The following is a 51,373-nucleotide window of genomic DNA, read 5'->3' as shown; positions in this document are numbered from 1 at the left end:
GGTACTGCAACCGAGAGGTTGTGGGAGAGTAGGACGCCGCCGGACACACATTCAGTATCAGCGCCGCACCCGACACCGGGTGCGGCGCTGAACTGCATTTCAGGGCTTTTCGCGTCGGATGTCACGAATTCATCCACAACCGTCCCGCCGCTCGACGTTCTCCACAGACCGTGCGGTGCTGGTTCCGTGCCGTCGCCCGCGCGGTGAGAGTGGCTGTGGAGGTGGTGGCGATGAGCGCCCAGAAGGTGGAAGAGAACGCCCTCGCGTTCGTGAACGAGGTCCGGGTGGCCGGACGCGTGTCGGGGGTGCCCGAAGAACGCGAGCTGCCGAGCGGCGATGTCGTGCTGCTGGTGCGGGTCGTGGTGGACCGGCCGTCGGTCGCCGGGGAGCGCCGCAGGGTCGACACCGTCGACTGCGCCGTCTGGGCCAAGGGACTGCGTCGTCGCGTGAGCGGCTGGAGACCCGACGACATGGTCGAGGTGGAGGGCGCGTTGCGCCGCCGGTTCTACCGCTCGGCCGGCGGCGGCACGCTGTCACGCGTGGAGGTCGAGGTCACCGCCGCGCGGATCACTCGTCGCGCAACGACCGGATGAGCACTCCGACACTCGGCTTCGGCTGGAAGGACGTCGCCTTCTCGGGGAGCAGGCGGTCGGCGGCCGCGATGGCGTGGACCAGGTCGACGTCGGGCGCCGGCATCAGCACGGCGACGGCGTCACGGCGCAGCCGAGCCAGCGTCGCCTCGACGGAGTGGTGGTACTCCACCTTCTGGGGACCGCGGGCGAGCGAGGGGACGATCTCCTCGTGGAGGGCCTCGACGGCGGCACGACCAGGCGGCAGCTGGAGCTTGATGCTGGCCCACCGACGCCCGTCGCCCACGGCGAGGGTCGAGGGACCGAGCGCCTGCACCGCAGCGGCGCGGTCGACGAGGTCGAACCCCGCGCCGACCGCTTCCGCGGCGGTCCCGAGGTCGTCGAGCGTGGTGCCGAGCAGGACCCGGTGGATGGGTCCGAGGAAGAGCGGCGTGTCCTCCTGGTCGACCAGCATGGCCAGGCCCTGGTCGGTCGCCGGGCCGGGGGAGCGGCGCTGCATCCTGAGGTAGGCCGCATAGCGGTGGTGCCCGTCGGCGATGAGGGCCTGGCTGGACGCCAGTGCGGCGTCGATCCGCTCGACGCGGTCGGGCTCGCGCACCGCCCACAGGCGGTGGCGCTGATCGCTGCGGTCGACGAAGTCGTCGAGGGGGACGCCCGCCACGACCTCCTCGACGAGGACGCGCAGATCGGGGGGAGCGCGGTGCACCAGGAGGATCGGCGCGGGGTTCAGGCAGAGGGCGGTCATCCGGTCGGCGAGCTCGTCGGCCTGGACGGGGTGGATCCCTTCGTGCGGCAGCACCGCCCGGTCCGCGGGGCCCGAGGCCCGGTGCGAGATGTCGAGTGCGCCGACGAGACCGCGCACGGTCAACCCGCCGGCGGTGTACTCGTGGAGGTAGACCGCGGGCTGGTCGTCGCGGTGCAGGTGTCCACGGGACTCCCACTGCGCGAGACGATCCGCGACCGACCTGTAGGGCCGGGCGAAGAGACGTGCAGAGGCCGGGTCGCCGACCCGTCGCGGCTGCAGTCGCAGCGCGCGGAAGGGGGCGAGGCGCAGGGGTCGACCGACGTACGGTGGGATCACCACGGCGCCGGACTCCATCCGACCATGCTAAGTGCGAGACCGATGCGCCGCCTTCGACCACCACCCGCGCAGGAGGACTGCCATGCCCGACCGACCCGGCTTGGCCGGCTGCGACGCTCCCCTGCAGGAGGCCTACGACCTGGCCATGCTCGATCTCGACGGGGTCGTCTACGTCGGCCCCGACGCGGTGCCGGGCGCGCCCGACCACGTCTCGGCCGCACGGGAGGCCGGGATGCGGATCGCGTTCATCACCAACAACGCCTCGCGCCCGCCCTCGGCCGTTGCCGCGCACCTCACCGAGCTCGGGGTGGGCGCCGGCGAGAGCGACGTGGTCACCTCAGCCCAGGCGGCGGCGCAGGTCCTGGTCGAACGGCTCGGAGAGGGCGCGCGCGTCGCGGTGCTGGGTGCCGAGGGGCTGCTCGAGGCGGTGCGCGAGGCCGGCCTCGCGGTCACGGACGTCGAGGACGAGGGCGCTGCCGCCCTCGTGACGGGCTACGGGCCCGACGTGCTGTGGCGCGACATCATGCGCGCCGCCGTGCGGGTCCGTGACGGGCTGTGGTGGGTGGCGAGCAACACCGACATGAGCATCCCCACGGGCTACGGCACCGCGCCCGGCCACGGCGTCCTCGTCGACACGGTGAGCCGGTTCAGCGGGGTCGAGCCGGACGTCGCCGGCAAGCCCGCACGTCCGCTGCTGGACGAGACCGTCCGGCGCGTCGGCGGCCAGCGCCCGCTGATGGTCGGCGACCGGCTCGACACCGACATCGAGGGCGCCCGCACGGCCGGGGTCGACGCGCTGCTGGTGCTCACCGGTGTCACCGGGCTGGCCGAGCTGGTCGCCGCCCGCCCCGACGAGCGCCCGACGTACCTCGCCCGCGATCTCGGCGGGCTCGCGACCCCGCACGAGGCGCCCGAGCCGGACGGGGACTCGGTGCGGCTCGGCGGCTGGGCCGTCACCCGCGGCGAGGGGCGACTGACGGTCGAAGGCGGCGGCGAGGCCGACGACTGGTGGCGGGCGGTGGCCACCGCAGCATGGGCGCACCTCGACGAGACCGGCGACCCGGTCACGACCGACGGGCTCGAGCCGCCGCGGTAGCGTGCGGGCATGACGACCACCCCCGGGCCGGAGGCCGACGGCGGCGCTGCAGGCGAGCCCGTGCGCACGGGTGTGGAGTCCGTCGACGAGGTCATCCGTGCGGTCGAGGAGCTCGAGCAGCGCCCGCTCGAGGAGCACGTCGGCGTCTTCGAGCTGGCCCACGGCGAGCTGCGGCGCGCGCTCGACGACCCGGGCGAGAGCCGGTAGGGGCCGCACGGTGCCACCACGTCGGCTCCGGCTCGACGCCGAGCTCGTGCGTCGCGGCCTGGCCCGCTCCCGTGAGCACGCCGCCGAGCTCGTCGCCGCCGGGCGGGTCAGCGTCTCGGGTGCGACGGCCACCAAGGCCGCGACGGGCGTGACGACCGATCTCGCGATCCTGGTCGCGGACGACCCGGACCGCCCCGACTACGTCTCGCGTGGCGGGCACAAGCTCGCCGGTGCGCTCGCGGCGTTCGAGCCCCTGGGGCTCAGCGTCGCCGGACGTCGCTGCCTCGACGCCGGGGCCTCGACGGGGGGCTTCACCGACGTGCTGCTGCGGGCCGGGGCTCGTCAGGTGGTCGCGGTCGACGTCGGCTACGGCCAGCTGGCCTGGTCGCTGCGCTCGGACGAGCGGGTCGTGGTGCACGACCGCACCAACGTGCGCGAGCTCGACCTCGACCTCGTCGGAGAGCCTGTCGACGTCGTCGTGGGAGACCTCTCCTTCATCTCGCTCGCGCTCGTCCTGGAGCCGCTGGTCTCGGTCACCGCGCTCGACGGGGACCTGGCGCTGATGGTCAAGCCGCAGTTCGAGGTCGGGAAGGACCGCGTCGGCAAGGGCGGGGTCGTGCGCGACCCGGGACTGCGCGCCGAGGCGGTGGTGGCCGTCGCCGATCGCGCGGCGGCCCTCGGCTGGGGTGCGCGGGCGGTCGCCCGGAGCCCGCTGCCGGGTCCGTCGGGCAACGTCGAGTTCTTCGTCTGGCTGCGCCGGGGCGACGCCGAGATCGGAGCCGACGACATCAGCGAGGTCGTCCACAGGGACGAGCGGGGCTGACCGGGCGCTGGGGGTGGCGTCTGAGAGGCTGAGTCAGTGACCGACCAGCAGCAGCTCGCACCCGGGTCCGCCCCTGCGCCCGCGACCGCGGAGGTCCGGCGGGTGCTGGTGCTCAGCCACACCGGTCGCGACGCAGCACGCGACGTCACGCTGAGCTTCTGCCGGGCGCTGACGGCGGCCGGCATCGTCGTCCGCCTGCTCGCCGACGAGGCCGCCGACCTGGGGCTCGACCCCGCGACCGCGGACTACCCGATCGAGATCGCCGACGACGAGGAGGGCGCGGCCGAGGCCTGCGAGCTCGCCGTCGTCGTCGGCGGTGACGGGTCGATCCTGCGGGCGGCCGAGATCACCTGGGGCAGCGGCACCCCCGTGCTCGGGATCAACCTGGGTCACGTCGGCTTCCTCGCCGAGGCCGAGGTCGAGGACGTCGACGCGGTCATCGAGGCGATCGTCACGCGGGCCTGGACCCCCGAGGACCGCCTGGCCCTGGAGGTCCGGGCCTACCGCGACGGCGAGCTGGTGACCCAGACCTTCGCGCTCAACGAGGCGAGCGTCGAGAAGGCCGCGCGGGAGCGGATGATCGAGGTCGTCCTGGAGATCGACAACCGGCCGCTCTCCCGCTGGGGCTGCGACGGTGTCGTGCTGGCGACCCCGACGGGCTCGACGGCCTACAACTTCAGCGCCGGCGGCCCGGTGGTGTGGCCGCGGGTCGAGGCGCTGGTCATCGTGCCGATCAGCGCTCACGCGCTCTTCGCCCGTCCGCTTGTCGTCGCGCCCGACTCCGCAGTGGCGGTCGAGGTGATCGCCCGCACCGACGGCGCCGGGGTGCTGTGGTGCGACGGTCGTCGCGCGGTCGACCTCCCGCCCGGAGCCCGCATCGAGGTGAGGCGCGCGGACCGCAAGGTGCAGCTCGCCCGGCTGCACGACTCGCCGTTCACCGACCGGCTCGTCGCGAAGTTCGACCTGCCCGTCGAGGGGTGGCGCGGGTCGGCGGAGCGGCGCCAACGACGTGAGGAGGGCAGCCTCTGATGCTGCAGGAGATCCGGATCGCCCAGCTCGGGGTCATCGACTCCTCGACGCTGCACCTCGGCGCGGGCCTCACCGTCATCACGGGTGAGACCGGGGCGGGCAAGACGATGGTCGTGACCGCCCTCGGTCTGCTCCTCGGCGGCCGCGCGGACAGCGGCATGGTCCGCCGCGGCGCCGCCGCCGCCCGGGTCGAGGGCGTCGTGGACGCGGCCGGCCTCGACGCGTTCCGCCGAGCGGTCGACGAGGCCGGCGGTGAGGTCGAGGACGGGCAGGTCGTCCTGGCCCGCAACGTCGCGAGCGAGGGACGCTCACGCGCGTGGGTGGGCGGTGCGACCGTCCCGGTCTCCCGGCTGACCGAGGTGGCCGAGCCGCTGGTCGCCGTGCACGGCCAGTCCGACCAGCACCGGCTCCTGCGTCCACGGGCCCAGCGCGACGCGCTGGACCGGTTCGGGGGCGAGCCGGTGCTCGCCCTCGCCGCGGCGTACTCCGCGCTGCACACGCGGCTCGCCGACACCGAGCGCGAGCTGGCCGAGGTCGTCGCCACCGCTCGCGAGCGCGCCCGCGAGGCGGACCTGCTGCGTTTCGGCCTGGGCGAGGTGGAGGCCGTCGACCCCCGACCCGGCGAGGACGCCGAGCTCGCGGCGGACGAGGCGCGCCTGGGCTACGCCGACTCGCTGCGCACGGCCGCTGAGCAGGCACGCGAGGCGTTGAGCAGCGAGGCTGGCGACCCGGACGCCCTCGGCGCCGTCTCCGCGGCGCGCACCGTCCTCGAGGGCGTGCGCGAGCACGACCCGGAGGCGGCGGCGCTCGCCGACCGGCTCGCCGAGCTCAGCTACCTGCTGAGCGACCTGGCCGCGGACGTGGCGTCCTACGCCGCCTCGGTCGACGCCGACCCGACCCGCCTGGCCGCGGTCTCGGAGCGGCGCGCGGCGCTCACGGCGCTGACGCGCAAGTACGGCGAGACCGTCGAGGACGTGCTCGGCTGGGCCGAGACCTCGGCTGCTCGCCTCCTGGACCTCGACGGCACCGACGAGCGGATCGAGACGCTGCGCGAGCAGCAGCGGGCGCTGCGCGCAGAGCTGGGCGAGGTGGCCCAGACGCTCTCGCGCGCCCGCGCCGAGGCCGCGGTCCGGCTCTCGGCCGTCGTCACCGACGAGCTCTCCCTGCTCGCCATGCCGCACGCGCGCGTCGAGATCACGGTGGGCCAGCAGGAGGCAGCTGCTCCCGGCAGTGACCAGCCCGTCGCCGGAGACCCGCTCCGTGTGGGGGACCGGTGGCTGGCCCACACGGCGAGCGGGGTGGACGAGGTCGAGTTCCTGCTGGCCGCCAACACCGGCTCGGGGTCCCGTCCACTGCACAAGGGCGCCTCGGGCGGCGAGCTCTCCCGGGTGATGCTCGCGCTCGAGGTCGCGCTGGCCGGGACCAGCCCGGTGCCGACCTTCGTCTTCGACGAGGTCGACGCCGGGGTCGGCGGGGCTGCGGCGGTCGAGATCGGACGCCGGCTCGCCGAGCTCGCGCGCTCCGCCCAGGTGCTCGTGGTGACGCACCTGCCCCAGGTCGCGGCGTACGCCGACCGGCACGTGCTGGTCGAGAAGGCGAGCGACGGCTCGGTCACCAGCTCGGGCCTCACCCTGCTCGACGACGGCGCCCGCGAGCGGGAGCTGTCGCGGATGCTCGCGGGGCTCAGCGACTCCGACACCGCACTCGCCCACGCCCGCGAGCTGCTCGAGGTGGCGGCGCCCGCCCGCGCCCTGGGCTGACCTGGGCTGACCTGGGCTGACCTGGGCTGACCTGGGCTGACCTGGGCTGACCTGGGCTGACCTGGGCTGACCTGGGCTGACCTGGGCTGACCTGGGCTGACCTGGGCTGACCTGGGCTGACCTGGGCTGATCCGGGCTGACCCGACGCCCGTCTGGGCCGACCGGCCTCTCCTGACGCCGCGTGTGGCGATGGACTCGCTGCGTGTCGGGGGCGACCCGGGATGGGAGGATGGCCACGAGATGGACGCGACACCGATGCCCCGGACCACGTCCGACGTCACCGGGACCGCGCGCACGGGGGTGCTCGTCGACCTCGTGGCGCGCCTGAAGCCCGGCGACGTCGCGGTGGTCGCCCACGCCGACGTCGACCGCGAGGTCGCCGCAGCCGTCGTGGCCACCGGCGCCGCGGCGGTGGTGAGCGGGGCGCCGTTCGTCGGGATCGCCACGGCCTCCGGCCCTGAGGTGCTGGCGGAGGCCGGCCTGGTCCTCGTCGACCACGCCGGTCCAGAGCTCGTCGACGCGGTCGAGGACGGACAGCGGGTGCGGGTCGTAGGCGGTGAGCTGCGCGCCGCCGACGGCCACGAGGACGACGGGAACCGGGTCCTGGCGCGCGGGAGGGTCGCCGACCTCGCGCTGGTGCGGTCCGAGCTGGAGGCCCAGCGCAGCGACCTGGTGGCCGAGCTGGACGACATGGTCGTGCGCAGCGTGGAGGATGCCGGCCTCAGTCGCGACGAGGTCGCGCTGGGCACGGTGGGACTGCCGTCGCTGCGCACCGAGGTGCGCCGCCGTCCGGCCGTCGTCGTCGCTCGCGTGGGCCCGGCGGAGCAGGACGACCTGCGGGTGCTGCGCCCCTTCGTCCGTGAGCGTGGACCGGTGCTCGTCTGCGCCGGCGGCGCGTGCGATGCGCTGGTCGCGGAGGGCTGGGTGCCCGACGTCGTCGTCGTGACGGGTGGTGACCCGGGGTCCGTGCCCTCCGCCGACATCCTGGCGGTGGTGGGCGACGTGGTCCTGCTCGAGAACGGCGACGGTCCCTCGCCGGAGCGTGAGGCCCTGCGCCGGGCCGGCGCCGACGACCCGCACGTGGTGATCACCCCCGCCGCCGCCGACGACGTGGCGCTCCTGCTGGCCCACCGTGAGGGCGCGTCACTGCTGGTCGGGGTCGGTCTGCGCAGCCGGGCCCAGGACGACCCGGAGGCGGACCGCCGCTCGGAGGCGTCGTTCCTGACCCGTCTCGAGATCGGCTCCCACCTCGTCGACGCCGAGACGGTGCGCACGCTGCACTCGAGCCGACGCAACACGCTGCAGCTGGTGCTGCTCGTGCTGGCGGGGTTCACAGCACTGCTCGCCGCTCTGTCGGTCACCGAGGTGGGACGGAGCTGGTTCGACGACCTCGGCACGACGCTCGGGGGACTGCTGTGAGCCGGCGACCGGGCGCGGTCGGCGGGCAGGTGCTGAGCCTGCACCAGCACGTCGCCGCTCTCATCGCGGTCTTCCTGGCGCTGGCGACCGGCATCGTGCTCGGGGCCGGGCCGCTCGGTGGTGCTCCCGGTGCGGGTGACACCGACCGCGGCGAGCTCGCGGGGGCCGAGCCGACCGAGTCGACGGGGCCGTCCGCCTCGGAGGGCGGCGTCGACGCGGCGTACGTCGACGCGTTCGCCTCGGCGGGTGCGACGCGGCTCTACGCCGACGGCCTGCGCGGCCACGCCGCCGCGGTGCTGGTCCTGCCCGGAGCCGACCCCACCGAGGTCAAGGCCCTGACCGCCCAGGTGCCGGCCGCCGGAGGCGCACTGACCGGCACCTACACGCTGGGGGCGGACCTGCTCGACCCCGCCGCCGCCGAGGACGCCGACACCTCGACGAGCCTGCTCGCGGCCCAGCTCGCCGACCCGCGTCTCGACGCCTCCGCCGGCACCTGGGAACGGGCCGGCCAGCTCGTCGGGCTGGCGACGGCGACGGGTCAGCAGCGCTCGACGCGCGCGGACGACGCCGCGGTCACCGTGCGCGACGCGCTCGGCTCCGCCGGGCTGCTGGCCTCACCGAGCGACGTCCGCCTCGCACCCGTGCTGCTCGTCGTGCTGCCGGCCGGGGAACAGTCGTCCGCGGAGCGCGCGGAGCTCGAGCCGGTGCTGACCGGACTCGTCGACGGTCTCGCGTCCGTGGCCTCGGGCGTCGTCGTCGCCGGGGACTCCGCATCGGCCCGCGCGGGGGCGCTCGGCGTCGTGCGCGCGGGGCGGCCGTCGGGTGCGGTCTCGACGGTCGACGGGACCGAGTCGGCGCTCGGACGGGTCAGCGCCGTGCTGGCGATGATCGGCGTCACCGAGGGCGTCACGGGAGCCTTCGGTGAGTCGGGTGAGGACGGAGCCGTCCCGACCCCATAGGATGAGAGCCCGTGAAGCCTGCGATGCCGACCAAGCACGTGTTCGTGACCGGAGGCGTCGCCTCCTCGCTCGGCAAGGGCCTCACCGCCTCGAGCCTCGGACGCCTGTTGCGCTCGCGCGGGCTCAACGTGACGATGCAGAAGCTCGATCCCTACCTCAACGTCGATCCCGGGACGATGAACCCGTTCCAGCACGGCGAGGTGTTCGTCACCAACGACGGCACCGAGACCGACCTCGACATCGGGCACTACGAGCGGTTCCTCGACACCGACCTCGGCGCGATCGCCAACGTCACGACCGGTCAGGTCTACTCCGAGGTCATCGCCAAGGAGCGGCGCGGCGACTACCTCGGTGACACCGTGCAGGTGATCCCGCACATCACCAACGAGATCAAGGACCGGATCCTCGCGATGGGCACGCCGCCCGAGGGCGGCGAGCGGGTCGACGTCGTCATCACCGAGGTCGGTGGCACCGTGGGCGACATCGAGTCGCTGCCGTTCCTCGAGGCGGCCCGCCAGGTGCGTCACGACATCGGGCGCGACAACTGCTTCTTCCTCCACGTCTCGCTCGTGCCGTTCATCGGCCCCTCGGGCGAGCTGAAGACCAAGCCGACCCAGCACTCGGTCGCCGCGCTGCGCCAGGTCGGCATCCAGCCCGACGCCGTCGTCTGCCGCGCCGACCGTGAGCTGCCGGAGTCGATCAAGCGCAAGATCTCGCTCATGTGCGACGTCGACCAGGAGGCCGTCGTGACCGCGGCCGACGCCCCGTCGATCTACGACATCCCCAAGGTGCTGCACCGCGAGGGCCTCGACGCCTACGTCGTACGCCGCCTCGGGCTGCCGTTCCGCGACGTCGACTGGACGCTGTGGGACGACCTGCTGCGCCGGGTGCACCACCCCAAGGAGGAGGTCACGATCGCGCTGGTCGGCAAGTACGTCGACCTGCACGACGCCTACCTCTCGGTCGCCGAGGCGCTGCGCGCCGGAGGCTTCGGCCACGAGGCCCAGGTGCACCTGCGCTGGATCGCCTCCGACGAGTGCGAGACGCCTGCGGGTGCCGCGCGGCTCCTCCACGACGTCGACGGGATCTGCGTGCCCGGCGGGTTCGGCGTCCGCGGCCTCGAGGGCAAGATCGGCGCGCTGACCTACGCCCGCACGCACGGGATCCCGACGCTCGGGCTGTGCCTGGGGCTGCAGTGCATGGTCATCGAGTACGCCCGCAACGTCGCCGGCCTCGAGAAGGCCGACTCCACCGAGTTCGACCCCGACAGCCCGGAGCCGGTCATCGCGACCATGGCCGAGCAGGTCGAGATCGTCGGGGGCGAGGGCGATCTCGGCGGCACGATGCGGCTCGGGCTCTACCCGGCGGCCCTCAAGGCGGGCTCGATCACGCGCGAGCTCTACGGCTCCGAGCAGATCGAGGAGCGCCACCGCCACCGCTACGAGGTCAACAACGCCTACCGCGGCACGCTCGAGGACGCCGGGCTCGTCTTCTCCGGGCTCAACCCCGACCTCGACCTCGTGGAGTTCGTCGAGCTCGACCGCGACACGCACCCCTTCTACGTCGCGACCCAGGCGCATCCCGAGCTCCGCTCGCGCCCGACCCGGCCCCACCCGCTCTTCAAGGGCCTCGTCGGCGCCGCGATCGCCCGCCAGCGTGAGCTGCGCTTCCCCATCGACGAGTCGAAACTGCGCCGCGAGCAAGACTGACCTGACGGCAGAATCCCAGCATCTGCTGGGACCGCCGACGTTCTGGGGTGTTGCAACACCCCAGAACGTCAGGAGTACCAGCAGATGCTGGGATTCCGCGCGAGTCAGGCGCGGGCGGCTAGGACGCGGGCGAGGCGGTCGGAGGCGACGAGCAGGGCCGTGCGCACGGCGGGCAGGGCGTCGGGAGCCTCGGCCAGGTCGCGAGCCCGGTCGAGCCAGGCCACGTCGCACGTCGTCGGGGCCATCAGCCGCACCTTGCTCCCGACGGCGAGCAGTCCCTCGCCGTTGAGGTCGCTGAGCTCGTCGAGGAACCGGTGGGCCCACGGCACCAGCAGGTCGTGCTGGGCCGGGCGCCAGAAGCAGCGGGCGAAGGTGCGCGTCGGGACGCCGGACGGGACGGCGCCGGCCCGCCAGAACTGCTCCCAGGCCTCGGCCTTGGCCTCCTCGCTGGGACGGGCCGCGGCCACGCCGAGCGCGCGCACGCGGGCCTCGGGGTCGGGGTCGCGGCCCAGGAGGGCGTCGACGGCCTCCTGGTCGTGGCGGTCGAGGGCGGCACGCCGGGTGAGGGTGAGCCAGGCCAGCTCGGTGTCGTCCGGCGCGGCGGCGACCGCGGCGTCGAGCCGGTCGAAGTGCTCGGAGGTCGTGGCCGCCCAGGCCAGGGTCTGCAGGGCCGCCGCGCGTACGTCGGCACCGCTGTCCTCGTGGTCGGCGAGGTCACCGGCGAGCCGCGCGAGCCGCTCGAGCCGGCGGGGGACCAGGACGGTCGGGCTCCACTGCTCCGCGACGGCCAGGGCCCGGGCGAGGAGCGGCTCGACGAGGCCCGGCACCGTCTCGTGCTCGAGCACCGCGACGACGCACTCGAAGACGTCGCCGCTGGACAGCTCGCCCTCGGCGAGCATGTCGAGCGCGGTCGAGACCGCGACGACCCGGCCGGTCGCGTCGGGCAGGCGACCGGCGTCGGTGAGCAGCACCTGCAGCGACGCCTCGTCGGGTCGGACCGAGACGAAGCTCAGGTCGCCGTCGTTGACCAGCTGCAGGTCGGCCTCGGGCAGGTCGGACATCGAGGTCACCGCGCCGGCGGTCTCGACCCGGGTCGAGCCGACGGGGGAGAGGCCGGCGTCGGACCGGGCGTAGGAGCCCACGAGGAGCGCGTGCGGGCGCGGTGTGCCGCCATCGGGGCTGGCGACCAGCAGCGTGTCGCCGACGAGCGAGACGGTGTCGGTGCCGGCGCGGTCGAGCCACGCGGCCGTCCAGCCGTCGAGCTCGCGGCCGGACGCGGCGGCGAAGGCGCTCATCAGCTCGGCGAGGGTGGCGTTGCCCCAGGCGTGCTCGGCGAAGTGGGCACGCAGCCCGGCGACGAACCGCTCCTCACCGAGCAGCTCCATGAGCTGCCGCAGGACGGCCTGGCCCTTGAGGTAGGTGATGGCGTCGAAGTTCGCCATCGCGTGGGCGACGTCGGGCACCTCGGTGCGGATCGGGTGGCGGGCCGGACCGCGGTCCTGCTCGTAGCCGACGAGCTCGTCGGTCGCGGCGAACACCGCCCAGGCCGCGGACCCGGGGTCGATCGCGTCGAGGGCCCAGGTCGCGGCGAACGACGCGAACGCCTCGTTGAGCCACAGGTCGTCCCACCACCGCATGGTCACCAGGTCGCCGAACCACATGTGCGCCATCTCGTGGAGCAGGGTGTCGGCCGCCGTCATGCGGTCGAGCAGGGTGGGCTCGCCGCGGTGCAGGGCGGAGTCGCTCCAGGTCACGCACCCCCAGTTCTCCATCGCACCACCCATGTCGGGCACGAAGACGTGGTCGTAGCGCTCCTGACCGAAGGGCTGGTCGAACCGCTCGCCGAAGAACGCCAGCCCCGCCTCGGTCAGCCGCAGCAGCTCGGCGGTGTCGCGCTCGAGGTAGGGCCGCAGCGACTGCCGGCACCACAGTCCGAGGCTGTGCCCGCCGCGCTGCTCGCGGACCTCGTGGAACGGACCGGCGTTGACCACCACGACGTACGTCGAGAGGCGGGGCGTGTCGGTGAAGCTCCACCACCGGCTCAGCAGGCCCGCCTCGTGGTCGGCGTCGTCGACGGCCGTGGGCTCGCTGACCTGGTCGGGCGCGGAGTTGGAAAGCACGCTCCACTCGGCCGGGGCCACGACGCGGAAGCGGTGCACGGCCTTGAGGTCGGGCTGGTCGAAGCAGGCCCACGCGCGACGGGCGCCGTCGGGCTCGAAGGAGGTCCAGACGTAGACCCGGTCGTCGGAGCCGTCGACGGTGCGCAGGATGGCGTTGCCCGAGCCGGTGTCGGTCTGGCTCGAGACGACGACCAGCTCGTTGCGCTCGGCGAGGCCGGTCAGGGCGAGCCGCCCGGCCCGGTGGGCCGAGGCGTCGAGCTCGACCCCGTTGAGGGTGGCGGCGTGCACCTCGCCGACGACGTCGACGAAGGTGTCCGCGCCCGGGCGACGGCACGTGAACGTCACGCGCGAGGTGGCGCGCCACCGCTCGCCCGCGAGCAGCTCGCGCAGGTCGACCTCGATGTCGTAGCGCTCGACGTCCAGCAGCTCGGCCCGGGCGCGGGCCTCGTCCTGGGTCAGGCTCGCGGGCGCGTCGGCCGGCACGTCCACCGGGCCGTCCGCGGGTGAGTCCTCGGGTCCGCTCATGCGGGCACGGTAACGTCCCGCACGTGGCTGAGCCGTCGGACGTCGCCGAGGAGTGGGAGGTCGTCGACTCCGAGGTGCTCGCCGACACCGGCTGGGTCGTGACGCTGCGCGCCGACCGTGTGCGCCGACCGGGACACCCCGACGACGAGCCGTTCCGGCGCTTCGTCCTCGAGCACCCCGGCGCCGCGGTGATCCTGGCGCTCGACGAGCAGGACCGCGTGTTCTGCCTGCGGCAGTACCGTCACGCCGCGCGGCGGCGCTTCGTCGAGCTGCCGGCGGGGCTCCTGGACGTCGAGGGCGAGGGCGCCGAGCAGGCCGCGCGACGTGAGCTCCTCGAGGAGGCCGGCCTCGAGGCGATCGCGTGGACCCACCTCGGGACGACGTACGGCTCGCCGGGCATCTCGCAGGAGGTGCACCACCTCTACCTCGCCCGCGGGCTGAGCGAGGTCGACAGCGACTTCGTCGCCGAGCACGAGGAGGCCGACATGAGCACCGAGTGGATCGGGTTCGACGACCTGCTCGCCGCGGTGCTCGACGGGCGCGTGCAGGACGGGCCGGTGGTGCAGGCGGTGCTGCTCGCCCGGGCGCGCGGGCTGGCGTGAGCGGGGCCGTCGGGGTGGCCCCTGCTGCTGGGAGTGGTTTCGAGACAGTCGCTAGCGCGACTTCCTCAACCACCGGCAACTCACCTCCAGCAACTACCGGCAACTCAACTCCAGCAACTACCGGCAACTTACCTTCCGCAACCACCGGCGAGGCGTCTTCCTCGACCGCCGGAGCGGTCGCGCGGGCGGTGCGGACCTACCTCGACCACCTGAGCGTGGAGCGGGGGCTGGCGGCCAACACGCTGTCGTCGTACCGGCGCGACCTGCGGCGCTACGTCGGGTTCCTGGACGCCTCGGGCGTGACGAGCCTGGACGAGGTGAGCGAGGCGACGGTGGCGGCGTTCCTGGTGGCGCTGCGCGAGGGCGACACCGACCACCCGCCGCTGAGCTCGACCAGCGCGGCACGCACGGTGGTCGCGGTGCGCGGCTTCCACCGCTTCGCGCTCGCCGACGGACTGGCCGGTGACGACCCCGCGCGGGCGGTGAAGCCCCCGACCCCGGCCAAGCGGCTGCCCAAGGCGCTGCCGCTCTCCGACGTGGAGGCGATCCTGGAGTCCGCGGGCGCGCCCGGCACGGCGCTGGCGCTGCGCGACCGCGCACTGCTGGAGGTGCTCTACGGCACCGGGGCCCGCATCTCCGAGGCGGTCGGGCTCGACGTCGACGACCTCGACACCGTCGACCAGACCGTCCTGCTGCGCGGCAAGGGCGGCAAGCAGCGGCTGGTGCCGGTCGGATCGTTCGCTCTCGAGGCGGTCGACGCCTACCTCGTGCGCGCGCGCCCCGAGCTGGTCGCGACCGGGGCGGGCACAGCCGCGCTGTTCCTCAACGCCCGCGGTGGCCGGCTCTCGCGCCAGTCGGCGTGGGCGGTGCTGGTCAAGGCCGCCGAGCGCGCCGGCGTCACCCGCGACGTCTCACCCCACACGCTGCGCCACTCCTTCGCCACGCACCTGCTCGACGGCGGAGCCGACGTGCGCGTCGTCCAGGAGCTGCTCGGCCACGCGTCGGTGACGACGACGCAGGTCTACACCCTCGTCACCGTCGACAGCCTGCGCGAGGTCTTCGCCAGCGCCCACCCCCGAGCCAGGGACTGAGACCCATCACCGACCGCACCACCGACACGACCTCCACCGCGACCACGACGTTCGACCCCGACGCCGTCCTCGACCGCGTCACGGCGTACGCCGGGGGCCTGGGCCTGGAGCTCTACCCGCACCAGGAGGAGGCGGTGCTCTCGCTGCTGGCCGGCGACAACGTCGTCCTCGCCACCCCCACCGGCTCGGGCAAGTCGATGGTCGCGATCGCCGCGCACATGACGGCGATGGCCCGCAACGAGGTGTCGTTCTACACCGCGCCCATCAAGGCGCTCGTGAGCGAGAAGTTCTTCGACCTGTGCGCGGTCTTCGGCACCGAGGACGTCGGCATGCTGACCGGCGACGCCTCGGTCAACGCCGACGCCCCGATCATCTGCTGCACCGCCGAGGTGCTCGCCAACCTCGCGCTGCGCGAGGGCCGCGACGCCGACGTCGGGCTGGTCGTGATGGACGAGTTCCACTACTACGCCGAGCCGGACCGCGGCTGGGCGTGGCAGGTGCCGCTGCTCGAGCTGCCGAAGGCGCAGTTCCTGCTGATGTCGGCGACCCTCGGCGACATGACCGAGCTGGCCGACGACCTCACCCGGCGCAACGGCCGCGACACGGCGCTGGTCACCGAGGCGGAGCGGCCTGTGCCGCTCACCTTCTCGTGGGCGCTCACCCCGCTCGCCGAGACGCTCGAGGAGCTGGTGCAGACCCACCAGGCGCCGGTCTACGTCGTGCACTTCACCCAGAAGGACGCGGTCGAGCACGCCACGTCGCTGCTCACCGCGTCGTTCCTGCCCAAGACCCCCGGGGTCGCCGAGCGGCTGTCCGGGGTGCGGTTCAGCGCGGGGTTCGGGCGCACGCTGAGCAAGCTGCTCAAGCGGGGGATCGGCGTCCACCACGCGGGGATGCTGCCGCGCTACCGCCGGCTGGTCGAGCAGCTCGCCCAGGCCGGCCTGCTCACCGTCATCTGCGGCACGGACACGCTCGGCGTCGGCATCAACGTGCCGATCCGCACGGTGCTCTTCACCGGCCTCACCAAGTACGACGGCCGCCGCCAGCGGGTGCTGCGCACTCGCGAGTTCCTCCAGATCGCCGGCCGCGCGGGCCGGGCGGGCTACGACACCGCGGGCTACGTCGTCGTGCAGGCGCCCGAGCACGTCATCGAGAACGAGCGCGCCAAGGCCAAGGCCGCCGCCAAGAACGCCGCCAACCCCAAGAAGAACTCCAAGGCCCACCTCCGCAAGCCGCCCGAGGGCACGGTCGTGTGGACCGAGGAGACCTTCGACAAGCTGGTCGCCGGGGTGCCCGAGGCGCTGACGTCGCGGATGAAGGTCGACGACTCGATGCTCGTCAACGTCCTCGCCCGCGAGGAGGACGCCTTCCCGGTGCTGCGCCGGCTGCTCACCGACAACCACTCCGCGCCGCGTGAGCAGCGCCGCCTGGCCCGCCGGGCCCTGCGGCTCGCGCGCTCGCTCGTCGGCTCCGGCATCGTGACGCGCCTCGACGAGCCTGACGGCTTCGGGCGCCGCTACGTCCTGACCGTCACCCTCCCGGAGGACTTCGCGCTCAACCAGGAGCTCGCGCACTTCGCGCTCGCGGCGTTCGACCTGCTCGACCCCGAGGCGCCCACGTACACCCTCGACGTCGTCTCGGTCGTCGAGGCGGTGCTCGACCCGCCGCGCCAGATCCTCTGGGCGCAGCAGCACGAGGCGCGGGGTGAGGCCATCGCCTCGATGAAGGCCGACGGCATCGAGTACGACGAGCGGATGGAGCTGCTCGAGGAGGTCACCTGGCCCAAGCCGCTGGCCGAGCTCCTCGAGGCGGCGTTCGAGACCTACCGCGAGACCCATCCCTGGCTGGACCCCGAGGGGCTCGACCCCAAGGCGGTCGTGCGCGAGATGTGGGAGCAGGGGATGGGGTTCACCGACCTCGTCGCGCGCTACCAGCTGGCCCGCTCGGAGGGGCTGGTGCTGCGCTACCTCACCGACGCCTACCGCACCCTGCGCCAGACCGTCCCCGAGCGGCACCGGACCCCGGAGCTCGACGAGCTGGTCGAGTGGCTGGGCGAGACCGTGCGCCAGACCGACTCGTCGCTGCTCGATGAGTGGGAGGCGCTCGCCGACCCGGCGCACGCCTCGGCCGCGGCGACCGGCGACGCCCCGCCGCCGCCCCCGCGGCCGGTGTCGGCGCAGGAGCGGGTCTTCCGCCGGATGGTGCGCAACGCGCTGTGGCGCCGCGTCGAGCTGGCCGCCCGTGACGACGTCGACGCCCTGGCCGCGCTCGAGACGGCGGCCGCCGGGCTCGCCGAGCCCCCGCTGGCGGTCGTGATGGACCGTGCGGCGTGGGACGAGGCGCTCGCGGCGTACTGGGACGACCACGACGAGATCCGCCTCGACGCCGACGCCCACGGGCCGGCGCACCTCGACGTCGAGGCGACCACCGGCACCGACGGGCGGCGCTGGCAGGTGCGCCAGACCCTCAGCGACCCCGCCGGCGACCACGACTGGGTCATCGAGGCCGAGGTCGACCTCGACGCGTCCGACGCCGTCGGCGAGGCGGTCGTGCTCGCCACCGCGATGCGGCGGCTCGACGGGGTCTGAGGCCGGGTGGCGGGTAGTCCGCGACGTTCTGGCCCCCGGCTCGCGCCGGGAGGGGCCAGAACGTCACGGACTACCGACCGCGACGGCCGGGTCAGGCGCGCTTGTTGACCCGGACGACGTTGCTGGCGCCGCTGACGGAGACCTTCGTGCGCCCAGCCTTGACGACCGCCTTGTTGCCGGCCCCCTTGATGCGCAGCACCTTCAGGGTGCGGAAGGCGACCCGGCCCGACGAGCCGGTGAGCTTCAGCGAGCGGGCGGAGGTGCCCTCGACCGAGGCGCCCGCGCCCTGGACGACGTAGGTCGTCGCGCGGTCGACGCGCAGCGTGCCGTTGCTGCCGCCGAGCGCGACCCGGCCGGCCTGCGGCGCGGTGAGCGTGAGCCCCGAGCCGGAGAGGTCGACCTTGCCGAGCGCACCGGACGCGGTGATGGTCGTGCTGCTGGCTTGGACGAACAGGTTCGCGGCGGACTCGAGCGCGACGGTGTGGCCGGTGCCGGTGACCGTGACGTCGGTGCAGGCGCCGACGAGTGTGAACTGCTGGTCGACGCCACCGAGGACGACCGGACCGGCGGCGCAGTCGACGGTCGTCGCCGCGCTCGCGGGCGCAGCGGCGCCGAGCGAACCAACGAGTGAGCCGGCGAGCGAGGCGGCGACCACAACCGGGGCCACGGCGGCGGACAGGACGAGCGGCGGGCGCGGGACGGGCATGCGGGAGGGGTTCCTCTCTCCGGGGTCGGCTGTCCGCCTCACCCTGTCAGGTGACGGGGTGACGCGCACCTCGGGACCCGTCGGCGGTGCGCCCCCCGGCGTCGTAGGGTCCTTGGCATGAGCGACCAGTCGGAGCAGCCCACCGTCGAGGTGACCCACGAGCCGGCCCGGCAGCGCTGGGTGGCCCGCATCGACGGCGAGGCGGTCGGCGCGGCCTACTACGACGCCGCCGACGGGCTCATCGTCTTCACCCACACCGAGGTCGACGACGCCCACGAGGGCCACGGGGTCGGCTCCGCGCTCGCCCGCGGCGCCCTCGACGACGTGCGGGCCGAGGGCACCCGCCGCGTGATCGCCCGCTGCCCGTTCATCAAGGGCTGGATCGACCGTCACCCCGACTACCAGGACCTCACGCGCCGCTGATCGCCGCCGCAGGACGCCGGGGGAGCAGGGACGCGCGACACGCCCCGCGCGTCCCGGATGTCGCCGTGTCGACAAATTAGGTTGAGCGGCACAGGGCCGGTCCCGCTGCTGCTCGACCGCCACGACACCTCACGGCGAAGGAGATCCGATGGCCGAGCCCGCACACCCGTCTCGCCTCACCGGCGGACCCGGCGGGGGCTGGGGGGCCACGGCTCCCTCGATGCCGCCCCAGGTCCGCACCCCAGCACCCCAGCCCCCGAACGAGAACGCCATGGCCGAGCCCCTGTCCTTCGAGCCCCTGCCCTTCGAGCGGCAGCCCGTCCCGACGCCCGCCGCGCCCGTGCCCAGCAGCCCCGCCGCGGGTGAGCTCGGCCCGACCGGCCGCCCGATGCCGGTGCTGCCCGAGCCGACGCCCGTCGTACGCCGTGAGGGGGCGAAGGCCCGCGTGGTGTCGATGTGCAACCAGAAGGGCGGCGTCGGCAAGACCACGACGACGATCAACCTCGGCGCCTCGCTGGTGGAGTACGGCCGCAAGGTCCTGCTCGTCGACTTCGACCCCCAGGGCTCGCTCTCGGTCGGCCTCGGCCTCAACCCGCACGAGATGGACCTGACCGTCTACAACCTCCTGATGCAGAGCGACGTGTCGATCCACGACGTGGTCGTGCCGACCGGCGTGCCCGGCATGGACCTGCTGCCCTCCAACATCGACCTGTCGGCGGCCGAGGTGCAGCTCGTGCACGAGGTGGGCCGCGAGCAGACGCTGATGCGCGTGCTGGCCCCCGCGCTGGCCGACTACGACGTCGTCCTCATCGACTGCCAGCCCTCGCTCGGCCTGCTGACGGTCAACGCCCTCACCGCCTCCGACGGCGTGATCGTGCCGCTCGAGTGCGAGTACTTCGCGCTGCGCGGCGTCGCGCTGCTCAAGACCACCATCGACAAGGTGCGCGAGCGGCTCAACCCGAGCCTCAGCATCGACGGGGTGCTCGGCACGATGTTCGACGGGCGCACCCTGCACAGCCGCGAGGTCATGGAGCGCCTGGTGCAGGCGTGGGGCGACAAGGTGTTCCACACCGTCATCCGCCGCACCGTGAAGTTCAGCGACTCGACCGTCGCGGGCGAGCCGATCACGACGTACGCCGCCACCTCGGCGGGTGCCGACTCCTACCGCCAGCTCGCGAAGGAGGTGCTCAGCCGGTGGCCCGACGCGTGAGCCTGCCCTCGGCCGACGACCTGTTCCGGCCGACCGAGGGCGTCGACGAGGAGGCCGCAGCGCCTGGTGGACCGGGGAAGGCCACCACGCGCAGCACCTCCCGCAGCGGCGCCCGGACCGACCGACCCGTCCACGCCGTGCCCGACGAGCCCCCGGCGGCCGACCCCGAGCCGCAGGCCAAGCGCGGCCCGAGCGGCCGCATCAAGCACGACGAGAAGGTCACCGTCTACGTCACCTCCGGCGAGCTGCTCGAGATCGAGCAGGCCCGGCTGACCCTGCGCGGCGCGCACGGGCTCTCGGTCGACCGCGGTCGCCTCGTGCGCGAGGCGCTGCACCTCGTGCTCGCCGACCTCGAGGCGCGCGGAGCGGAGAGCGACCTGGTGCGGCGCCTGCGCGAGGAGGGGTGAGCCCCACGGTCGAGGACCGGCGGGGCACGGCCCTGCGGGGAACCGCGACCCGGGAGGGCGGCGAGGACGGTGAGACACCGGCGTTCTCGCTGCACCTCGACAACTTCGAGGGCCCCTTCGACCTGCTGCTCAACCTGATCGCCAAGCACAAGCTCGACATCACCGAGGTCGCGCTGTCGAAGGTGACGGTCGAGTTCATCGCCCACGTCAAGGCCGGCGGCGAGCAGTGGGACCTCGAGCAGACCTCGTCGTTCCTCCTCGTCGCCGCGACGCTGCTGGACCTCAAGGCCGCCCGGCTGCTGCCGAGCGCCGAGGTGGAGGACGAGGAGGACCTCGCGCTGCTCGAGGCGCGCGACCTGCTCTTCGCGCGACTGCTGCAGTACCGCGCGTTCAAGCAGGTCGCGGCCGTCCTCGAGACGCGGCTGGCCGGCGAGGCCCTGCGTCACCCGCGCGCCGTCGGACTGGAGGAGCGCTACGCGACGCTGCTGCCGGAGGTGCTCATCGGTATCGGGCTGCAGCAGTTCGCGGCGCTGGCAGCCAAGGCGCTGGCCCCCAAGCCGGCGCCCGAGGTGACGCTGCACCACATCCACCAGGCCAAGGTCAGCGTCCGCGAGCAGGCGGCGATCGTGGTCGAGCGGCTGCGGCGCCAGGGCGCGGCGACGTTCCGCTCGCTGTGCGCCGACTCCCCGGACACGCTCACGACGGTGGCGCGGTTCCTCTCGCTGCTCGAGCTGTTCCGCGAGGGAGCCGTCGGCTTCGACCAGGTCAGCCCGCTCGGCGAGCTCACCGTGCGCTGGACCGGTGGGGACGACGTCGACGCCGACGCGCTGGCGGGCGACGCGGTGACCGACGAGTTCGACGGCGCCCCGCCGTCGCCCGCTGGGAGCGAGGGATCGGGCGAGGGATGATGGGTGCCGTGACCGAGTCCAGCACCGAGCAGCCGGCCGAGCAGGAGTTGCTCGTCGAGGTGCCGCGCGCTCCGGTGCGTCCCGCGCTGGAGGCGGTGCTGATGATCGCCGACCAGCCGCTCGACGCCGTCGCGCTCGCGACCGCGGTGGGTCATCCGGTCGAGGACGTCGTCGCCGCGCTGCAGCTGCTCGCCGAGGAGTACGACGAGCAGGACCGCGGCTTCGAGCTGCGCAACGTCGCGGGCGGCTGGCGCTACTACACCCGCGAGGCCTACGCGCCGGTCGTCGAGGCCTTCGTGCTCGAGGGCCAGCAGGCGCGGCTCACCCAGGCGGCGCTCGAGACCCTCGCCGTCGTCGCCTACAAGCAGCCCGTGTCCCGGGCGCGGGTGTCCGCGATCCGGGGCGTCAACGTCGACGGGGTCATGCGCACGCTGCTGACCCGCGGGCTGGTCGAGGAGGCCGGTCAGGACGACGGCACCGGCGCGCACCTCTACCGCACCACCACCTACTTCCTCGAGCGCATCGGCGTCCAGTCGCTCGACGAGCTGCCCGAGCTCGCGCCGTACCTGCCCGACCTCGGCGACATCGACGACGAGCTCGAGCAGCTCGCGAACGCCGAGCCGCGCTCGTCCCGGCCCGCGCCGACCCCCGACCACGCCCCGGAGACGGGCCCCAGCACCGAGCCCGACGGAGGCACCGAACCCACGTGAAGCCGCAGAACCTCCCCACCCGCGAGATCGAGGTCGACGACGAGGGGCTGATCCGGCTGCAGAAGCTGCTCGCGCAGTCCGGGGTCGCCTCGCGCCGGCGCTGCGAGGAGCTGATGCTGTCCGGCGTCGTCGAGGTCGACGGCGAGGTCGTCACCCGTCTCGGCACCAAGGTCGACCCGCGCACCGCCGTCATCCGGGTCGAGGGTCGCCGGCTGCCGCCGGTCTCGGCCCACGTCTACCTCGCGCTGAACAAGCCCCGCGGGGTCGTCTCGACGATGTCCGACCCCGAGGGCCGGCGGTCGCTGGGCGACGTCGTCGCGGACCGCCCGGAGCGGCTCTTCCACGTCGGTCGGCTCGACACCGACACCTCGGGGCTTATCATCCTGACCAACGACGGCGACTTCGCGCAGAAGCTCGCCCACCCGTCGTTCGAGGTCGACAAGACCTACGTCGCCGAGGTGAGCGGTGAGGTCACGAAGGCCACGCTGGGCCGTCTGCACGCAGGTGTCGAGCTGGAGGACGGCCCGGTGGCCGTCTCGCGCACGCGCATCGTGCAGCACGGCACCGGCAAGACGATCGTCGAGCTGGTCATCCACGAGGGCCGCAACCGGATCGTGCGCCGCCTCCTCGACCACGTCGGCCACCCGGTCAACCGCCTCAGCCGCACCCGGATCGGTCCGGTCCGGCTGGGCCAGCTGCCGTCGGGTCAGCTGCGGGACCTGACCCGTGAGGAGCTCGGCGAGCTGCTGGACACCGCGCAGCTGTAGCCCTGTCGGTGGTGTCGGGGACACCGTGAGTCGACGGAGGTCGGTCGACGGTGGTTGAGGAGGCGCGCCAGCGCCGTCTCGAAACCACATCCGCCGAGAGTGGTTTCGAGACAGGACTTCGTCCTTCACTTCGAGACGGGCCTAGCGGCCCTCCTCAGTACACCGCCTCAACCACCGGGGTCGGACTTCGTCCTCCACTCAGCCGCGTGGCCCGCGGATGATGGGGCGATGAGCACACCTGCCGCCCGGGTCAGCCTCTGGCACAGCCTGTCCGTCCAAGACGCCGACCGGTTCGTCGACTGGCTGCGCGCCGTCGGGTTCGTCGAGCACGAGACCCACCGCGACGAGGGCGACCCGAGCGTCGTCGTGCACGCCCAGTGGCTGTGGGACGGCGGGCTGGGCGGGGCCGGCGGGGTGATGTGGGGCAGCGAGCGTGAGGGCGGCGGGGTCCACAACGCCGGCCACGCGGCGTCGTACCTCGTCACCGACGACCCGGACGGCTTCGTCGAGCGGGCGCTGGCGGCCGGCGGGACGCTGGTGCGCGAGGTCGTAGAGCAGCCGTACGGCGGACGCGACGGCACCGTCGCGGACCCGGAGGGCAACCACTGGTCGGTGGGGAGCTACCAGCCCCGATAGCATCGTCGCCCGTGGCAGTCAGGGCGGTGCGAGGTGCGACCCAGCTCGACGTGGACGACCGCGAGCACATGCTCGAGCGGGTCGCCGAGATGGTGCTCGACGCGATGTCGGCCAACGGCCTGGACGTCGACGACTTCATCTCGGTGATCTTCACGGCGACCAGCGACCTGGTCTCGGAGTTCCCGGCGTACGCCGCGCGGCAGCTCGGGTTCGGCGACGTGCCGCTCATCTGCGCGCGGGAGCTCGAGATCGAGCGCTCGATGCCGCGCGTGGTGCGGATGATGGCGCACGTCGAGACCGACCTGCCCCGCGCCGACATCACCCACGTCTACCTCCACGGTGCGGCGGCGCTGCGCTCCGACCTCACGCGGACCCGCGCGGTGCCCGACGACGATGCCTGAGCCGACGGGTCAGAGCTCGTTGCGCGGTCCCGTCGAGGTGATCGGCACCGGTCTGCTGGGCACCTCCATCGCCCTCGCGCTGCGCGCGGTGGGCGTCGACGTCCTGCTGAGCGACGTCAGCTCCGAGCACCTGCGCACCGCCAGCGGTCTCGGAGCCGGCCGGGTCCGCCGGCCCGAGGACCGTCCGCAGCTCGTGGTCGTCGCCGTGCCGCCCGACCACCTCGGTGAGGCGATCACCGGGGCCCTGGCCGCGTCGGACGCCGTGGTCACCGACGTGGGGAGCGTGAAGTCCGCGCCGCTCGCCGCCGTACGGGAACTGCCCGGTGCCGGGCGCTACGTCGGCAGCCACCCGATGGCCGGCAGCGAGCAGTCGGGTCCGCTCGCCGCCAGCGCGACGCTGTTCGACGGTCGTCCGTGGGCGGTGACCCCGCACGCCGGTGCCGACGTCGCCGCCGTGGAGCTCGTCGAGGAGCTGGTGCGCGCCTGCGGCGCGACCCTGGTGCTGCTGACGCCCGAGGAGCACGACCGGGCCGTGGCGCGCACCTCCCACGTGCCCCACCTGCTGGCCAGCCTGGTCGCCGCGCGGCTCGCCGAGGCCCCTGAGAACCACCTGGCCCTGTCGGGACAGGGCGTGCGCGACGTGACCCGCGTCGCCGCGGGCGACCCGGCGCTCTACAGCCAGATCGTCTCCGGCAACGCCGACGCGGTGCTCGCCCTCCTCGGCGAGGTGCGCGCCCAGCTCGACGACGTGATGGCGGCCGTCGGGGCCGGCGATCGAGACGGGCTGCGCACCGTGCTGGAGCGCGGCGTGGCCGGCACCCGGGCGATCCCCGGCAAGCACGGCGGACCGCCGCGGGCGATGGCCTCGGTGTGGGTCCAGGTGCCCGACCACCCCGGCGAGCTCGCCCGGCTGTTCGCCGACGCGGTCGCCAGCGAGGTCAACATCGAGGACGTGCGCATCGACCACGACCCGGGCCGACCCGTCGGTCTGGTCGAGGTCGTCGTCGACGAGGGCCGTGCCGAGCACCTGCGCACCTCGCTGGAGTCGAGAGGCTGGACGACCCAGCGGTAGGGTTGCCGGTCGTGAGCAGAGCGGCCGAGGACCCGACCCAGCACCCGGCAGCGACCGGGGGAGTGGTCGTGGCGGTCGACGGCACGTCGGGCTCGGGCAAGTCCAGCACCTCGCGCGGTGTGGCCGACCGGCTCGGGCTGCGCTACCTCGACACCGGCGCGATGTACCGCGCGGTCACCTGCTGGATGCTGCGCCACGGTGTCGACGTCCACGACGCCGAGGCCGTTGCCGCCCGCAGCGACGAGCCGCGGCTGGAGAGCGGGACCGACCCGCTCGCCCCCACCATCCTGCTCGACGGCGACGACGTCTCGACCGCGATCCGCCGAGACGACGTCAACGCCGCGGTGTCGCCGGTGAGCGCCGTACCCGAGGTCCGCGAGCGGCTCACCGCGGCCATGCGGTCCCTGATCAGGGAGGCCGCCGAGGGGCCCGGCATCGTCGTCGAGGGCCGCGACATCGGCTCGGTCGTGTGGCCGGACGCCCAGGTCAAGGTCTACCTCTCCGCCGCCGCCGCCGCCCGGGCCAGCCGCCGGGCGCTCGAGGAGGGCGGCTCGGACGTCGAGGCCACCCGCGCCTCCCTGCTCGCCCGCGACCAGATCGACTCGGGTCGTGCCGTCGCCCCGCTGGTGCGCGCCGACGGGGCGGTGCACGTCGACACCACCGGTCACACGCTCGACGAGGTCATCGGGATCGTGGTCGGGCTCGTCCGCGACCGGGCCGGTGCGCCGGCGGGTCGACCGTGAGCGACCCTCACCTCGCCGACCTGCCGCACAGTGCGCGCCACCACCCGGCGCGCTACCTGCTGCACCCGCTGCGTCCGCTCGCGCGCACCCTCATCCGTCGCCGGGTCGAGGTGCGCGTCACCGACGGCCACAAGCTGCCCGCCCGCGGGCCGGTCATCCTGGCCAGCAACCACGTCGGCGTCGCCGACGGTCCCCTGCTCGCGATCTTCGCGCCGCGCCCGGTGCACGCGCTCACCAAGGAGGAGATGTTCGACAACGCCCTGGTCGGGCGCTTCCTGCGCAGCTCGGGGCAGATCCGCATCGACCGCTTCCACCCCGACACCGCGGCGATCAAGTCCTGCCTGCGGGTGCTGCGCGACGGCGGAGCGGTCGGCATCTTCCCCGAGGGCGCGCGCGGGGCCGGTGAGTTCGACCGCTTCCACACCGGGGCGGCGTACCTCGGCCTGGTCACCGGCGCCCCGATCGTGCCCGTCGTGCAGTTCGGCACCCGTGAGCCCGGAGCGGGCAGCAGCGCCCTGCCGCCGCGCGGCGGCGTGGTGGACATGGTCTTCGGCGACCCGGTGACCCTGCCGCGCCAGCCCTGGCCGCGCCGCCGCGACGACGTCGCCGAGCACTCGCTGCGCCTGCGCGAGCACCTGCTCGCCCACCTGACGCACGCCCGGGCCGTCACCGGCCGCACCCTGCCCGGGCCGCTCCCGGTGAGCGACCCCGATCCCGACCCCGCCACCGGGGTCACCGACCCACCCGTACCAGGCCAGGAGGCCTCGTGAGCACCCCAGACGTCGACGAGCAGACCGGCCCCGTGCCGGTGCTGGCGGTCGTCGGCCGCCCCAACGTCGGCAAGTCCACCCTCGTCAACCGCATCATCGGCCGCCGCGAGGCGGTCGTCGAGGACGTCCCGGGCGTCACCCGCGACCGCGTGCCGTACGACGCCACGTGGTCGGGTCGTGCCTTCACCGTCGTCGACACCGGCGGCTGGGACCCCGACGCGCGCGGCCTGGCCAAGTCGATCGCCGCGCAGGCGGAGGTCGCGGTCTCGCTGGCCGACGCCGTGATGTTCGTGGTCGACGCGACGGTGGGCATCACCGACGACGACGAGGCCGTGGTCCGGATCCTGCGCAAGTCCGGCAAGCCCGTCGTGCTGGCCGCCAACAAGGTCGACGACGCCCGCACCGAGGCCGAGGCATACGGGCTGTGGAACCTCGGGCTCGGTGAGCCCTGGCCGGTCTCCGCGCTGCACGGCCGCGGCTCCGGCGACCTGCTCGACGCGGTGCTCGCGGCGCTGCCGGAGACCCCGCCGGAGACGATCGGCGCGGAGCTCGGCGGACCGCGCCGCATCGCGATCGTCGGCAAGCCCAACGTCGGCAAGTCCTCGCTGCTCAACAAGCTGGCCGGCTCCGAGCGCGTCGTCGTCGACAACGTCGCCGGGACCACCGTCGACCCCGTCGACGAGCTGGTCGAGCTCGGCGGGCGCGAGTGGCGCTTCATCGACACCGCTGGGATCCGCAAGCGGGTCAAGGAGGCGTCGGGCCACGAGTACTACGCCTCGCTGCGCACCACGACGGCCATCGACCGCGCCGAGGTCGCGGTCCTGGTGCTCGACGGCAGCCAGTCGATCTCCGAGCAGGACCAGCGCATCATCCAGACCGTCCGCGAGGCGGGCCGGGCGCTGGTCATCGCCTTCAACAAGTGGGACCTGGTCGACGAGGAGCGGCGCTACTACCTCGACCGCGAGATCGAGCGCGAGCTCGTGCAGGTGCAGTGGGCCCCGCGGATCAACATCACCGCCCGCACCGGCTGGCACGTCGACAGGCTCGTGCCCGCGCTCGACCGGGCCCTCGAGGGCTGGGAGACGCGCGTGGGCACCGGCGCGCTCAACGGCTTCCTCGGCCGGCTCGTGGCCGAGCACCCGCACCCCGTGCGCGGCGGCAAGCAGCCGCGCATCATGTTCGGCACCCAGGCCTCGACCGCGCCGCCGACGTTCGTGCTGTTCACCAGCGGCAAGCTCGAGGCGTCGTACGAGCGCTACATCGAGCGCCGCTTGCGCGAGGAGTTCGGCTTCGTCGGCACCCCGATCGTGCTGCAGCAGCGGGTGCGGGAGAAGCGCAAGCGCTGATCCGGCTCGGCGGGCAACCATTCGGCGCGCAGGCGCATCTGAGAAGACATGTTGCCGACTCGGATGCTCCTGCCTGCCCTGCTCGCCTCGGTCCTCACGACCGTGGCCGCCCCTGCCCTCGCCGCCCCCGCGGCGCCGACCGCCGACGAGCCCACGCTGCTGACCTACACCCAGCGTCAGGGCACCGTGACCCTGCACAACATCGGCGACACCGAGGCCAAGCTGCCGGGTGCGCCGGCGTCGTTCCGGTCCTACGCGCGCAGCCAGATGCGCGCGACCTGGCAGGACTACCTGGGCGGCCGGCCGGCCTGCAAGGGCGTCCCGCACATCACCGTGCGCGGGCTGCGCACCGACGGCTTCGCGTACGGCGACGTCAGCGAGCGACCGCGGCCGGGCTGCCAGGACGGCGGCGGCTACGTCGCGATCTGGGCGGTGCGCAAGGGGGCCTGGAAGCAGGTCATCGGCACCCAGGACGTCCCGACCTGCGCGCGCCTGGAGAAGCTCGACATCCCCTCCGACATCGGCGTGACGCAGTGCGCCGAGGGCGCCGACGTCGTGGACTACGTGCACGACTGAGCTCCGGCGTTTGGCGGGGCCGGGCCTGCGCGGCCCGGCCCGCCGTACTGCTCAGATCTCCGGTCAGATCTCCAGGAAGCGCAGCAGCGCCTCGTTGAACTCCGCCGCGTGGCTGACGTTGAACCCGTGCGGCGCGTCGGGCACCACGACGAGCTGGCTGTGCGCGATCGCCTGGTGGGTCCGCTGACCGGAGCCCTCGAACGGCACGGTGGCGTCGCCGGCCCCGTGGATGACGAGGGTCGGCACGGTGATCTTCGGGAGGTCGTCGCGGAAGTCGGTGGTGGCGAAGGCCTCCATGCACTTCTCGGCCGCGCGCTGGTCGGACTGGCCCGCCATGACGACCGCGGCCTGCCGCTGAGCCTCGGTCACCTTGATCTCGCCGTCGACCGAGAAGAACTGTGTCGTGAACTCGTCGAAGAACGCGTCGCGGTCGGACTTCAGGCCCGACATCATCTCGTCGGCCGCCTCCTTGCTCAGCGGGCCGTCGGGGTTGTCGTCGCTCTGGGCGAGGTACGGCGGCACGGCGGCCGCGAAGACCACGCTGTGCAGCCGGTCCTCACCGTGCCGGGTGACGTAACGGGCCACCTCGCCCCCGCCCATCGAGAAGCCCACGAGCGTCACGTCGGTCAGCTCGAGCTCGCTGAGCACGCCCTCGAGGTCGTCGGCGAGGGTGTCGTAGTCGTAGCCGCCGTGCGGCTTGTCGCTGCGGCCGAAGCCGCGCCGGTCGTAGGCCACGACGCGGTAGCCCGCCGCGCGCAGCGGACCGAACTGGTCCTCCCACGAGGCGGCCGAGAGGGGCCAACCGTGGATCAGCACGACCGTGCGGCCGTCGCCGCCGCTGTCGTCGACGTGGACCTTGGTCTTCGAGAGGAGTCCGGAACTGGCGGTCACTTCAGTCATGACCGAGCGGTGCCCTTCGCCCTCCGGTCTCAGACGGGCTCGATCGGGTGAAGCCGACGGGCCGCCGGCGAGGTCGTCCCTCGCCGGCGGCCCGTCGTCGTGTGCTGTGCCGGGCTCAGGCCTTGCTGCGGAACTTGATCGTCTTGACGAGGACGCCGTCCTTGAAGATCTGCACGACGTGCTTGCCCTTCAGGCGCGGGGTCTTGAAGACGTCGGTGTCGCCAGCGCCCTGGGTGAGCTTGAGCGCCGTGGTGCGGTCGATCCTCACCTTCCACTGGATCTTCTTGCCCTGGGTGGTGCCGGCGGCGAGTGCGTCGGCGCTGAACTTCACCTTGACGCGGACCTTCGACTTCCTCGAGCTGAAGGTGCCGGTGACGTCCTTGACGACCGGCGCCGCGGTCGATGTCGTGGGCGTGGTGCCCGTGCCCTGGGCGGGAGCCGTCGCAGGCGGGATGTTGGTGAATCCGTACACGCTGCTGCCGAACTCGATCGAGGTCAGGATGCCGTCGCCCTTGACGCCCGAGCCCAGCGAGAAGCCGCCAGCGAGCATGCGGGCGGCGGGCAGCTTCGCAGCCCACTGGGCGAGGCCCCCGTGGAACGGCGAGCCCGAGCCGCCCGTGCACTTCTTGTCGTTGAGAAGGGCGTCGCGCTCAGCCGGTGTGTCGGCATCGGCGACTGCCTGCGACCCGTCGCACGACGGGGCAGCCTGACGAGCCGTGGCGGAGGAGGCGTTCGACAGCCACCAGTCCACGTAGTAGCCGTCCGCGTCGAGCGTGTAGGCGGGTTCGCCCACCAGCACGTTGTAGTCGTTGCCGTTGCCGGTGATGCCGTCGGCGTCGAAGACGAGTTGAACGCCGGGCTGTGGGCTCGTGCCGTTCCAGGTCAGTCGCGACTTCGCTGGCAGTGGGCCGGTCACAGGGAAGTACTCCGCGACCTTGTCGGTGTTCCAGGTGCCGCCGTTTCCGTTCGGCCCAGTGTTGGTGCTGCCGTCGGTCCACATGTGGAGCCCCTGACGCAGGAACTCGAGGTGTCCGGTAGCACGGGTGTCGGCAAGCGCCGCGATGAGATCGCTGCTCCGCACCGTGTTGGTCTCGGCCGGCACCGGCCTGGCGTCGGCGTGGGCCGACGGTGCTGCAACTGCCACGAGCGCCACGGCGCTCGCGATCCCCATGATCTTCTTCACGTGTCGTTTCCCCCTTGGTCACGCCCGCGTCGTTGCGGACGCCCCGCGACTGCATCACGGTCACCTTGACAGCGCCATGCCCCAGGGGGTTTTCCGGTGGAAGACCATGAGAGATCTCCTCAGCCACACGGCTCCACCGCGAAGGCGCACAGCGCCTCGCGCACGGGTGTCGAGGCCTCGACGAGTCGCGTCGTCTCCAGGTCGACGGCCTGCTCGCCGCCCGCGGAGCCGGAGGAGTAGTCGGTGAGCACGGCGTTGCCGACGCGGGTGACGAGGGTCAGCGTCAGGTCGCTGACGAGACCGTCGGCCTGGCGCACCTGCTGCGTGAGCCGCCAGCCCTCGTCACCGCCCAGGTCGACGGGATCCACGGCGTGGACCAGGGTCGTGTCGGAGCCGACGGCCTCCTCGGGGCACGACGCGACGGCCGCGCGTACGCCGTCGAGCCAGGCCTGCGCCGAGGTCGCGTCGGGGAAGAGCACGAGGTCGCGGACCTGGCGGTCCTCGGACCCGACGCCCTGGTAGGTCGCGCTCAGGTCGTCGACGTAGCCCTCGAACGTCGTGCGGCAGCCGGCCGGCACGCCAGGGTCGCCCTCGAGCGCGTCGGCCCCGACCGTCGTGCTGGTCGGCATCCCGTCGGTGATCGGGAACTCCGCCGGGATGGCCTGTGCCCACCCGTCCGGGGGTGCGGTCGGGGTCGCCGACGGCACGTCGGTGGCGACCATCGACCCGCGGTCGTCGCCGGGCCCGGTCAGCGCCGCGATCGGCGCGCCGACCGCGAGAGCGGCGACCAGGACTCCGCCGGCGGCGATGCCGGCCGTGCGCCGGCGGCGAATGCGGTCGCCGCGGCGACGCACCTGGGCGGGGGACATGCGGTGCACGGTGGAGCCTCCCTGCTGGAAGTCGTCGAGGAAGTCGTCGAGGTCGGAGAGGTCAGGCACGGGAGGCTCCTGGGTCGGGGGTGGCGAGGTCGTCGGAGAGCAGGGCGGCGAGCGCCGCTCGGCCGCGGCTGAGGCGGGCCTTGACCGTGCCCTCGGGGGCTCCGACCTCGCGGGCCACCTCGGCCACGGGCAGGTCGGCTATGTGGTGGAGCACCAGCACCCGGCGCTGGTGCTCGGGGAGCTGCCTGAGCGCCGTCACGACGGCGACGTGCGCCTCGGAGGGCGCTGCGGTCTGCGTGGGCAGCGAGACCGCCCGGTCGGAGGGGCGCCGGCCACGCACCACCCGTCGCCACCGGCTCACCGCCAGGCGGTAGGCCGTGGTGCGCACCCAGGCCTCCGGGTGCTCCGTGCGGTCCAGCGTGCGCCGGTGCGACCAGGCGCGGGCGAACGCCTCCTGGACGCACTCCTGCGCCTCGTCGCGGTCGCCGATCATGGCGTACACCTGGGCGGTGACGCGGGCGAACGACGCGGTGTAGAAGTCGTCGAACTCGGCTTCGTCCATCGTTCCTCATCTGTGCGGTGTGTCAGTACACCCGCTCTACGCCCGGCGGCGCAGCCCGGTTGCGTGCGGGCGACAACCTCCGGCGCGACCGCTACGTCAGGACAGTGACAACGGCTGGAGAGGGGACCCGCGGTGCGACGTGCGGAGGTGGACGAGGCGTTCCGCTCCTTCGTCGCGACCCGGCACACGCGGCTGCTCCGTGCGGCGTACCTGCTGTGCGGTGACCACTACCTCGCGGAGGACCTCGTGCAGACCACGCTCGTCAAGCTGTACGCCGCGTGGCCGCGCGCGTCGCGGGCGGACAGCATCGACGCCTACGCACGACGGGTGCTGGTCAACAGCCACCGCGACGAGCTGCGTCGACCCTGGCGTCGCGAGCGACCCGCCGAGCACCTTCCCGACGACGCCAAGCACGGTCTCGGGGTCGAGGTCAAGGTCGGGGTCGACGGGGAGCACGACGACCTCATGGAGGCGCTGCGACGGCTGCCGGTGGGCCAGCGACGGGTCGTGGTGCTGCGGCACTACTGGGGCCTCTCGGTGGAGGAGACCGCTGCCGACCTCGGTGTCACCACCGGCACCGTCAAGAGCCAGACCTCGCGCGCCCTGGCCGCTCTCGCCCGGGTGCTCTCGGCCCACCAGCCCGCGTCAGGAGGAATGCCGTGACCGCACACCCACCCGAGGAGGAGCTCGCCCGCCGGCTCACGGCGCTCGCCGAGCCGGTCCGCTCGCCACTCCCGCCGTCCGAGATCGACCGGCTCGCCCGGCTCGGGCGACGGCGGATGCGGCGCACCCGCGCCGCGACGACCCTCGCGGTGTCCGGCCTCGCCGCGTCGGCGGTGGCCATCGGGGTGTCGGCGGCACCCGGCGACCGGGGGAGCAGCCCCGACGACGCGTCGTACGCGAGCGATCCGGCCGCGACCACCGCGGCTCCGACCGCTGGCCCGAGCTCCGGTCCGACTTCTGGTCCGACCTCTGGCTCGTCCGCGACCGGGAGCTGCGCGTCGGGCCCGGTCGAGGGACGTGGACCGCTCGGGGGTCACGGCGCCACGCTGCGGACCTACCGCGACCTGCTCGCCGCCCATCTCGACCCCACCGGGCAGCATCTCGCGGCGGCGGTGAGCAACGTGCAGAGCGGCAGCGACCGGTGCGGTCTGAACTCGCTCGGCACCAAGCTCGGGTGGAGCTCGCCGACCGGTCCCGGCCTGGGCATGGTGCAGGTGGAGGTCACCACCGGTCCGTGGGCCCAGGCCCAGGTGCGGATGAGCAGGGAGGGATGGCAGCGCCTCCCCGACCTCCCGACCGGTGTGGTGGCCGGTTGGGCGAGCGAGGACCAGAGCGGACGGGCTGTCGGGCTGACGCGCGCCGACGGCACCACGGTGGCCGTGGAGGTCGATGCGCTCTTCGGCAACGACTCCCTCACCCCGGTCGACGGGATCGACCTGAGCACCGAGCAGCTCGTCGCGGCGGCGGCCGATCCCGGGTTCGTGCTGCCTGCTCCGTAGTCGCGTCGTCGCGCCGCGCGGGGGAGCGCAGAACCGCCTCCGGCCTGCTCGTGCAGGACGGAGGCGGTTCGCGTGGGGTCGGTGAGCAGTCCCGGTCAGCCCTGCTTCACGTCGTAGCGGTCGGCCATCATCACCTTGGTCCACGCCGCGACGAAGTCGCGCACGAACAGCGCGTGACCGTCGCTGCCGGCGTACGCCTCGGCGACGGCGCGGAGCTGGGCGTTGGAGCCGATGATCAGGTCGTTGCGGGTGGCGGTGTGGGCCGTCGACCCCGACTCGCGGTCCTCGAGGGTGAAGGACAGCCCGGCCTCGTCGGCCTTCTTCCACTCGTAGTCGGTGCTGGTGAGCGTCACGAAGAAGTCGTTGGACAGCACTCCGACGCGGTCGGTGAAGACGCCGTCCGACGACCCGTCGTGGTTGCAGCCCAGCACCCGCAGGCCGCCGGTGAGGGCGACCCACTCGGGCGCGCTCAGAGCGAGCTGGTCGGCCTTGTCGAGGAACAGCTGCTCGGGGGAGACGCTCGTCATCCGGGCGAGGTCGTCGCGCACGTAGTTGCGGAAGCCGTCGACCACCGGGGCCAGCCACTCGAACATCGGGACGTCGGTCTGCTCCTGCGTGGCGTCGACGCGACCCGAGGTGAACGGCACCTCGACCTCGACGCCGGCCTCACGTGCCGCCTGCTCCACCGCGACGCACCCGCCGAGCACGATCACGTCGGCCAGGCTGACCCGGTCGCCGCCACCGGCGTTGAACTCGTCGACCACCGTGCGCAGCCGCGCGACGACGTCGACCGTACGACGGTTGACCGCCCAGTCCTTCTGCGGCTCCAGGGCGATGCGAGCGCCGTTGGCGCCGCCGCGCTTGTCGGTGTCGCGGTACGTCGAGGCGGAGGAGAACGCCGTGAAGGCGAGGTCGGAGACCGAGAGGCCGGTGTCGAGCACCGCCTGCTTGAGCGTCGAGACGGCCTCGGCGCCGAGGGTGGTGCTCTCGTCGAACGGCAGCGGGTCCTGCCAGGGGAAGTCCTCGGCGGCGACCTCGGGGCCGAGGTAGCGCGGCTTCGGACCCATGTCGCGGTGGGTGAGCTTGTACCAGGCCTTGGAGAACTCGCGCGTGAGCAGGTCGAAGTCGGCCAGGAACTGCTCGCAGATGGCGCGGTAGGTCGGGTCGACCTTGAGCGCGAGGTCGCTGGTCATCATCATCAGCGCGTGGTCGACGCCCTCGAGGTGCGCGTCGGGCGTGCGCGGCGCGTCCTTGTCGACGGGGGTCCACTGCAGGGCGCCCGCGGGGCTCTTCGTCTGCTCCCACTCGTGGCCGAACAGGTTCTCGAGGTAGGAGTTGTCCCACTGGGTCGGGTTCTGGGTCCACGAGCCCTCGATGCCGTTGGTCATCGTGTGCTCGGCGTTGCCCGAGCCGACCGGGTTGTGCCAGCCGAGGCCCATCGCCTCGATGGGGGCGATCTCGGGCGGGGCGCCGATCTCGGCGGCCGGCACCTGGCCGTGGCTCTTGCCGAAGGCGTGACCGCCGGCGATCAGCGCGACCGTCTCCATGTCGTTCATCGCCATCCGGCCGAAGGTGATGCGGATGTCGATCGCCGAGGCCTGCGGGTCGCCGTTGGCCTCGGGGCCCTCGGGGTTGACGTAGATCAGCGACTGGTGCGAGGCGGCCAGCGGCTGCTGGAGCTCGTAGTCGGCGTCACCGGGCTTGCCGACCCACCGCTCTCCGCGCAGCACCATGTCGTCGTAGGACTCGGGGCTGGTGTTGTCGATCCACTCCGGGCCCCAGAACGTCGCGTCGTCGGCCTCCCACGCGTCGCGGCGTCCGCCGCCGAAACCGGTCGTCGGGAAGCCCATGATCTCGAGCGCGCAGTTGCCGGTGAGCACGATCAGGTCGGCCCAGGACAACGCGTTGCCGTACTTCTGCTTGATCGGCCACAACAGGCGCCGCGACTTGTCGGTGTTGCCGTTGTCCCACCAGCTGCTGATGGGCGCGAAGCGCTGCATGGCCTGGCCGGCGCCGCCGCGCCCGTCGGCGATGCGGTAGGTGCCGGCGGAGTGCCAGGCCATCCGGATCATCTGCGGGGCGTAGTTGCCGTAGTCGGAGGGCCACCACGGCACCGACGTGGTGAGGAAGCGCTTGATGTCGGACTTGAGCTCGTCGAGGTCGATGGCCGAGAACGCCGCGTCGTAGTCGAAGTCGGCGAGCGGGTCGGCCGCGGCGCCGTTGCGGTGGAGCAGCTCGACGCGGAGACGGTCGGGGTACCAGTCGCTCAGCGTCGGCTTCTCGCCCTGGGCGCCGCTGATGTGGTGACCGCCAGCCGGGCAGGAGCCCGCGAGGACGTCGTCGTAGCTCTCGTAGGTCGTCATGGAACGTGCCCTCCTGGGGGAAGCGGGTGCGCGCTCGCGGCGGACGCCGGAGGCACACCTCTCCACTACCCGCAGGGGTGGTGCGGCAGCGGTCGCATCGCGGACTGTTCGTCGACGACGGTGCGGCGTACGACGGTCGCGGCCGAGAACGACGGAGGCCGTCTCCGTGCGACGGAGACGGCCTCTGTGATCGGTCGGGCTGACAGGATTTGAACCTGCGACCCCTTGACCCCCAGTCAAGTGCGCTACCAAGCTGCGCCACAGCCCGATCGGCTCCCGGAGGAACCGACGAGCAGGCTACTAGACGGCTCGGGCGAGAGTCGCATCGGGCTCGCCGGGGCGTGCTGGCGGCGCACCTGCGGGTGACCGATCGGTCGGAACTGATCAGCCGATCGGTTGAGATGGGACGGAGCAGGGTCTGCAGCCGGCGCGACGGGGGCACGCTGGACTCGGGTCGGTCCAGGTCTTTGGGGGACGAAGCGCCGGCCTCGGGTCGCTGCCCGGCCCTGTGTGGGGGGACCGGGCAGCGGCCGTCGGTCCCCCCTGTCCCTCCCCGGGAGTCGTCATGGTGCTCGTCGTCGTCACGATCGTCCTCGGCGTCACGGCCGCCGGCCTGCGCACCGCGCCCGGCCGCCCGCGCCCGCTGCGCTGCTCCGCAGCCTCGGTCGTCCGCGCAGTGGGACACCGGCGCCGTCCGTGACCTGCTGAGCCTCGCGCTCCCGCGGTCGGGTCGGCGGGCCGGTTGGTACGGTGCCGGTCCTAGACGAGAGGAGGCGCGGTGACCGCACGCGCGCCCGCGCGACGAGGTCGCAGCGCACGCCAGGTCGAGCTGCTCGACCGGCTCGTCGAGATCGTGACCTCGGAGGGGTTCGCCCACCTCACCCTCGACGAGGTCGCCGAGCGGCTGCGCTGCTCGAAGGCGACGCTCTACGCGCTGGCCGGCTCCAAGCAGGAGCTCGTCGTGGAGGTCGTGCGCCGCTGGTTCGAGGTCGCCGCCGAGGTGGTCGAGGCGGCGGTGGCGTCGCACGACGAGCCGCTGGCCCGTGTGACGGCGTACCTCGACGCGGTCTCGGCCCGGCTGGGGCTGCTCTCGCGGGAGTTCGCCGAGGACCTGACGCGCAACGCCGCGGCGACCGAGCTCTACCGCCGCAACACCGACCGGGCGGCCGACCGGATCCGCGCGCTCATCGCGGAGGGCATCGAGCGCGGTGCGTTCCGGGCGGTCAACGCCTCCTTCACCGCCGAGACGGTGGCCGCGGTGATGCTGCAGATCCAGCGCGGCGAGATGGGGGCGCGGCTCGGCCTCGACGACGCGGCGTCGTACGCCGAGCTGTCGACGCTGGTCGTCCAGCTGCTCGAGCCGCGGCCCTGATCCTCAGACGAGGGCGGTCAGAGGGCCGGAGCCGTCGCGGTCCAGCGAGCGGGCGATGACGAGGCGCTGGATCTGGTTGGTGCCCTCGAAGATCTGCATCACCTTGGCCTCGCGCATGTAGCGCTCGACCGGGAAGTCGCGGGTGTAGCCGTAGCCGCCGAAGACCTGGACGGCATCGGTCGTGACCTTCATGGCGTGGTCGGTGGCGACGAGCTTGGCCACGGACGCCTCGCGGCCGAACGGCAGGCCGGCGTCCTTGAGCCGGGCGGCGTGCAGCGTGACGGCGCGGGCGGCCTGCACCGACGCCTCCATGTCGGCGAGCACGAAGCCGAGCCCCTGGTGGTCGATGATCCGTCGCCCGAACGTCTCGCGCTCCTGGGCGTAGGCCAGCGCCGCGTCGAGCGCACCCTGGGCGAGGCCGGTGGCGACGGCCGCGATGCCGAGCCGGCCGGCGTCGAGACCGGCCAGAGCGATCTTCAGCCCCTGGCCCTCCGCGCCGAGCAGACGGGAGGCGGGCACCCGCACGTCGTCGAAGCGCATCGTCGCGGTCGCCGAGCCGGTGAGCCCCATCTTGCGCTCGGGGGTGTCGGCGCTGAGGCCGGGCGTGTCGGCCGGCACGAGGAAGCACGAGATGCCTGCGCTGCCCTCGCCGGTGCGGGCCATCACCTTGTAGAAGTCGGCGTGCCCGCCGTGGGTCGTCCAGGCCTTGGCGCCGTTGAGGACGTAGTCGTCGCCGTCGCGGCGCGCCGAGGTGGTCATCGCCGCCGGGTCGGAGCCGGCGTGCGGCTCGGAGAGGCAGTAGGCGCCGAGCAGCTCGCCGCCGAGCATGTCGGGGAGCCACGCGCGGCGCTGCTCGTCGGTGCCGTACGACGCGAGGCCGAAGCACGACAGCGCGTGCACCGAGACCCCGACGCCGACGCTCGCCCACACGCTCGCGATCTCCTCGAGCACCTGGAGATAGACCTCGTAGGACAGCCCGCCGCCGCCGTCCTCCTCGGCGTACGGCAGCCCGAGCAGACCGGCGCGACCGAGCAGGCGGAACGCCTCGCGGGGGAACCTCTCCTCGCGCTCGGCCTCCTCGACCTGCGGGGCCAGCTCCTTGGCGGCCAGGTCGCGGACGAGCTGGAGCAGGTCGACGGCGTCGCCGTCCGGGAGCACGCGTCGAGCGGGCACGGCTGGTCTCCGGTTCTCTGGGTGGTGTACGGAACGCGGTCCCAGAGTACAGAATGGCGTTCAGTGATCGGTGTCGGAGAGCGTGAGGCTCGCGGGGACCAGCCGCCACACGGTGTACGCCGCGGCGAGGGCGAGCAGCGCGGTCACCGCGCCGACGGAGGAGAACGCCGTCACGAAGGACCTGGCCGCCACACCGAAGGTGTCGGTGCCGACGGCGCCCGCGACCGACTCCCGGGTCGCCGCGTCGACGCCCGCGGGCAGTCCGGCGCGGTAGACCGCGCCCGCGAGGCTGCCGAGGAAGGTGATGGCCAGGACGCTGCCGAGCTCGTAGGTGATCTCCTCGATCGCGGCCGCGGAGCCCGCCTGGTCGTCGTTCGCGGCACCCATGATGAGGGCCGAGGCGAGCCCGAGGGCCGAGGTGCCGAGACCGACGACCCCGAACGCGAGCGCGACCCAGGGGTAGGTCGCGGGCAGGGCGGCGAGCAGCACCAGGCCGCTCGCGAGGGTCAGCAGGCCTCCGGTGAGGACCAGTCGCGGGCTGGTGCGCGCGGCGGGGGCGAACGGCGAGGCGACGATCGCGCCCACCGCCAGCGGCAGCAGGGCCAGACCCGCCCGGAGCGGACCGAACCCCTCGACGAGCTGGAGCCACTGGGCGCCCACGAACAGCACCGCGACCATCGTCGTGCCGCTGGCCAGCGCGGCGACCACGCCCGCGCGCAGCACCGGCTGGGCGAACAGGCGCACGTCGAGCATCGGTCGCGACGAGCGCAGGCAGTGGCGCACGAACGCCGCCATCGCGAGCGCACCGGCGACGAGCAGGGCCAGCGTGAGCGGGGTGGGACCGTGCTTGCCGAGCTGCTTCACGGCGTAGACCAGCGCGGTCATGCCGCCGGCCGAGAGCACGACGCCGAGCGCGTCGATGCGGCCGGGGCGCGCGGAGCGGTTCTCGCGCAGGAGCCACAGGCCGGCCACGACGGCGACGGCCATCAGCGGCACGTTGACCAGGAACGCCGCGTGCCAGCTGAACGCCTCGAGCAGCGCACCTCCGACGACCGGGCCTACCGCCGAGCCGAGGGCGGCCGTGCCGCCCCAGATGCTGAGCGCCAGGGTGCGCTCGCGCACGTCGGTGAACAGGGCGCGGATCAACGAGAGCGTCGACGGCATCACCATCGCGCCACCGACGCCGAGCAGGGCGCGGATCGCCACGACCGCGCCGGGGCTGTCGGCCCACAGCACGGCGAGCGAGCCGACCGCGAAGACGGCGTACCCGGCCAGCAGCATCCGCTTGCGACCCCAGCGGTCGCCCAGCGCGGTGATGGGGACGAGCAGTCCCGCGAGCGTGAGGGCGTAGGCGTCGACGATCCACAGCTGCGAGACCGACGACAGCCGCAGCTCCTCGGTCATCTCGGGCAGGGCGACGTTGAGGATCGTCATGTCCATGACGACCACGAGCAGGCTCGCCGCGAGGACGGCGAGGGCCCACCAGCGCCGCGGGTCGCGGGCGGTGACGGGGCGAGGCGAGGCGAGCTGGGTCATGCGGGGGCTCCTGGTGCGGTGCTGCTGGGTGCGGTGCTGCTGGGTGCGGTGCTGCTGGGTGCGGTGATGCCGGAGAAGAGGGTCGTCAGGACGAGGTCGGCGGCCTCGCGGGGGGCGACGTCTCCGAGCCGGACGGCCTCGCGTCCGGCCACGAGCAGGCCGTAGACCGCGTGGCCGAACCACCGGCCCGGCAGGGCGGGGCTGAGCACGCCCGCGGCCTGGGCGGCGACGAACAGCCCGGTCTCACGGTCGGCGAGGCGCTCGGTGCGCGCGACGAGGTCGGCGTTGGCGAGGATGACGTGGTCGGTGAGGGCGAAGCCGTAGGTGTCGGCGTCCTCGACGTAGCCGCGCACCAGTGCCTCGAGCAGGGCGCGGATCCGGGCCGCGTCGCCCGAGGCGGCGACGGCCTCGAGGTCGCCGGCGTCCATCCGCTGCTCCCACTGGTCGAGCGAGCGCGTGCCGAGCTCGACGAGGAGCGCCTCGCGACTCTCGAAGTGGCGGTGCACGGTGGCGCGGCTGACCCCGGCCGCCTGCGCGATGTCGGCGACGGAGGCGCCGGGGTCGACGTTCAGCGTCCGCTGGGCCGCGGCCAGCACTGCGTCGCGGTTCGAGGTCATCGCCGTTCGCCCTTCGTCGTACGATGGTCGGAATGCGACATCAATGTCGCAGATGAGACGATGATGTCACAGAACTCGACGGCAACCACGTCGCTGACCGGATCGGTGCGACTCGCCGCAAGGACCGGCGTCCCGTCGCCCAGCCCGACGCAAGCCAGCCGCAAGCGGGACTTCCTAGCGTCCTCACCGTGATCGAACTCGCGCTCCTCCTCGCGGCCGTCGCCCTCTGCCTCGGCGTCGTCGCGGTGCTCGCCGGCGGGCCGGCCCCGGTCGTCGTCATCGGCGAGCGGGGGGAGTGCGGCTACCTGACCATCGAGGTGCTCGCCCCGCAGGGCCGCGCGGTCCGCGCGGGTCAGGTCACCGTCGTCGGGCGCGACAGTCGGTGCGGGCTCGACCTCGGCCCCGGCACCCACCGGCTGACGCTCGCCGGGGTCGGGCCGCACCAGGTCTCGTGGACGGTCTCGGCGAGCGGCGGGGGCACCACCGAGGGCTCCATGCTGGTCGCGTGAGGACCCCGGACGACTCTCGGATCCGAACTCGCGGGCCCGTCGAAGGGTGCGCCGAGCCGATCCTGGGGCACACTGCTCCGGTGGACCAGAGCGCGTTGCTGATCACGTCGGACACCGGCGCCGGGTACGACGTGCTGCGTCTGCGTGGTGAGCTCGACGTGTTCTCCAACACGCTGCTGCGCGGCATGGTCCAGGACGAGCCCTTCCACCAGGACGTCCTGGTGCTCGACCTCGGCGGGATCTCCTTCATGGACTCCAGCGGCATCGCCTCGCTGGTCTTCTCGATGCGCAACACCGCCGACCGCGACGCGGAGGTGGTGCTGGTCGCCGACACCCCGCACATCGTGCGGCTGATCCGGATGGCCGGCCTGCACAAGGTCGCCTCCCTCTACCCCACCGAGGCGGCGTACAGCGCCGAGGTGCACGGCAGCGACGTCGCCGGCTGACCTGCGGCCGCGGCGGCTGTTCACCCAGCGTTCTGGTGGCCGTGGCGCGCTGATCGGGCGGCGCTCGCCGCCGGCCGGCACCGTGGCGACGTGCAGAGACGAGCGACCAGCGTGGTGCCCACTCCCGGCGGGACCGCGACCCTGTCGCGCGACGTACGCCGACCCGCTGCGCGCGAGCGCCGGGGCGACGAGGCCACGGCGGCCCAGGACTTCCTCGAGCTGTCGCGGCTCCTCGACGACGTCGAACGTGACCACCCCGACATCTCCGCCACCCTCCGGCTCACCCTCGTGCGTTCGCGTCGCAACTACCGCGACGGCTGGCTCGACGTCGACCGGTTCCGCGCCGTCGTCGCCGAGCTGACCTCGACCGGTCGCGCCTGCCTGATCGACTGAGGCGGGCCTCAGACGGGAGGCTCGCCGGCGGTGTACCAGCGGGCGAGGGCCTCGAAGCCGGCGTCCAGCCCGACGCTCGGGCGCCAGTCGAGGACCTCGCGGGTGCGGCGCTGGTCGAACCAGTGCGCGGTGGTGAGCTGCTCGACCAGGAAGCGGGTGAGCGGCGGGGTGTCGGTGCGGCCGGTGAGCGACCACCACCCGTCGCAGGCGGCGCCCGCGACGCGGCCGGCGGCGACCGGGAGCCGCAGCCGCGGCTGCGGGGCGCCGGCGGCACGGCACAGGCGGGCGAAGACGTCGGCGACGGGACGGGGTTCGCCGCCCGAGACGACCAGTGCGGTGCCGTGGGCGCGGGGGCCGCAGGCGTCCACAGCGGCGACGAGGGCGGTGGCCGCGTCGTCGACGTACGTCGTGTCGATGAGCGCGGCGCCGGTGCCGAGCACCGGGAGGCGGCCGGCGCGGGCGCGGGTCACGAGCCGGGCGACGAGCTGGGTGTCGCCGGGACCCCAGACGAGGTGGGGGCGGACGGCCAGTACGGCGAGCTCGGGGGAGTCGGCGGCGAGGGCGAGCAGCTCGGAGGCGGCCTTGGTGCGGGCGTAGTGGCCGCGGGCGGTCGCGGGGTCTGCGGGCGCGGCCGGCACGCCGACCAGCGAGTGCCCGGCGTGGGCCACGGACGGCGAGGAGACCTGGACGAGCCGGGGGGCACCGGCGCGGCGGCACGCCTCGACGACGACGCGGGTGCCCTCGACGTTGGCGCGGACGTAGTCGGCCTCCGGGCCCACGACGTCGACCTTGGCGGCGAGGTGGAGCACGGCGTCCTGGCCGGCGACGGCGCGGGCGACCGCCTCCGGGTCGGCGACGTCACCTAGCACCTCGCGACCGGGCGCGCCGGACGGGCGACGCTGCAGGGTGGTCACCTCGTCCCCTCGGGCTGCGAGCGCCCGGGCGGTGGTGCGCCCGAGCAGTCCCGAGGCCCCGGTGACGAGCACCCTCACGCGGTCACCGGCCGTCGAGCAGGGCCGAGGCCTGGCGCGCGACCTCGGTGCGGTCGACCTTGGAGGCGTGCCGCACGTCGAGCGGCAGCCGGTCGGCCGTGAGCACCGCGGCGACGGATGCACCCGCGACCCGGCGTACGGCGGAGGTCAGGTCGGGACCGGCGACCCGCAGCCCGAGCGGACCGCGCGGCGAGGGCTTCGTCGCCGTCGCGCCGGCGAGCACGACCACGACCGCGAGCACCTGGGTGCCGGCCGGGCCGACGCCCACGGCGGCCGCGGACCCCACCTCGTCGAGCGACTCGACGCGCTGCTCGACGCCGACGGGGGTCACGACGCCGTCGGCGGTGGTGACGACGTGGCCCCGTCGACCCTCGACCCACAGCCGGCCCGCGTCGTCGAGGTGGCCGACGTCGCCGGTGCGGTGCCAGCCCTCGGGTCGCGACGCGGCGCGCTGGGTGAGCCAGCGGGCGTCGTAGCGGTCGCGCACGTGGTCGCCGCGCACGAGGATCTCGCCGGTCGTGCCGGGTCCGGTGGCCGGCTCGCCCGAGCCGTCCAGGGGCGCCAGCGCCACCTCGACCCCGTCGACGGGGCGACCGACGCAGACGCCGTCGCCCTCGCCGGCGGCCTCGATCTGCTCGAGCGAGACGTCGGTGACGGGCAGGGCCTCCGTCATGCCGTACGGCGTGTGCAGGCTCGCGGCCGGGAGCACGTCGCGCAGCGCCCGCAGCAGGGCCACGGGCACCGGCGCGCCCGCCGACATCAGCAGCCGCACCGAGCCGAGGCTCGCGCGCTGGGCGTCGGTGAGCTCGTCGCGGGTGGCGACGACCCGGCGCAGGGCAGCGGGGGAGGCGAAGACGACCCGCGCGTCGACCGAGGCGACCGCGTCGGCGAGCAGCGGTGCGGTCAGCCGGTCGGGTGCGGTGACGTCGACGTCCGGCACGGCCGAGGCCAGCCCGAGGGCCGGACCGAGCAGCGCGAACGGCGCGAACGCCGCCACGAACCGGTCGTCGGGGCCGAGGTCGTAGGTGCGTCGCACCAGCGCGACCTGGGCCGCGAAGTGGCGGTGGCGGTAGACGACGCCCTTGGCGGGACCGGTGGCGCCGGAGGTGAAGAGCACCGCGCAGTCGTCCTCGGGGCCGGGTGCGGCGGGAGCCGGCGAGCGGCGGCCGAGGGCGGCGAGCCCGTCGAGGTCGTGGGCGACGCGCAGGGCCCGCCGCGTGAGCGGCGAGACCGGGCGGACGCTGACGAGCGTGCCGGGCAGGCCCATGGCCCGGGCGGCGGCGAGACCGGGACCTCCGGCGACGACGTGCTGCAGCCGCGAGCCGCGCAGTGCGCGGCGCATGCCGGCGAGACCGAGCCCCTTGTCGACGACGACCACGACGGCGCCGGCACGCCACAGCGCGTAGACGACCGAGACCAGGTCGCTCGACGGCTCGACGAGCAGACCGACCCGGTCTCCCCGACGTACGCCGGCCGCGGCGAAACCTGCGGCGAGCTCGGCCACCCGGCGTGCGAGCGCGCCCCAGCTGACCGAGTCGTGCCCGGCGACGGTGAGCACCGGGCTCGGGTCGTCGGCGCGGGCCTCGAGCTCGGCCCAGGGCGTCCAGGCGCCGGGGTCGACAGCGTGCTCGGTCGCCCGGTGCTTGGGACCCCTCGTCGAGGACCGCGTCGGCGGCTCGGCGCCGGGGGTGTCGAGATCGCGCAGCCAGGCGGCGACGGCCTCGGCGCTCTCGGGTGCGTCCTCGGTGACGAGGTGCGAGGCACCCTCGAAGCGGTGCACCTGCGCCTGCGGCAGCCGCTCCTGCAGGTCGCGGAGGTAGACCTCGCCGAACACCGGGTCGCGCGGACCCCACAGCAGCAGTGCCGGCACCTCGAGCTGCTGCAGCCGCTCGGCGTAGGAGTAGACGACGTCGTGCGACGGGTGCCCGGGGCTGAACGGGATGTCGGCCACGAAGTCGCCGACGGAGCGGCGCCGCCGGCGGTCGGCGTACGGCGCGGCGAAGGCGTCGCGGACCTCGCGCGGCAGCGCCGGGCGGGAGAGCGCAGTGGTGGCGCGCACGAAGATCGGGGTGAGCTCGCAGCCGAGGGGGCGGACGCCGGGCAGGTGGGCCAGGCGGATCAGCGGCGGGCCGAAGTCGCCCTGGGGCTGGGCGACGGCGGTGTTGCCGACGACGACGGCGCGCAGCTGGTCCTGGTGCTCGAGCGCCCAGCCGAGCGAGATCATGCCGCCCCAGTCGTGGCCCACGGTGACGACCGGGCCGTCGATGCCGAGGGCGTCGGTCAGCGCGCCGAGGTCGGCGACGCGCTGCGCGACGGTGCGGGCGGGCTCGTCGTCGCGCAGCCGCTCGGAGTAGCCCATTCCGAGCTGGTCGGGGGCGACCACGCGCCAGCCGTCGGGCGCGTGGGCGAGCACGTGGCGCCAGAGGTAGGACCAGGTCGGGTTGCCGTGGACGCAGAGCACGGTGCCGTGCACGGGCTCGGCGCCGTTGTCGAGCAGGTGCCAGGTGCGCTCGACGCCCTCCGAGTCGGCGGCGGTGACCACCCGCGACCAGGCCAGGTCGAGGCCGGGGAGGTCGGTGGGGACGGTGGGCTCGGGCTGGACGGCGGTGCTCACCACTCCAGCTCCATGCAGGTCGCGTTGAGCCCGGATCCGATGCCCATCATCAGCACCCGGTCGCCGCGGTCGAGCGCGTGCTGCTCGCCGGCGAGGGTGTAGGCGACCGAGGCGGGGCCGATGTTGCCGAACTCGGGGAACGTGCGCGGCACCCGCGTCGGGTCGATGTCGAGGCGCTGGCAGATCGCCTCGGTGTGCACCTGCGAGACCTGGTGGACGAAGTAGCGGTCCATGCCCTGTCCCCAGTCGAACTCCTGCGTCGCCTCGGCCCACAGGGCAGTCGAGAGCTCGAGACCGGCGTCGAGCAGTCCCTTGAGGTCGGTCGTCATCTGCTCGTTGTCGCCGTAGCAGAGGCCGTTGTGCTCGGTGCCGGCGCGGCTCGCCGAGGCCACGACCCGGTGCGCGTCGGGGTGGTCGTCGGTGCGTCCGACCACGACGGCGACCGCTCCGGAGCCGAGGGTCAGCGCGGCGAACTCGGCCATCACGTCCTTCGACGTCGTCTCCTCGGCGAGCAATCGGGCGATCGTCGTCTGCTGCAGGTGGCGCGAGTCCTCGCCGTTCACGATGAGCGCGTGGTCGATCATCCCCGACTCGACCATCGCACCCGCGACCTCGATGCCGTTGAGGAAGCCGAGGCAGGCGTTGGTGATGTCGAAGTTCTGGCACGACGGCGGCAGCCCGATCTGGTCGTGCACGACCACCGAGGTCGAGGGCTCGAGCCAGCGCCGGCTCACCGAGGTGTTGATCATCAGGTCGATGTCGTCGACGCCGAGTCCGCTGGCGGCGATCGCCGCCTGGCCGGCCCGGGCCGCGCCGTCGGTGAACGTCTCGCCCTCGGCCCACCAGCGGCGGGCGCGGATGCCGACGAGGCGCTCGAGCAGGCCGCCGCGCAGCCGGGTGCGCTTGAAGACGTCCTCGAGCTGCTCGTCGAACTCGGCCGAGGTGACGACCTCGGGGGCCTCGACGCGCTCGACGGAGAGCACGGAGGTGCGGGCGAAGCGGTGGGTCGTGTTGCCGGTCACTCAGGTCCAGTCGTCGTCGTGAGGCGACCCGGTCGGTCGCGGTCGGGTTCCTGCGGAGCAACAGGCAGGACCACCGTACGCAGCGGCGACAAGCAGTGCACGCCGTCGTCCGCCGCCCCGATCACGGGTGTGGCGCGCGGCACGCGGGCACGAGGAGACGGGTCGGCGTACGGCGAGCAGCACTTCGCGCCGGGTCGGCGTACGGCGAGCAGCACTTCGCGACGGGTCGGCGTCAGCGGGGTCGGCGCAGCTGCACGTCGCCGCGGGCGGTCGAGGGGTCGACGACCCGGCCGCGCTGGACGAGCTCGCCCTCGCCGGCGGCGACGAGGCGGCGGGCCGCACGCCGCGCCGCCTCGTCGGAGCCGACGTCGACACCGGTCCGACCGGCGCCCGAGGCGAGCTGCGTGCGCAGCTCGTCCTCGAGCGCGCGGTCCTCCGGGGTCACCTTGCGTCGACGGCAGGCGGTGGAGCAGTAGCGGACGTCGTCCCAGTCGCGCTCCCACTTCTTGCGCCACTCGATGCGGCGTCCGCAGGAGGCGCAGACCTTGGGTTCGGGAGTCACCGCCGTCCGGTGCCCAGTCGGGGCGGGCGGGCCTCAGTCCGCCGCGCAGATCGCGGTGTCGACGGCGTCGCCGACGTGCCCGATCGTCTCGAGCGTGCGGGGAAGGGCGTTGACGACGACCACGGCCCAGCGGCCGTCGTCGGTGACGAGGTTGCGCGACTCGAAGCCCTGGATGTCGCCGCCGTGGCCCCAGCCCACCACACCGCACCCGGTGCGGTGGCGGGCCAGGCCGAGTCCGTAGCGCCAGCCGGGGTGGACCTCGAAGCCCGGCGCGGCGACGGTCTCGCGCATCGCCGCGAGCTCGGCGGGCTCCAGCAGCTCGCCGCCGAGGAGACCCTGCATGAAGCGACCCAGGTCGGCCGGGCTGGAGACCAGCTGGCCGGCCGACCAGCCGAACGACGGGTCCATGCGCGTGGTGTCGCGCCACGGGTCGTCGGCGCCGTCGGCGAGGTAGCCCTGCGGGTGGCGACCGCGGATCCGCTGCTCGCCGGGGCGCGGCCAGTAGGTGTCGCGCAGGTCCAGCCGGCGGATGACGCGCTGGGTGACGAGCTCGCCGAACGGGCGTCCGGTCACGCGCTGGGCCAGGAGTCCGAGCAGGACGTAGTTGGTGTTGCTGTACTCCCACTGCGTGCCCGGGCGGAACGAGCGGCGCTCGGCGAGCGCGGCGTCGAGGAGCTGTCGCGGCTCGACGTAGGTGTGCGCGAAGGCGTCGAGCGAGCCCACGTCGAGCACGATCGTGTCGTAGTCGGGCAGCCCGCTGGTCTGCTGCAGCAGCATCCGCACGGTGATCCGGCGGCCGTCGCCGCCCGGACCGCGGACGACCCCGGGCAGGTAGCGCTCGACCGGCGCGTCCAGGTCGACGAGCCCCTCGCCGACGAGCTGCAGGACGACGGTCGCGGTGAACAACTTGGTGTTGCTGGCGATGCGCACCCGGGGGTCGCGCGGCATCGGTGCGCCGGTGGTGAGGTCGCCGACGCCCGCGGTGTAGGTGCGCACCGTGCCGTCGCGGTCGCGGACCGACGCCACGGCGCCGGGCAGCCCGTCGACGGCGACGAGGTCGTCGAGGGCGCGCTGCACGGGGTCGGTCGCACGGCGTTCGTGAGCGGGAGAGGGAGCGGCGCCGGACGGCGCGGCCAGGGTCGTGGTGGTCGCGACGAGCGCGACGGCGGCGAGGATCGAGCGGTGCTTCATCGGGCGTCTCCTGTGGTGGTGGCCGCGCGCACTATGCGCACGGCGGTGAGCAGGACGGTGGCGATCGCGAGGGTGACGACGCTCGCGCTCAGGGCGGCGTACGCCGGCAGGTCGAGCGCCGGCGCGGAGGCGCCGAGCAGCCCGGCGCTGACGCCGACGACGGCAGGCACGACGGCCGCGGTGCCGACGGCCCACGCGGCGGCGGCGGTGACGACGGCCTCCACGCCGACGGTGCGGCGCAGCTGTCGGGCGGTGGCCCCGGTGCGGTGCAGCAGCCGGAGCTCGTCGCGTCGGCCGGCGGTGAGCAGGAGCAGGGCGTTGAGCGAGCCGAGGGCGACGAAGCCGAGGAGCAGCAGCGTCAGCAGGGTCGACAGGTGCTGGCTGCCGGCGTCGGGACTCGTGGCGGACGCGACGAAGTCGGCCGTGGGGACGGTGCCGGGGACGGCGTCGGCGGCGGGTCCGTCGACCAGGGCCAGGCGCACGACCGGCGTGACGTCGTGGGCGGCGAGCGTGGCGGGGGAGACGAGCTCTCCGCCGACACCCAGACCACGGTCGAACACCGCGACCACGCGCAGCGTCGCGTCGTGCCCGTCGAGGCGCACCCGGAGCCGGTCGCCGAGGCCGCGCCCGGCGTCGAACGCCGTGTCGGAGCTGATCGCGACGGTGTCGGTGCCGGCCAGGTCGCCCAGTGAGCCCTCGGTGACGTCGGGGTCGAGGAGCGCCGGCTCCACGGCGGGGTCGACCGCGCGCAGGGTCGTCGCCTCCCAGCCGAGGCTGTCGGGCACGTCGGCGTCGGTCTGCAGCTCGGCGGGTGCGTCGGCGACCGTCACGACGGCGTCGACCCCGGGAGCAGCGGCGAGGGTGGCGAGCTGCTGCCCGGAGAGCCCGGCCGCGGAGGTCGCGACCCGGGGCGTGCCGATGGCCGCGCCGAGCTGCTGGGTGGTGGCCCGCTGCAGGGCGGTGTCGACGGTCGTCTGCACGGTCCCGACCGCCACGACCAGCGCGAGCGGCACCACGACCGTGGTCAGTCGGCGCGAGAAGCCACGCAGGTTGACCAGGGCCAGCCGGGTCGGCGCTCCGCCGCGGCGTGCGGTCAGGCGAGCGGTGCGGTCGAAGGTCCAGGCGACCAGGAGGGGGCCGGCCAGCGCGGCTGCACCCACGAGGAGGAACGCCGAGGTCGCGGCCAGCGCGGCGCCGACGGTGCCGGGCACGACCAGCGGGGTGGCGGCGACCGAGACGCCGCCGATCGCGCAGACCAGCGACGCGACGCGTCGTACGGGACCCACCGGTGCGGTCTCGGCCGCGCTCTCGCGCACCGCCGCGGTCGGCGCGGCGCGCACGGTCTCGCGGGCGGCGAGCAGCCCGGCGAGCACGGCCGTCGGCAGCACCAGCGCCACGGCACCGAGCACCGGGAGCGGCGACAGCGTGGAGCGGAACCCTGGCTCGACGATCGCCGCGTCCACGAGTGCCGGGTCGAGCCAGCGGGCGAGCGCGAGGCCGGGCAGGCCGCCCAGCGGCGCGGCGACCGCGCTCAGCAGGGCGAGCTCGGTCGCGACGAGGCGGCGCACCTGACCCCGCGTGGCACCGACTGCCCGCAGCAGGGCGAACTCGCGGCGCCGGCCGCGCAGGGCCAAGGTCGTGGTCGCGGCGACCACCATCACGACGAGGACCAGTGCGGTGCCGGAGAACGACGACGCGACCGTCACGAGCAGGCTCCCCGCACCTCCGGGCTCGCGCAGTCCCGACTCGAACAGGACGCCGGTCAGCGTCGTCATGGTCGAGGCGAGCGCGAGGACCGCGCCGGTGCCGAGCAGGGCCGGCCAGTGGGCGCGCAGCCCGGCCCGCGCGAGGGTGCTCGTCGGCGCAGTCTTCGGGCCGCTCACCGGCCCGTCTCCAGGATCCGGCCGGTGACCTGCCCGGGGGTGGGTGCGTCGAGGTCGTCGACGACGAGACCGTCGGCGAGCACCAGGACCCGCTCGGCCGCCGCCGCCACTCGGCTGTCGTGGGTGACGACGACGACCGTCTGACCGAGGTCGCGCGCGGTGGTGCGCAGCAGGTCGAGCACCGCGGCGCCGGTCGAGGCGTCGAGGGCCCCGGTCGGCTCGTCGGCGAAGACGACGGTGGGGCGGGTGACCAGGGCGCGGGCGAGGGCCACGCGCTGGGCCTGGCCACCGGAGAGCTCACCGGGCAGCCGGTCGAGCAGCGGCTCGAGGCCGGTGCGGTGGACGAGGTGGGCGAGCCACTCCGGCTCGGCGCGTCGGTCGTCGAGCACGAGCGGGAGCTCGACGTTCTCGAGCACGCTCAGGTGCCCGACGAGGTTGTAGGCCTGGAAGACGAACCCGACCTGCCGGCGGCGGAAGCGGGTCAGCGCGTCGTCGGAGAGCTCGCTGATCTCGTGACCACCGACGACGACGCTGCCACTCGTGGGTCGGTCGAGCCCGGCGGCGCAGTGCAGCAGCGTCGACTTGCCGGAGCCGGACTGGCCGACCACCGCGGTGAAGGACCCGGGTGCCAGCCGCAGCGTCACGCCGCGCAGGGCGTGCGCGGTCTCGAGGCCGCTGCGGTAGCTCTTGCGGACGTCGCTCAGCGCGATCGCCGGGGCGGGCGCGTGGCCCGCCACGGAGGGCTCGGTGGCGGGGTGGAGGGAGGGCATGCGGTGCTCCTCGGTCGAGGTGCGCTGGGCTCTCCAGCGACACCCACGACGCTAGGAATCCGCCGCCCCCGCCACGAGCCGCTCGCGATGCAACTCCCGCGGTTGCACCTTTCGATGCAAGGTGTCGGTCGAGTGGTTTCGAGACGGTCGCTGCACGACCTCCTCAACCACCGGTTCCGGTGGTCGAGTGGTTTCGAGACGGTCGTTGCACGACCTCCTCAACCGCCGGGTCCGGTGGTCGAGTGGTTTCGAGACGGTCGTTGCACGACCTCCTCAACCACCGGTTCCGGTGGTCGAGTGGTTTCGAGACGGTCGTTGCACGACCTCCTCAACCACCGGTTCCGGTGGTCGAGTGGTTTCGAGACGGTCGCTGCACGACCTCCTCAACCGCCGGGTCCGGTGGTCGAGTGGTTTTGAGACGGTCGCTGCACGACCTCCTCAACCGCCGGGTCCGGTGGTCGAGTGGTTTTGAGACGGTCGTTGCACGACCTCCTGAACCGCCGGGTCCGGTGGTCGAGTGGTTTCGAGACGGTCGTTGCACGACCTCCTCAACCGCCGGGTCCGGTGGTTGAGGAAGGACGGAGTCCTGACGCTCCTATGGGCTGTCAACCCTGGCGGCGGCCTGTGGTGG

50 protein-coding genes and 1 tRNA gene are annotated in these 51,373 nt (G+C 73.8%); 32 read left to right on the top strand and 19 right to left on the bottom strand.

All coding sequences use genetic code 11. From position 1 onward, the window contains the following. The first annotated feature begins 215 nt into the window (after nt 1-215). Nucleotides 216-593 (top strand): single-stranded DNA-binding protein, encoded by a 378-nt coding sequence (locus GRQ65_RS21515; protein ID WP_337191936.1) that lies wholly within the window; start codon nt 216-218, stop codon nt 591-593. Here GRQ65_RS21515 and GRQ65_RS21510 read toward each other — a convergent pair. Continuing rightward, complete coding sequence (locus GRQ65_RS21510; protein ID WP_160880070.1) at nt 568-1,689, bottom strand: DUF1015 family protein; 1,122 nt, start codon at nt 1,687-1,689, stop codon at nt 568-570. The two genes, GRQ65_RS21515 and GRQ65_RS21510, sit on opposite strands and share 26 nt — an antisense overlap. A 64-nt stretch (nt 1,690-1,753) precedes the next feature. Between GRQ65_RS21510 and GRQ65_RS21505 the strand changes: the two genes are divergently transcribed. From GRQ65_RS21505 to pyrG, 8 genes are all read left to right on the top strand, one after another. Further along, entirely contained in the window at nt 1,754-2,767 is a 1,014-nt protein-coding gene (locus GRQ65_RS21505) for an HAD-IIA family hydrolase (protein WP_237448676.1), read from the top strand. 9 nt (nt 2,768-2,776) lie between these two features. Continuing rightward, complete coding sequence (locus tag GRQ65_RS23145) at nt 2,777-2,974, top strand: hypothetical protein (RefSeq protein ID WP_160880069.1); 198 nt, start codon at nt 2,777-2,779, stop codon at nt 2,972-2,974. Between the two features lie 10 nt (nt 2,975-2,984). Continuing rightward, entirely contained in the window at nt 2,985-3,797 is an 813-nt protein-coding gene (locus GRQ65_RS21495) for a TlyA family rRNA (cytidine-2'-O)-methyltransferase (RefSeq protein WP_160880068.1), read from the top strand. Between the two features lie 36 nt (nt 3,798-3,833). Beyond that, a complete protein-coding gene (locus GRQ65_RS21490; protein ID WP_160880067.1) occupies nt 3,834-4,826 on the top strand; it encodes an NAD kinase in 993 nt (330 codons plus the stop codon). Then, nucleotides 4,826-6,586, top strand: a complete 1,761-nt coding sequence (gene recN, locus GRQ65_RS21485) for a DNA repair protein RecN (protein WP_160880066.1) — start codon at nt 4,826-4,828, stop codon at nt 6,584-6,586. The genes GRQ65_RS21490 and recN overlap by 1 nt, the downstream gene beginning before the upstream one ends. A 255-nt stretch (nt 6,587-6,841) precedes the next feature. After that, nucleotides 6,842-8,005, top strand: coding sequence for a putative cytokinetic ring protein SteA (steA, locus tag GRQ65_RS21480; RefSeq protein ID WP_160880065.1), 1,164 nt, complete (start codon nt 6,842-6,844; stop codon nt 8,003-8,005). Then, a complete protein-coding gene (locus tag GRQ65_RS21475) occupies nt 8,002-8,964 on the top strand; it encodes a copper transporter (RefSeq protein ID WP_160880064.1) in 963 nt (320 codons plus the stop codon). The genes steA and GRQ65_RS21475 overlap by 4 nt, the downstream gene beginning before the upstream one ends. Before the next feature lie 23 nt (nt 8,965-8,987). Further along, on the top strand, nt 8,988-10,673 hold the full coding sequence (pyrG, locus tag GRQ65_RS21470) for a CTP synthase (protein ID WP_160880074.1): 1,686 nt from the start codon (nt 8,988-8,990) through the stop codon (nt 10,671-10,673). Between the two features lie 104 nt (nt 10,674-10,777). Here pyrG and pepN read toward each other — a convergent pair whose 3' ends face one another. Beyond that, complete coding sequence (gene pepN / locus GRQ65_RS21465; protein WP_160880063.1) at nt 10,778-13,318, bottom strand: aminopeptidase N; 2,541 nt, start codon at nt 13,316-13,318, stop codon at nt 10,778-10,780. A gap of 23 nt (nt 13,319-13,341) precedes the next feature. Between pepN and GRQ65_RS21460 the strand changes: the two genes are divergently transcribed. From GRQ65_RS21460 to GRQ65_RS21450, 3 genes are all read left to right on the top strand, one after another. After that, nucleotides 13,342-13,920, top strand: coding sequence for an NUDIX domain-containing protein (locus tag GRQ65_RS21460; RefSeq protein WP_160880062.1), 579 nt, complete (start codon nt 13,342-13,344; stop codon nt 13,918-13,920). A gap of 188 nt (nt 13,921-14,108) precedes the next feature. Further along, a complete protein-coding gene (gene xerD / locus GRQ65_RS21455; protein ID WP_160880061.1) occupies nt 14,109-15,011 on the top strand; it encodes a site-specific tyrosine recombinase XerD in 903 nt (300 codons plus the stop codon). 5 nt (nt 15,012-15,016) lie between these two features. Next, complete coding sequence (locus GRQ65_RS21450; protein ID WP_160880073.1) at nt 15,017-17,599, top strand: DEAD/DEAH box helicase; 2,583 nt, start codon at nt 15,017-15,019, stop codon at nt 17,597-17,599. Between the two features lie 91 nt (nt 17,600-17,690). Here the strand turns inward: GRQ65_RS21450 and GRQ65_RS21445 are convergent, their stop codons facing one another. Further along, the gene (locus GRQ65_RS21445; RefSeq protein ID WP_160880060.1) at nt 17,691-18,305 is read right to left on the bottom strand and encodes a DUF3060 domain-containing protein; all 615 of its coding nucleotides are present in this window, start codon (nt 18,303-18,305) and stop codon (nt 17,691-17,693) included. 117 nt (nt 18,306-18,422) lie between these two features. Here GRQ65_RS21445 and GRQ65_RS21440 point away from each other — a divergent pair, with 117 nt between their 5' ends. From GRQ65_RS21440 to GRQ65_RS21380, 13 genes are all read left to right on the top strand, one after another. Then, the gene (locus tag GRQ65_RS21440) at nt 18,423-18,728 is read left to right on the top strand and encodes a GNAT family N-acetyltransferase (RefSeq protein WP_160880059.1); all 306 of its coding nucleotides are present in this window, start codon (nt 18,423-18,425) and stop codon (nt 18,726-18,728) included. A gap of 271 nt (nt 18,729-18,999) precedes the next feature. Then, nucleotides 19,000-19,938 (top strand): AAA family ATPase, encoded by a 939-nt coding sequence (locus tag GRQ65_RS21435; protein WP_160880058.1) that lies wholly within the window; start codon nt 19,000-19,002, stop codon nt 19,936-19,938. After that, nucleotides 19,923-20,345, top strand: coding sequence for a hypothetical protein (locus tag GRQ65_RS21430; RefSeq protein ID WP_337191935.1), 423 nt, complete (start codon nt 19,923-19,925; stop codon nt 20,343-20,345). The genes GRQ65_RS21435 and GRQ65_RS21430 overlap by 16 nt, the downstream gene beginning before the upstream one ends. Continuing rightward, entirely contained in the window at nt 20,342-21,253 is a 912-nt protein-coding gene (locus GRQ65_RS21425) for a segregation and condensation protein A (RefSeq protein ID WP_160880057.1), read from the top strand. The genes GRQ65_RS21430 and GRQ65_RS21425 overlap by 4 nt, the downstream gene beginning before the upstream one ends. Then, on the top strand, nt 21,253-21,963 hold the full coding sequence (gene scpB / locus GRQ65_RS21420; RefSeq protein ID WP_160880071.1) for an SMC-Scp complex subunit ScpB: 711 nt from the start codon (nt 21,253-21,255) through the stop codon (nt 21,961-21,963). The genes GRQ65_RS21425 and scpB overlap by 1 nt, the downstream gene beginning before the upstream one ends. Continuing rightward, entirely contained in the window at nt 21,960-22,730 is a 771-nt protein-coding gene (locus tag GRQ65_RS21415; RefSeq protein ID WP_160880056.1) for a pseudouridine synthase, read from the top strand. Before scpB ends, GRQ65_RS21415 begins: the two co-directional genes overlap by 4 nt. 228 nt (nt 22,731-22,958) lie before the next feature. Then, the gene (locus tag GRQ65_RS21410) at nt 22,959-23,366 is read left to right on the top strand and encodes a VOC family protein (protein WP_160880055.1); all 408 of its coding nucleotides are present in this window, start codon (nt 22,959-22,961) and stop codon (nt 23,364-23,366) included. Between the two features lie 11 nt (nt 23,367-23,377). Beyond that, nucleotides 23,378-23,767 (top strand): chorismate mutase, encoded by a 390-nt coding sequence (gene aroH / locus GRQ65_RS21405; protein ID WP_160880054.1) that lies wholly within the window; start codon nt 23,378-23,380, stop codon nt 23,765-23,767. Continuing rightward, nucleotides 23,760-24,839 (top strand): prephenate dehydrogenase, encoded by a 1,080-nt coding sequence (locus GRQ65_RS21400; RefSeq protein ID WP_160880053.1) that lies wholly within the window; start codon nt 23,760-23,762, stop codon nt 24,837-24,839. The genes aroH and GRQ65_RS21400 overlap by 8 nt, the downstream gene beginning before the upstream one ends. 11 nt (nt 24,840-24,850) lie before the next feature. Next, nucleotides 24,851-25,582: a (d)CMP kinase gene (gene cmk, locus GRQ65_RS21395; protein ID WP_160880052.1), complete on the top strand. Its 732-nt coding sequence runs from the start codon at nt 24,851-24,853 to the stop codon at nt 25,580-25,582. Further along, a complete protein-coding gene (locus GRQ65_RS21390; protein WP_160880051.1) occupies nt 25,579-26,352 on the top strand; it encodes a 1-acyl-sn-glycerol-3-phosphate acyltransferase in 774 nt (257 codons plus the stop codon). The genes cmk and GRQ65_RS21390 overlap by 4 nt, the downstream gene beginning before the upstream one ends. Then, entirely contained in the window at nt 26,349-27,698 is a 1,350-nt protein-coding gene (gene der / locus GRQ65_RS21385; RefSeq protein WP_160880050.1) for a ribosome biogenesis GTPase Der, read from the top strand. The genes GRQ65_RS21390 and der overlap by 4 nt, the downstream gene beginning before the upstream one ends. Nucleotides 27,699-27,761: 63 nt before the next feature. Next, nucleotides 27,762-28,274, top strand: coding sequence for a hypothetical protein (locus tag GRQ65_RS21380; RefSeq protein WP_160880049.1), 513 nt, complete (start codon nt 27,762-27,764; stop codon nt 28,272-28,274). Between the two features lie 63 nt (nt 28,275-28,337). Here GRQ65_RS21380 and GRQ65_RS21375 read toward each other — a convergent pair whose 3' ends face one another. From GRQ65_RS21375 to GRQ65_RS21360, 4 genes are all read right to left on the bottom strand, one after another. Next, the gene (locus GRQ65_RS21375; protein WP_160880048.1) at nt 28,338-29,174 is read right to left on the bottom strand and encodes an alpha/beta fold hydrolase; all 837 of its coding nucleotides are present in this window, start codon (nt 29,172-29,174) and stop codon (nt 28,338-28,340) included. Between the two features lie 115 nt (nt 29,175-29,289). Next, on the bottom strand, nt 29,290-30,276 hold the full coding sequence (locus GRQ65_RS21370) for a hypothetical protein (protein ID WP_160880047.1): 987 nt from the start codon (nt 30,274-30,276) through the stop codon (nt 29,290-29,292). 200 nt (nt 30,277-30,476) lie between these two features. After that, nucleotides 30,477-31,295, bottom strand: coding sequence for a hypothetical protein (locus GRQ65_RS21365; RefSeq protein ID WP_160880046.1), 819 nt, complete (start codon nt 31,293-31,295; stop codon nt 30,477-30,479). Further along, entirely contained in the window at nt 31,288-31,797 is a 510-nt protein-coding gene (locus GRQ65_RS21360; protein WP_160880045.1) for an RNA polymerase sigma factor, read from the bottom strand. The genes GRQ65_RS21365 and GRQ65_RS21360 overlap by 8 nt, the downstream gene beginning before the upstream one ends. Nucleotides 31,798-31,929: 132 nt before the next feature. Here GRQ65_RS21360 and GRQ65_RS21355 point away from each other — a divergent pair, with 132 nt between their 5' ends. Together GRQ65_RS21355 and GRQ65_RS21350 are read left to right on the top strand one after the other, a co-directional pair. Then, a complete protein-coding gene (locus GRQ65_RS21355) occupies nt 31,930-32,460 on the top strand; it encodes a SigE family RNA polymerase sigma factor (protein WP_160880044.1) in 531 nt (176 codons plus the stop codon). Continuing rightward, on the top strand, nt 32,457-33,299 hold the full coding sequence (locus GRQ65_RS21350; RefSeq protein ID WP_160880043.1) for a hypothetical protein: 843 nt from the start codon (nt 32,457-32,459) through the stop codon (nt 33,297-33,299). The genes GRQ65_RS21355 and GRQ65_RS21350 overlap by 4 nt, the downstream gene beginning before the upstream one ends. 95 nt (nt 33,300-33,394) lie before the next feature. Here the strand turns inward: GRQ65_RS21350 and katG are convergent, their stop codons facing one another. Together katG and GRQ65_RS21340 are read right to left on the bottom strand one after the other, a co-directional pair. After that, nucleotides 33,395-35,662, bottom strand: a complete 2,268-nt coding sequence (gene katG, locus GRQ65_RS21345) for a catalase/peroxidase HPI (protein ID WP_160880042.1) — start codon at nt 35,660-35,662, stop codon at nt 33,395-33,397. Between the two features lie 194 nt (nt 35,663-35,856). Continuing rightward, nucleotides 35,857-35,930, bottom strand: a tRNA-Pro gene (locus GRQ65_RS21340). A 297-nt stretch (nt 35,931-36,227) separates the two neighbouring features. Here GRQ65_RS21340 and GRQ65_RS23635 point away from each other — a divergent pair. Both GRQ65_RS23635 and GRQ65_RS21335 read left to right on the top strand, forming a co-directional pair. Further along, nucleotides 36,228-36,362: a hypothetical protein gene (locus GRQ65_RS23635; RefSeq protein WP_272917808.1), complete on the top strand. Its 135-nt coding sequence runs from the start codon at nt 36,228-36,230 to the stop codon at nt 36,360-36,362. Between the two features lie 78 nt (nt 36,363-36,440). After that, nucleotides 36,441-37,034, top strand: a complete 594-nt coding sequence (locus GRQ65_RS21335) for a TetR family transcriptional regulator (protein WP_160880041.1) — start codon at nt 36,441-36,443, stop codon at nt 37,032-37,034. Between the two features lie 3 nt (nt 37,035-37,037). Here the strand turns inward: GRQ65_RS21335 and GRQ65_RS21330 are convergent, their stop codons facing one another. From GRQ65_RS21330 to GRQ65_RS21320, 3 genes are read right to left on the bottom strand one after another with little or no spacing between them, the layout of a single operon-like run. Continuing rightward, complete coding sequence (locus tag GRQ65_RS21330; RefSeq protein WP_160880040.1) at nt 37,038-38,207, bottom strand: acyl-CoA dehydrogenase family protein; 1,170 nt, start codon at nt 38,205-38,207, stop codon at nt 37,038-37,040. A gap of 60 nt (nt 38,208-38,267) precedes the next feature. Beyond that, nucleotides 38,268-39,743 (bottom strand): MFS transporter, encoded by a 1,476-nt coding sequence (locus tag GRQ65_RS21325; protein WP_160880039.1) that lies wholly within the window; start codon nt 39,741-39,743, stop codon nt 38,268-38,270. Next, nucleotides 39,740-40,360, bottom strand: coding sequence for a TetR/AcrR family transcriptional regulator (locus GRQ65_RS21320; RefSeq protein WP_160880038.1), 621 nt, complete (start codon nt 40,358-40,360; stop codon nt 39,740-39,742). The genes GRQ65_RS21325 and GRQ65_RS21320 overlap by 4 nt, the downstream gene beginning before the upstream one ends. A gap of 188 nt (nt 40,361-40,548) precedes the next feature. Between GRQ65_RS21320 and GRQ65_RS21315 the strand changes: the two genes are divergently transcribed. From GRQ65_RS21315 to GRQ65_RS21305, 3 genes are all read left to right on the top strand, one after another. Continuing rightward, nucleotides 40,549-40,869 carry a hypothetical protein gene (locus GRQ65_RS21315; protein WP_160880037.1) on the top strand — a complete coding sequence of 107 codons (321 nt, stop codon included), beginning with the start codon at nt 40,549-40,551 and terminating at the stop codon, nt 40,867-40,869. Nucleotides 40,870-40,949: 80 nt separating this feature from the next. After that, on the top strand, nt 40,950-41,315 hold the full coding sequence (locus tag GRQ65_RS21310) for an anti-sigma factor antagonist (RefSeq protein WP_160880036.1): 366 nt from the start codon (nt 40,950-40,952) through the stop codon (nt 41,313-41,315). Nucleotides 41,316-41,405: 90 nt separating this feature from the next. Next, entirely contained in the window at nt 41,406-41,708 is a 303-nt protein-coding gene (locus tag GRQ65_RS21305) for a hypothetical protein (RefSeq protein WP_160880035.1), read from the top strand. Nucleotides 41,709-41,716: 8 nt separating this feature from the next. On the opposite strand, the gene GRQ65_RS21300 is transcribed toward GRQ65_RS21305, so the two are convergent. The 7 genes from GRQ65_RS21300 to GRQ65_RS21270 all read right to left on the bottom strand — a co-directional run bounded on the left by GRQ65_RS21300 (nt 41,717) and on the right by GRQ65_RS21270 (nt 50,742). Continuing rightward, nucleotides 41,717-42,700, bottom strand: a complete 984-nt coding sequence (locus GRQ65_RS21300; RefSeq protein ID WP_160880034.1) for an NAD-dependent epimerase/dehydratase family protein — start codon at nt 42,698-42,700, stop codon at nt 41,717-41,719. A gap of 4 nt (nt 42,701-42,704) precedes the next feature. After that, nucleotides 42,705-45,314, bottom strand: a complete 2,610-nt coding sequence (locus GRQ65_RS21295) for an alpha/beta fold hydrolase (protein WP_160880033.1) — start codon at nt 45,312-45,314, stop codon at nt 42,705-42,707. Next, nucleotides 45,311-46,336, bottom strand: coding sequence for a 3-oxoacyl-ACP synthase III (locus GRQ65_RS21290; RefSeq protein WP_160880032.1), 1,026 nt, complete (start codon nt 46,334-46,336; stop codon nt 45,311-45,313). The genes GRQ65_RS21295 and GRQ65_RS21290 overlap by 4 nt, the downstream gene beginning before the upstream one ends. 232 nt (nt 46,337-46,568) lie before the next feature. Then, complete coding sequence (locus GRQ65_RS24240; RefSeq protein ID WP_160880031.1) at nt 46,569-46,898, bottom strand: DUF2256 domain-containing protein; 330 nt, start codon at nt 46,896-46,898, stop codon at nt 46,569-46,571. Between the two features lie 33 nt (nt 46,899-46,931). After that, entirely contained in the window at nt 46,932-48,089 is a 1,158-nt protein-coding gene (locus tag GRQ65_RS21280) for a serine hydrolase domain-containing protein (protein WP_160880030.1), read from the bottom strand. Next, nucleotides 48,086-49,972, bottom strand: coding sequence for an FtsX-like permease family protein (locus tag GRQ65_RS21275; protein ID WP_160880029.1), 1,887 nt, complete (start codon nt 49,970-49,972; stop codon nt 48,086-48,088). Before GRQ65_RS21275 ends, GRQ65_RS21280 begins: the two co-directional genes overlap by 4 nt. Beyond that, nucleotides 49,969-50,742: an ABC transporter ATP-binding protein gene (locus GRQ65_RS21270; RefSeq protein ID WP_160880028.1), complete on the bottom strand. Its 774-nt coding sequence runs from the start codon at nt 50,740-50,742 to the stop codon at nt 49,969-49,971. The genes GRQ65_RS21275 and GRQ65_RS21270 overlap by 4 nt, the downstream gene beginning before the upstream one ends. Between the last annotated feature and the right edge of the window lie 631 nt (nt 50,743-51,373).

It is taken from the genome of Nocardioides flavescens (assembly GCF_009823805.1).
Classification (GTDB): domain Bacteria; phylum Actinomycetota; class Actinomycetes; order Propionibacteriales; family Nocardioidaceae; genus Nocardioides; species Nocardioides flavescens.
This window is presented reverse-complemented; position numbering and strand designations above follow the sequence as displayed.

Coding starts and splice junctions, on each gene's coding strand:
- GRQ65_RS21510 (WP_160880070.1), bottom strand. CDS start 1,689: ATGGAGTCCGGCGCCGTGGTGATCCCACCGTACGTCGGTCGACCCCTG.
- GRQ65_RS21505 (WP_237448676.1), top strand. CDS start 1,754: ATGCCCGACCGACCCGGCTTGGCCGGCTGCGACGCTCCCCTGCAGGAG.
- GRQ65_RS23145 (WP_160880069.1), top strand. CDS start 2,777: ATGACGACCACCCCCGGGCCGGAGGCCGACGGCGGCGCTGCAGGCGAG.
- recN (WP_160880066.1), top strand. CDS start 4,826: ATGCTGCAGGAGATCCGGATCGCCCAGCTCGGGGTCATCGACTCCTCG.
- steA (WP_160880065.1), top strand. CDS start 6,842: ATGCCCCGGACCACGTCCGACGTCACCGGGACCGCGCGCACGGGGGTG.
- pyrG (WP_160880074.1), top strand. CDS start 8,988: ATGCCGACCAAGCACGTGTTCGTGACCGGAGGCGTCGCCTCCTCGCTC.
- pepN (WP_160880063.1), bottom strand. CDS start 13,318: ATGAGCGGACCCGAGGACTCACCCGCGGACGGCCCGGTGGACGTGCCG.
- GRQ65_RS21445 (WP_160880060.1), bottom strand. CDS start 18,305: ATGCCCGTCCCGCGCCCGCCGCTCGTCCTGTCCGCCGCCGTGGCCCCG.
- GRQ65_RS21440 (WP_160880059.1), top strand. CDS start 18,423: ATGAGCGACCAGTCGGAGCAGCCCACCGTCGAGGTGACCCACGAGCCG.
- GRQ65_RS21435 (WP_160880058.1), top strand. CDS start 19,000: ATGGCCGAGCCCCTGTCCTTCGAGCCCCTGCCCTTCGAGCGGCAGCCC.
- scpB (WP_160880071.1), top strand. CDS start 21,253: ATGGGTGCCGTGACCGAGTCCAGCACCGAGCAGCCGGCCGAGCAGGAG.
- GRQ65_RS21410 (WP_160880055.1), top strand. CDS start 22,959: ATGAGCACACCTGCCGCCCGGGTCAGCCTCTGGCACAGCCTGTCCGTC.
- GRQ65_RS21400 (WP_160880053.1), top strand. CDS start 23,760: ATGCCTGAGCCGACGGGTCAGAGCTCGTTGCGCGGTCCCGTCGAGGTG.
- GRQ65_RS21380 (WP_160880049.1), top strand. CDS start 27,762: ATGCTCCTGCCTGCCCTGCTCGCCTCGGTCCTCACGACCGTGGCCGCC.
- GRQ65_RS21375 (WP_160880048.1), bottom strand. CDS start 29,174: ATGACTGAAGTGACCGCCAGTTCCGGACTCCTCTCGAAGACCAAGGTC.
- GRQ65_RS21360 (WP_160880045.1), bottom strand. CDS start 31,797: ATGGACGAAGCCGAGTTCGACGACTTCTACACCGCGTCGTTCGCCCGC.
- katG (WP_160880042.1), bottom strand. CDS start 35,662: ATGACGACCTACGAGAGCTACGACGACGTCCTCGCGGGCTCCTGCCCG.
- GRQ65_RS23635 (WP_272917808.1), top strand. CDS start 36,228: ATGGTGCTCGTCGTCGTCACGATCGTCCTCGGCGTCACGGCCGCCGGC.
- GRQ65_RS21325 (WP_160880039.1), bottom strand. CDS start 39,743: ATGACCCAGCTCGCCTCGCCTCGCCCCGTCACCGCCCGCGACCCGCGG.
- GRQ65_RS21320 (WP_160880038.1), bottom strand. CDS start 40,360: ATGACCTCGAACCGCGACGCAGTGCTGGCCGCGGCCCAGCGGACGCTG.
- GRQ65_RS21280 (WP_160880030.1), bottom strand. CDS start 48,089: ATGAAGCACCGCTCGATCCTCGCCGCCGTCGCGCTCGTCGCGACCACC.
- GRQ65_RS21270 (WP_160880028.1), bottom strand. CDS start 50,742: ATGCCCTCCCTCCACCCCGCCACCGAGCCCTCCGTGGCGGGCCACGCG.